The organism is Mycobacterium sp. 1165196.3, assembly GCF_001673415.1.
Taxonomy (GTDB): domain Bacteria; phylum Actinomycetota; class Actinomycetes; order Mycobacteriales; family Mycobacteriaceae; genus Mycobacterium; species Mycobacterium europaeum_A.
Genome location: NZ_LZLU01000083.1, coordinates 1 through 42,372, shown reverse-complemented (window position 1 = coordinate 42,372; position 42,372 = coordinate 1). Strand labels below are relative to the sequence as shown.

Genomic DNA, 42,372 nt, shown 5'->3' with positions numbered 1-42,372 from the left:
CGAGCGGGACGGTCGCCGACGGGGTGCGCTGCGCTTCGTCCCCCGCCCGCCGCAATCCGTCCGCGCCGCGCGCGATCAGCTCGAGCAGCGTCACCCCCGGCGGCAGCGCGTAGATGGTGTCGCCGGACAGGACCCCGACGCGCTCGCCGTCATCGCCTTGGTAGGTAACCCATTTCACTCGCGTACCACCTCACTTGCTTCCTTGTCCGGGCGCAGCCCCCGCCAACTCGATTGGCGCAACCGGTTATCCGGGGTCCACTCGCTATAGCGCACTTCACCCACCAGGACCGGCTCCACGTAGGTCACGCCCCGGGCTTCGCTGCGGGGCAGCGGTGGGTGGAACGGGGATTCATCGGTGTGCAGCGGAGCCAGCGTCTTCTTCAGGTTGGCCAGGTCGCGTTCGGTGAACCCGGTGCCGACGCGCCCCGCGAAGTGCAGGCCGTCGGCGGTGGGGATGCCCATCAGCAGTGAGCCGATGCCGCTGCTGCGTCCGCCCTCCCCGGCCTTCCAGCCGCCGATCACGACTTCCTGGGTGTTCCAGTGCTTGTCCTTGATCCACGACGACGAGCGCCGCCCGGGCTGATAGGTGGCGTCACGCCGCTTGGCGATCACGCCCTCCCAGCCGCGCTCGCCCGAATGCTCCAGCGCCTGCGCGCCGTCTCCGGGCAGCAGTTCGGGAACGATGAGAGCGCTGCCCGCGGCCAGCATTTCCAGCACCTTGCGCCGGTCCGAGTAGCGGGCCCGCAGCAGCGAGCGGCCGTCGAGGTAGAGCACGTCGAACGCCCAGAATTCGACGCGGGAGCCGCGGCCGCGGTTCTGCATCTCGTGGAAGTTGGGCACACCCGAGCCGTCCAACACCACCGCTTCGCCATCGAGGACCACATGGTGCGCGGCGAGATCGGTTGCCAGCGACTGTAATTCGGGATATTCCCGGGTGACCTCGCGGCCGCGGCGCGACCGTACCCGCAGCGCGCCGTGGTCGGCCTCGATCAACAGCCGGTAGCCGTCCCACTTGCCTTCGAATGCCCACTGGCTCGCCTTGAGTGCCGTCACCGAGCCGTGGGTGGCCAGCATGGGGGCGATCGTGTCGAACTCGAAAACGTTCTGGTCCTTCATCCGGTGCGCCAGCCACTGATCGCCGTTGGTTTGGATCAGCGCGTAGCGTCCGGAGATCTTGCTGCCGTGCAGATTGACGATCACCTCCCCTTTTTCGGCGGAGTCGTTGAACTTCTCGGCCTCGTAAGTTCCGGAGTCCCAGATGATCACCTTGCCCGCGCCGTACTCGCCCTTGGGAATGATGCCTTCGAAACCGCCGTATTCCAACGGATGATCCTCGGTGTGGACCGCGAGGTGGTTCACCGACGTGGTCTCGGGCAGGTTCTTCGGCACCGCCCAGGACACCAGCACGCCGTCTCGTTCCAGCCGGAAGTCGTAGTGCAGCCGGCGGGCGTGGTGTTCCTGGATGACGAAGCTGTTGCCTTGTCCGACAGCGGGTTTCGCCACGGGTACCGGCTCGGGAGTTTTCGAAGCGTCGCGCATGCTGCGGTATTTCGTCAACCGATCCGGAACGGGCGCATCCTCGTCCAGCTCTGCAAGCAGGTCGCCGTCGCGGGCCACCCGCTCCAGCACCTCGTCATAGCGAAGTTGGCGCAGCGACGGGTCGTCGAGTTCGGCCCAGGTGCGCGGTGCCGCGACGGTGGGCTGTTCGCGTCCGCGCAGCGAGTAGGGCGCGATGGTCGTCTTGGAGCCGTTGTTCTGGCTCCAGTCCAGGAAGATCTTTCCGGCGCGCAGGCTCTTGGTCATGGTCGACGTCACCAGCTTGGGCATCGTCTTTTCCAGTTGTTGCGCAACACGTTTGGCCAACACCGTCGCGCCCTTGCTGCTCACCGGCTCGGCGAGCGGCGTGTACAGGTGCAGGCCCTTGCTTCCGCTGGTGAGCGGATAGGTGGTCAGCCCGATCCCGGTGATCAGTTCACGGACGGCGTGCGCCACCTCGGCCAGCTGAGCCATCGTGACGCCTTCACCGGGGTCCAGGTCGAACACCAGACGGGTCGCCGGTCCGGGTTTCAATTCCTCGGCCCGGCTACGGGTCCACTCGGCGACGAAGCGCCACTGGGGCACGTGGACCTCCAGCGCGGCCTGTTGGGCGATCCAGGCCAGACCGGTGGGGCTGTCGATGATCGGATATGTCGTCGTTCCGGATCGATGGGTCACGCTGGCGCGCGGCAGCCAGTCGGGCGCCGATGCGGCCAATTGCTTTTCGAAGAAGGACTCTTCGTCGACGCCGTTGGGCCACCGCTTGCGCGTGGCCGGACGGCCGGCGACGTGCGGGATCATCACCTCGGCGATTTGCGTGTAGTAGTCGAAGATTTCGCCCTTGGTGGTGCCGGTGGCGGGGTACAGCACCTTGTCGGCGTTGGTCAGTTTCACCCGCGGTGCCATGTTGTCAACCTACGCGTTTCGCGCGTGTTAACCGTTTTGACCTCCACTAATCGTGTCACAGTCGACTTTTTTTGTGACATGACTAACGAAGGGGTTAGATTGCCGATCGACCCGGGGCACAGACACACAATGTTTGACGTAGTCCCCTCCCCTTGGCGTCGAAACAGCGGCGTCCCACTCAGCGATGCGACGCTTCGACTGCATTCACAACGCGTCGACATCCCCACCTACGACCGGTCGGCCCTCGGCCGAGGAGTCGTCCACATCGGCGCGGGCAATTTCCACCGCGCACATCAGGCCGTCTACTTCGACGACTTGGCCCGCTCGGGCATCTCTGGGCGTTGGGGGGTGACCAGCGTCAGCCTGCATTCCCCCGACGTCAAACACCTGCTGTCGGCCCAGGACGGGCTGTACACCGTCGTGCAGCGCGGCCACGACCGCCAGACCGCCCGCGTGGTCGGCTCGATCGGCTCCGTGCATTACGCACCGAACGACGGCGCGGCCGTGCGTGCCGCCCTGGCAGACCCCCAAACCCGCATCGTCAGCCTGACCATCACCGACAACGGATACTTCCTCAACCCGGTCTCCGACGAGTTCGACGCCGACCACCCCGACGTGCGCGCCGACCTCGTCTCCTCCGACGGCTTCGCCACCACGTGGGGATACCTGGCCGAAGCCCTGGATCGGCGCCGCCGCGCCGGCATCGCCCCCTTCACGGTGCTGTGCTGCGACAACGTTCCCGGCGACACCCAGCCCGCGAGAACCGCGCTGGTGTCGTTCGCCGCGTTGAAGGACCCCGGGCTCGCCCGCTGGATCGACACGCACGTCGCGTTCCCGTCGACCATGGTCGACCGCATCACCCCGCAAACCACCAAGTCCGAGCGCAAATTCGTCGAGCAGACGTTCGGCGTCGCCGACAAATGGCCGGTGGTGACCGAGCCGCATCGCCAGTGGGTGATCGAGGATTCGTTCAGCAACGGGCGACCACCGCTCGACGAGGTCGGCGCCGAGTTCGTCGCCGACGTCAGCGATCACAAGCTGATCAAAACCCGTCTTCTCAACGGAACCCACATCGCGCTTGCCTGCCTGGCCACCCTGGCCGGCTACCAGCGCACCGACGAGGCGATGCGGGACCGCATCATCTTCGACTACGTCGAAAAGCTCCTGCGCGACGAGATTCAGCCGCTGCTGCCCCCGGTTCCCGGCATGAACACCCCCGAGTACCGGGGCACCTTGCTCGATCGGCTCAGCAACCCCCGGATGAGTGACCAGCTTTCGCGGCTGGCGCGGCGCGGAACGAACAAGATCGCGACGTTCGTGCTGCCCTCGCTGCAGGAGGCCATCGCCCAGGGCAGGCCGCACACGCTGCTGATGTTGGCCGTCGCCGGATGGGCGCGCTACATGCGCGGCCACGACCTCAACGGGCGCAAGCTGCGCCTGGAAGACTCGCAGGCGATTCCGGTCGCTAGGTTGGCCAACATGGCACGCAGTAACCCGGATCCGCTCCTGGGGCATGAGATGTTCGCCGAGGTGCGCGCGGTTCCCGGCTTCTCCCAGCGCCTGGGCGCGATGATCGCCGATATCGACGTGCGCGGTGTGGTGCCCACGCTGCGGGACGCGATGCGCAATGACGAGCGGGAGTTGGTGTCGCGATGACCGGCGGGTTGACCTTCGTGCGCGCCTTCGACCCGGCGCCGATCACCACGTTGCTGTGCGACGCCGACGACAACCTGTTCGGTTCGGAACGGCCGGCTTTCGACGCCTCGACCGAGGTGACCAATCGTTTCCTGGCCAGGTTCGGCGTGACCGCCCCGCTCAGCTCCGAGGAGTTGCGCAAGCGAGCCGTCGGGAAGAACTTCCGCACCACGGCCCTCGACCTGGCGGTGCAGTGCGTCGTGCCGCTCGAGCAGTCCCTGGCCCGGGGCCGTCCCGCGGCGGTGATCGCCAACGCCGACGACCTCGCGGGCGGCAACGCGCTGTCCGCCGACGAACTCGAGCAGTGGGTGGGCGAGGAGCGCGAACGGGTCACCGCTCATCTGGCCGCCACGCTGACCCCCGATCCGCAGGTGCTGGAGCCGCTGCGAGAACTCGCAACGCGCTACGCGCTGGCGGCCGTGAGCTCCAGCGCCACCAAGCGGTTGCGTGCCTGTTTCGCCGCCACCGGTCTGGACGCGCTGCTATCGGAGGCGGTGACGTTCAGTGCGGAGGATTCTCTTCCGGTGCCGACAAGCAAACCCGATCCCGCGGTGTACCTGCATTGCGGCCAGGTGCTGGGCGTGGCGGCCGAACAAGGGCTGGCCATCGAGGACTCGGTGGCGGGCGTGACGTCGGCGGTCGCGGCCGGCTACGCCACCATCGGCAACCTGATGTTCGTGCCGCCCGACGAACGGGATTGTCGCCGTGAGGAATTGATCGAGGCCGGTGCAGTCGCGATAACAGATTCGTGGCACGCTATCGCCGATGCCCTACTGTTGTCGGCCGCACCGGGTGGAGGTTCGGTAGCCAGGTGACGATCCGGGCACTGACCCGGGGAGGAGTTGGCCAATGGAGGCTGGCGGAATCAATCTGAACAATGCGACGCTCGCCACGCTGCCGATCGAGGCGCCGACCTACGACCGCGGCAGCGTGACCGTCGGCATCGCGCATATCGGCGCGGGTCATTTCCACCGCGCGCATCAGGCCGCGTACCTCAATCTGCTGCTGCAGCAGGGCCTGGCGCGCGAGTGGGGCATCTGCGGGGTCGGGGTGATGCCCGCCGACTGGACGATGCGCGATGTGCTCGACGATCAGGACGGGCTCTATACGCTCATCCTGGAAAAGCCCGACGGCAGCCGGGACGCCCACGTGATCGGCTCGATCATCGACTACCACTACGCCCCCGACGATCCGGAGCCGGCGGTGGAAGTGCTTGCGGCACCGGCCACCCGGATCATTTCGCTGACCATCACCGAGGGCGGGTATCGGGACCCGGACGGGCCCGCCTTCGCGTTGATCGTCGAGGCCCTGGACCGGCGTCGCCGGCGTGGGCTTCCCGCGCCGACGATCGTGTCGTGCGACAACATCGAGAACAACGGTGAGATCGCCCGGCGGGCCGTGCTGGCGAACGCCGAAAGCCGGGACCCCGCACTGGCGCAGTGGATCGATGGACGCGCCCGGTTCCCGAGTTCGATGGTCGACCGGATCACCCCGGCGACGACCCTGCAGATGGCCGCCGAGGTGCGGCGCGATTTCGGCATCAATGACCGGTGGCCGGTGGTGGCCGAGCCGTTCACCGCCTGGGTACTCGAGGACGATTTCGCCGACGGCAGGCCGCCGCTGGAAAAGGCGGGCGTGCTGCTGGTCGACGATGTCGCCCCGTACGAGCTGATGAAGCTGCGACTGCTCAACGCGGGCCATCAGTGTCTGGCCTACTTCGCCCATCTGTGCGGCTTCACTTTCGTCCACGAGGCCGCGAGCGATCCGTTGTTCGCCGAATTCCTGCTTGCCTACTTTGAATCCGAGGCCATCCCGACCTTGCCGCCGGTGCCCGGGATCGACCTGCACGACTACACCCGCACGCTGGTCGAGCGGTTCTCCAACCCCGGCGTGCGCGACACGGTGTCGCGGTTGTGTGCCTATTCGTCGGATCGCATTCCGAAATGGTTGATCCCGGTGATCTGCGACAACCTGGCCAGCGACGGCCCGGTTCAGGTGACCGCCGCGGTGGTGGCGAGCTGGGCCCGCTACGCCGAAGGCACCGACGAATGGGGTAAACCGTACGAGGTGGTGGATCGACTTGCGGATTCGCTGATCCCGATCGCGCGTTCGCAGTACGAGAATCCCACGGCGTTCATCGAAATCGCGGCCGTGTTCGGCGATTTGGCCCACCAGCCGCGCTTCGTCCAGGCCTACACCTGGGCGTTGGACTCGCTGCACCACAAGGGCGCCCGCGCGACGCTGGAGGCCTTGGTGCGATGACCCGTGGCCTGGTCATCGGCGAGTCGCTGATCGACATCGTCGGGGCCGACGAGCATGTCGGCGGTAGCCCGCTCAACGTCGCCGTCGGGCTCGGCCGGCTGGGCCGCGAGGTCGACTTCCTGACCTCCATCGCCGACGACGCGTACGGCAGGCGCATCGCGGACTACGTCGAATCCGCGGGCGTGCAACTGCTTTCGGATAGCACAACGGCGCGGCGCACCGCGACCGCGCGTTCAACGATCGCCGAAGACGGCTCGGCCGACTATGTTTTCGATCTGGACTGGCGGCTCTCCGGAACCCCGCCGGTCGCGCCGCCGCTTTTCGTGCACACCGGATCGATAGCCGCCGTGCAGGATCCGGGCTGCCTGGCGGTGGCGGCGCTGATCGATACCTATCGCGTCTCGGCCACCGTCACCTTCGATCCCAACGTGCGGCCGTCGCTGATCGCCGACCGGGAGCCGGCCGTCGCGCGCATCGAGCATCTGGTCGAACGCAGCGACATCGTGAAAGTCAGCGAGGAAGACCTGCGCTGGATCGACCCCACGCAGCCGCCCGAGCAGATCGCGCAGACGTGGCTGCGGTTGGGGCCCGCGATCGTGGCGGTGACGATGGCCGACCGCGGCGCGGTGGCTTTCTGCGCGGCCGGGGTGGCCCGGGTGCCGACCCGCGCGGTCCGCGTGGTCGACACCGTCGGGGCCGGCGACTCCTTCATGGCCGGCCTGCTCGACGCGCTGTGGGAATCGGAATCGTTGGGCGGTGACCGGCGCCCCGCGTTGCGCGAAATCGATGTGGACGCGCTGACCGCGGCACTCGAGACGGCGAGCATGTGTGCGGCGCTGACCGTCGCCCGCGCGGGAGCTGACCTGCCGGACCGGGCTGCGCTGGATGCCGCTTCGGGTCGCTAGGGGCGCCTCCCGTCGGTGCGCGGGCCCGGTCCAACGACGAAGGTCGTAGCCTCGTCGTGCTGTTTTGCCGCAGGCCCGCCGGGCATACTGATCTGCATGCGCTCCATCTGGAAGGGTTCCATCGCGTTCGGGCTGGTGAATGTCCCGGTCAAGGTGTACAGCGCCACCCAGGATCACGACATCAAGTTTCACCAGGTGCACGCCAAGGACAACGGCCGCATCCGATACCAGCGCATTTGCGAGGTGGACGGCGAGGTCGTCGAATACCGTGACATCGCCCGCGCCTACGAATCCGACGACGGCCGCACGGTCATCATCACCGACGACGACATCGCCACCCTCCCCGAGGAGCGCAGCCGCGAGATCGAGGTGCTGGAGTTCGTGCCGGCCAGCGACGTGGACCCGATGTTGTTCGACCGCAGCTATTTCCTGGAGCCCGACTCGAAGTCGTCGAAATCCTATGTGCTGCTGGCCAAGACGCTGGCCGAGACGGATCGGATGGCGATCGTGCATTTCACCCTGCGCAACAAGACCCGGCTGGCGGCTTTGCGCGTCAAGGACTTCGGCAAACGCGACGTGATGGTGATCCACACGTTGTTGTGGCCCGACGAGATTCGCGATCCGGACTTTCCGATCCTGGACAAGAAGGTCGAGGTCAAACCCGCCGAGCTCAAAATGGCCGGGCAGGTGGTGGATTCGATGGCCGAGGAGTTCAACCCCGACCGCTACCACGACGACTACCAGGAGCAGCTGCACGAGCTGGTCCAAGCCAAACTCGAAGGCGGAGAGGCGTTTACCACCGAGGAGAAGCCGAAGGAGCTGGACGAGACCGAGGACGTCTCCGACCTGCTCGCCAAGCTCGAAGCCAGCGTCAAGGCGCGCTCCGGTAACGGCAAGGCACCCGCGAAGAAGGCGCCCGCGAAGAAGGCCGCGGCGAAAAAGGCCCCGGCGAAGAAGACGGCCGCCAAGAAGGCTCCCGCCAAGAAGACGGCCTCAAAAGCGTCGTCGAAGTAAGCCCACTCAGCGTTTGCGCGTGGCGAGGAAACGGGTCAGCGCGGCAACGATGTTGATGGCGGCGACCATGATGATCAGCGTCAGCGCCGCACCCCAGATCCGCAGGAAGCCCGCGTGTTCAGGGTTGGTGAGCTCGGTGTAGATCAGCAGCGGCAGCGAAGCCATGTTGCCGTGGAAGATGTCGAGGTTGATCGACCGGCTGTAGCCGACCAGCACCAGCACCGGCGCCGTTTCGCCGATCACCCGCGCGATGGACAGCAGGATGCCGGACACGATGCCAGGCATCGCGATCGGGAAGACGATCCGCACGATGGTCTTCCATTTGGACACACCGAGCGCATAGCTGGCTTCACGCAGGTCGTCGGGCACCAGCCGCAGCATCTCCTCGGCGGAGCGCACCACCACCGGCAACATCAGCAAGACCAGCGCCAGCGACACAGCGAACGAACTCTGCTGGAAGCCCAGCGTGGCGATCCAGAGGCTGAAGATGAACAGCGCCGCCACGATCGAGGGCACCCCGGCGAGCACGTCGACCATGAATGTCGTCAGCCGCACCAGGCGCCCGGATCCGTATTCGACCAGAAACACCGCGGTCATCAGTCCCAGCGGTACGGCCAGGGCCGCGGCCACCCCGGCCTGCACCAGCGTGCCGTACAGCGCGTGGTACACCCCGCCGGAGAACTGTTCCGGCAGCACGCCGTGCAGCGAATGCGTCCACCACCCCGACCGCGTCACGGCGTACCAGCCGCGTTCGATGACGATCCAAAGCACCCAGATCAGCGGCACCAGCGCGACGCAGAACGAGCCGAGGAAGAAGATGGTCGCGGCGTTGTTGGTGATCCGGCGCCGAAAGCTCAGCGGCCTGAACACCTCGACCTTGACCGGCCGGTCGAGCGCTTCAGCCGTCACGAGCGCCACTCCTCCTCATCGCTTCGCTCTGCATCGTCGCCGGCGCGGGTCATCCGTTGACCTTGCCGCCGGCGATCGCCCGCGCGAGCGCGTTGACGACGAACGTCAAGACGAACAGCGCGAACCCCGCCGAGATATACGCCCCGGTGGGCAACGGCTCGCTGAACTCGGCGGCCGCCGAGGCGATCTTCGAGGCGAACGTGTAGCCGCCGTCGAACAGCGACCAGTTACCCGGGCGGGCGGCCGACCGCAGGATGATCAGTACCGCCACGGTTTCGCCCAGCGCACGCCCCAACCCGAGCATCGAGGCCGCGATCACACCGCTGCGGCCGAACGGCAGCACGGTCATCCGCACCACTTCCCATTTGGTGGCGCCCAGCGCCTGGGCCGCTTCCATCTGGATGTGCGGGGTCTGCCGAAACACCTCACGCGAGACGGAGGTGACGATCGGCAGGATCATCACCGAGAGCACCACCGCGGCGGTGAAGATGGTCCCACCGCCGGCCAACGAGACGTTGCCCTGCTTGAACAGGAAAAACCAGCCGAGGTGGCGATTGAGATACGCCGCCACCGGCTCGATCTGCGGTGCCAGCACGAAAATCCCCCACAGCCCGAAGATGATCGACGGCACAGCGGCGAGCAGATCCACCACCGCGCCGAACGGACGCGCCAGCCGCTTCGGCGCGTACTGGGTGAGGAACACGGCGATGCCGACCGCGACGGGGACGGCCAGCACCAGCGCGCTGACTGAACTGAGCACCGTGACCATCAGCAGGTCGCGGATACCGAACGCGAGGTTGTGCGGGTCGCTGGTGCTGAATTTGGCGCTGGTGAAGAAGTTCGCGTGGTTCACGCGCAGCGACGGGACGGCACGCAGCAACAGGAACACCGCGATCAGCAGGATCGCGACCACGATCGTCGAACCGGCGGCGGCGGCGATCAGCTTGAACAGTCGATCGGCACGCCGTCCCACGTGTTCACTCAGCGCTGTGAGTGCCGGCTTCTCCGTGGTCGACGGGCTGATTGCTGTTCCTCGTGTCACGACCACCTCAGGTTATGTGATCGCGTTGATGGAAGCAGACAACCTCGCTTTGAACGCGTCAGGGATCGGGATGTAGCCGTTGTCGGCCAGGCCATTCTGCCCGGCGCCGATGGTGCTCTGCAGGAACGCCTTGACCGCGGTACCGATCTGGGCGTCGGGATACTTCGAGCAGACGATCTCGTAGGTCGCCAACACGATTGGGTAGGAACCGGCCTGGGTCGGCTTGTAGAACGAGAGCGTGTCGAGCACGAGGTCGTTACCCTGGCCGGCGATTTTGGCGCCGGCAATCGTCTTGCCCACCGAGTCGGCGCTGATCGACACCGCGTCCGGGCCGGCCGAGGTGACGATCTTGGCCATGTTCAGTTTCTGCGCCTGGGCAAACGACCACTCGTTGTAGGTGATGGATCCTTCGGTGGCCTTGATCGCCGCCGAGGTGCCGTCGTTGCCCTTGGCCCCCTCGCCGACCCCGCCCTTGAACGTCTTTCCAGCACCCTTGCCCCACGCGCCGTTGGCGGCGGCATCGAGGTACTTCTGGAAGTTGTCCGTGGTGCCGGATTCGTCGTTGCGGAACACGACGTGGATCGGTTCGGCGGGCAGCGTGACGCCGGGATTGAGCGCCTGGATCGCGGGGTCATTCCACGTCGTGATCGCGCCGTTGAAGATCTTCGCGGCCGTGGCGCCATCCAGGCTCAGCGAATTGACGCCGGTGACGTTGTAGGTGATGGCGATCGGACCGAATACCACCGGCAGATTCAGCGCCGGCGAACCGCATCGTTGTTGCGCCGCGGCGTATTCCTTCGGCGCCAGGGGCGAATCCGAACCGCCGAAATCCGTTTGCTTACCGTTAAATTCGCTGATTCCCGCACCCGAACCGTTGGCGGTGTAGTTCAGCGTCTGGCCGGGGCAGGCCTGCTCGAACGCGTTGACGAAGCGGGTCATCGCATTGGCCTGGGCCGTCGAACCGCTGGCCTTGAGGGTCTTCGCCCCGCCGCAGCTCACCTTGCCCGATGCGGATCCGCTGGTAGCACTCGCGCCGGTCCCGTTGTTGTCGCTTCCGCATCCGGACAGCGCCAGCGCTGCGGCGCTGACGACACTGAGCACGGCGCCAAATCGGTTGAGTTTCAATTCGCTTCCTTACGGTAGGGATGAAACAGCATCGCCGCCGGTCGGTAACGCTGCGCCCCGACCGGCCCGTCTCGCAGCCACGAAGCTAACAGTAACAAGGTTAACTATGAGCAAACTGTTCGGCGATCGCCGCTGAACGCGTCGGCGACCGGCGTCGACGTGGGCGGGGGCCGAACGCGGTGTCACCTGGAAAGCGCGGGGCAGCAAAGAAAATGGCCCATCCGGCGAGGGCCCGTTCGGCGAATCACGCGATGGCGTCGATGGCAGCCGACAGCCGGGACTTGAACGGCGCCGGTACCGGGATGTAGCCGTTGTCCGCCAAGCCGTTCTGCCCGCTCCCGATGGTGCTCTGCAGAAACGCCTTCACCGCCGCACCCACCTGGGGGTCGGGGTACTTCGAACACACGACCTCGTAGCTGACCACCACGATCGGGTAAGACCCCGCCCGGGTCGGCCTATAGAACGAGAAGGTGTCCACGCCCAAGTCGTTGTCCCGGCCGGTGAGGGTGGGGCCGGGTGCGGGCAGACTTCGTCTTCGGGTGGCGTTGACCCCGTATGCAAAAGTAGAACCTGTTCCAGAAATGCCCGTTCCGAGACGGCGCGGCTTGCTACCGTGTCGGCTGAACACCGAAACGAAGAGAGGCCGCCATGATCCTTGACAGGTTCCGTCTCGACGACAAAGTCGCCGTCATCACCGGTGCAGGCCGTGGCCTCGGGGCGGCCATCGCGCTGGCCTTCGCCGAGGCGGGTGCGGATGTTCTCATCGCCTCGCGCACGGAATCACAACTAGAAGCCGTCGCCGAGCAGGTCCGCGGCGTCGGGCGGCGGGCCCACGTGGTGGCCGCCGACCTGGCGCACCCGGAGTCCACCGCGGAGCTCGCCGGCCAGGCCGTCGAGGCCTTCGGAAAACTAGACATCGTCGTCAACAACGTCGGCGGGACCATGCCCAACACGCTGTTGACCACCTCGACGAAGGATCTCAAGGACGCCTTCACCTTCAACGTCGCCACGGCCCACGCGCTGACGCTGGCGGCGGTGCCGTTGATGCTGGAGCACTCCGACGGCGGCAGCATCATCAACATCACCTCGACCATGGGCCGGCTGGCCGGGCGTGGTTTCGCCGCCTACGGCACCGCCAAGGCCGCGCTGTCGCACTACACCCGGTTGACCGCCCTGGATTTGTGCCCGCGGATTCGGGTCAACGCGATCGCCCCGGGTTCGATCCTGACCTCCGCGTTGGACGTGGTTGCCTCCAACGATGAACTACGGGCACCGATGGAGAAGGCCACACCGATGCGCCGCCTCGGTGACCCCGTCGACATCGCCGCTGCCGCAGTCTATTTGGCCTCGCCCGCGGGCAGCTTCCTCACCGGCAAGACGCTCGAGGTCGACGGCGGCCTCACCTTCCCCAACCTCGACATCCCCGTCCCGGATCTGTGACCCCTGACCACTTGAGGAGCACGTCATGCCCATCCCCGTCGTCCAATTGGGCACCGGCAACGTCGGTATCCACGCGCTGCGGGCGCTCATCACCAATCCGGAGTTCGACCTCAAAGGCGTCTGGGTCTCGTCCGAAGCAAAGGCCGGCAAGGACGCGGCAGAACTTGCGGGACTTACCGACTCGACCGGCGTGCTGGCGAGCACCGACCTGGATGCCGTACTGGCCACCGGGCCGCAGTGCGCCGTGTACAACGCGCTGGCCGACAACCGGCTGCCCGAGGCGCTCGAGGACTACCGGCGCGTCCTGGCCGCCGGCATCAACATCGTCGGCAGTGGCCCGGTGTTCTTGCAGTACCCGTGGCAGGTGATTCCCGAGGAGCTCATCAAGCCCCTGGAAGAGGCTGCGCAACAAGGTAATTCGAGCCTCTATGTCAACGGTATCGATCCCGGCTTCGCCAACGACCTGTTACCGCTGGCGCTGGCCGGCACCTGCCAGAGCATCCAGCAGATCCGGTGCATGGAGATCGTCGACTACGCCACCTATGACAGCGCCGCGGTCATGTTCGACGTCATGGGGTTCGGCAAGCCGCTGGACGACATCCCGATGCTGCTGCAGCCCGGCGTGCTCAGCCTGGCGTGGGGATCGGTGATCCGTCAGATCGCGGCGGGCCTGGGCGTTGCGCTCGACGAGGTCACCCAGGACTACGTGCGCATCCCGGCCCCCGAGGACTTCGACATCGCCTCGGGCCATATCGCCAAGGGCACCGCCGCGGCGCTGCGCTTCGAGGTGTTCGGCAAGGTCGACGGCCACCCCGTCGTCGTCCTCGAACACGTCACCCGGCTGCGCGAGGACCTGTGTCCCGACTGGCCGCAGCCGGCCCAAGAAGGCGGCTCTTATCGCATCGAGATCACCGGCGAGCCGTCCTACGCCATGGATGTCTGTCTGAGCAGCCGCAAGGGCGACCACAACCACGCCGGCCTGGTGGCGACCGCGATGCGCGTCGTCAACGCGATCCCCGCGGTGATCGCCGCCGAACCGGGCATCGTGACCACCCTGGACCTGCCGCTGGTCACCGGCAAGGGGCTCTACCTGCCGCAGTGATGCGCGACGGGCGGGAAACGCCCTAGCCGCTGCGGGTCGCGCCCAGATGTTCGACTACCCTCACTTTCTTATTCGGTGAAGTGAATCGAGGTCGGCACGTTGGGGCAGCGCACCCAGGGCTCGCTCAAGGGCAACTGGTACTTGCTCGGGCCCGCGTTCGTCGCCGCGATCGCCTACGTCGACCCCGGAAACGTCGCGGCCAACGTCAGCGCCGGCTCGCAGTACGGCTACCTGCTGTTGTGGGTGATCGTGGCGGCCAACGTGCTGGCGGGGCTGGTGCAGTACCTGTCGGCGAAGCTGGGGCTGGTCACCGGGCGCTCCCTGCCCGCCACGATCGGCAAGCGGATGGGCCGCCCGGCTCGGCTCGTCTACTGGGCTCAGGCCGAACTCGTGGCCATTGCCACCGATGCGGCCGAGGTCGTCGGCGGGGCCATCGCCTTGCACATTCTGTTCAACCTGCCGCTGCTGGTGGGCGGCGTGATCACCGGCCTGGTCGCCTTGCTGCTGTTGGGAATTCAGGATCGGCGCGGACAGATCATCTTCGAGCGCGTCATCACCGGCCTGCTGCTGGTGATCGCGGTCGGGTTCGCGGCGAGCTTCTTTGTCAAGACCGCCCCTCCTGAGGAGATGCTCGGCGGCCTGGTGCCCCGGTTCCACGGCACCGAAAGCGTGCTGTTGGCGGCCGCCATCCTGGGCGCCACCGTCATGCCGCACGCGGTCTACATGCATTCGGGTCTGGTCCTGGACCGGCACGGCCATCCCGACGAGGGGTCACACCGGCGCCTGCTGCTGCGCGTCACCCGCTGGGATGTGGTGCTGGCGATGACGGTCGCCGGCACGGTGAACGCCGTGATGCTGATCATCGCCGCGATCAACCTGCAGCACCGCGACGTGAGCGCCTCCATCGAGGGTGCCTACTCCGCGATCCACAACACGCTGGGCGCGACCATCGCGGTGCTGTTCGCGATCGGGCTGCTGGCATCGGGTCTGGCGTCGTCGTCGGTGGGCGCCTACGCCGGCGCCATGATCATGCAGGGGTTGCTGCACCGCTCGGTCCCCATGGTGCTGCGCCGGTTGATCACCCTGGTGCCCGCCCTGGTGATCCTGGCGGTGGGGTTCGATCCCACCCGCGCGCTGGTGTTGTCCCAGGTGGTCTTGTCGTTCGGAATACCTTTTGCCGTGCTGCCTTTGATCAAGCTGACCAGCGATCGCGGCCTGATGGGCGGCGACGTCAATCACCGCATCATCACCATTCTCGGCTGGGCCGTCGGCGTATTGATTAGTCTGCTTAACGTGGTGCTCATCTGGCTGACGGTGACCGGCTGAATGCCGGCCCGCCGGCACCTTTACTTCGCATACGGGTCGAACCTATGCGTCCGTCAGATGGCGCAGCGCTGCCCCGACGCCGCGGATCCGCGGCCGGCGGTGCTGGCCGACCACGACTGGCTGATCAACCAGCGCGGCGTGGCCACCGTCGAACCGCTCGCCGGTAACCAGGTTTACGGGGTGGTCTGGCAGATCTCCGACGGTGACTTGGCGACGTTGGACAGCGCCGAGGGTGTGCCGGTGCGCTACCGGCGCGACGAAATGACCGTGCACACCGACGACGGACCGGCGCCGGCCTGGGTGTACATCGACCACCGGGTGACGCCGGGCCCACCGCGGCCGGGCTACCTACCCAAAATCATCGACGGCGCCACCCAGCACGGGTTGCCGCAACGCTGGGTCGACTTCTTGCGCCGCTGGGATCCGGCCGGCTGGCCCCGCCTGAAATCGTCGACGTCCGGGGCTGGGCCGCAATCGTTTTCGGTGTTGCTGAGCGAGCCCGGGGTGACGGAGAGCAGCCAATTGCGTTCGCGTTTCGGCTTTTTGGCGATCCACGGCGGTGGGCTGGAAGAGATGACGGACGTCATCGCCGAACGCGCCGCCGAGGAGGCCGGTGCGTCGGTGTATGTGGTGCGCCATCCCGATCGCTACCCGCACCACCTGGCGTCGGCGCTGTTCGACCCGGCCGAATCACCGCGGCTCGCCGAGTTCCTCGACCATGTGGACGTCGCGGTGTCACTGCACGGGTACGGCCGCGACGGCCGCAGCACCCAGCTACTGGCGGGGGGCCGCAACCGGGCGCTGGCCGCCCACCTGGCCCGGCACGTCCGGCTGGACGGCTACCAGTTGATCACCGACCTCGACGAGATCCCACCGGAACTGCGTGGCCTGCATCCGCGCAACCCGGTGAACCGGGTGCGTGCCGGTGGAACCCAGCTGGAGCTCTCGGCGCGGGTCCGCGGGATCAGCCCGCGCAGCCCGCTGCCGGGTGACGACGGTTTGTCGTCGGTCACCAGCGCCCTGATCCAGGGGTTGGCCGACGCCGCCCGCAGTTGGTCGATATCGCATCGTTGAACGGAGAATGTTGGTGGCCAAGGATTTTCGCTTCGGAATGAGCATGCGGTTCTTCAAGTCGCGCGATGCCCTGCTGTACAAGGCCAAGCGCGCTGAGGACGCCGGCTTCGACATCCTCTGTGTGCCCGACCATTTGGGCGCCGCCGCGCCCTTCCCGACGCTGACCGCGGTCGCGATGGCCACCACGACGCTGCGGCTGAGCATGTATGTGCTCAATTCGGCGTTCTACAAGCCGGCCCTGCTCAGCCGGGACATGCAGGCACTGGACCTGCTCGGCGACGGCCGCCTGGAGATCGGGCTGGGCACCGGTTACGTCCGCGAGGAGTTCGAAGCCGCGGAGATCCCGTATCCCAGCGCCCGCGAGCGGGTCGACTACCTCGAACACATGACGAAGTACCTGAAAGCGCACCACCCGTCGACGCCGCTGATCATCGCCGGCAACGGCGATCGGGTGCTGACGATCGCCGCCCGCAACGCCGACATCATCGGGCTGACCGGATCCAGGGTGCGCGACGTCGAGGACCCGTTCGCCGAGCGGGTCGACTTCGTCCGCAAGGCCGCCGGAGATCGGTTCGACTCGCTGGAGCTGAATCTGGCCATCACCGCGATGCCGCGGGCCGGCGAGACCGAGCCCGACCTCAAGCTGACCCGCGCCTATTCGCCGGATCTGTCCGACGAGGAGATCCTGTCGCAGCCCTCGGTGCTCAGCGGTTCGCCGCGCGAGATCGCCGACACCTTGTCCGGGTACCGGGAGAAGTACGGCGTCTCGTCCTTCACCGTGCAGGACAACAACATCGAGAACTTCTCGAAGGTGATCGCCGAACTGCGCTGACCGCCGTGGCGATTCAGGGGTCGGCCTGCCGGTAAGCTCAGGCCCGTCCGCCCTCGTAGCTCAGGGGATAGAGCACGGCTCTCCTAAAGCCGGTGTCGCAGGTTCGAATCCTGCCGGGGGCACCGCATAATGTGTGACGGGCCGCCACTGTCATGGCCAGTCCGGCGAGGGGTATGAATCGGCGGCACGGCGCAAGAGGATGGTCGGATGACCACCTCACCGAACCGCGTTCTCATCCCGACATTCGCCGCGCTGCGCTTCGCCACCGGCGTGACCGCATGGGCGGCTCCGGCCAAGGCCGCGCGCCTGTTTGGGCTGGCCGGCGCCGAGCGGCAGCCCTTCACCACCCAGCTGTTCGGGTCTCGCGAATTGACGCTGGCCCTCGCCGTCACGGATGCCTCTCCGCGGTTGCGCACCCGCGCGCTACAACTTGGGCTGCTCACCGACGCACTGGACGTCATCGGGGCGCTACGCGGCGTCCAACGCCAGACGCTGCCGCCGGCCGGTGCCGTCATCACCGGCGGCGGCGCGGCGTTGTTTCTCGGCTTGGGACTTGCCGCGTTGGCAAACCAGAATCGCGCCGGCGCCTCGACGGCGTGAGCCGGGTGGTGAGTTGGGTCACGTCGTCGCCCGATCGGGCAACCTTCCGATCGTCCAGGTGTTGCAACACCTAGTCACTCAACGAACGGTGACCCCACCTAGCGAGGCTGACATGCAGACCCCCACCGGAGGACGTTTCGGCGCCCGCTACCCGATCGCCGAGACACTGTGGATCATCGCGGGCACAATCTTGTTGCTCGCCTTCGGGGACGTCGTAATCGTATTGGCCTTGGCGGTCGGCTTCGTGGGTATGACGGCCGCCTGGTGGATTCATCGCGACGCCCGCCCGCGCAGCGGTGACGAGGCCTTGGCTTCGGTGTCTCACCTGCCGGCCGACGCGCGCGACCTGACGATGGCGTCGGCGCACGCACCGTGGCATCGCCGCCGCGCGGCCTAGCGGCGCCACAGGCCGAGCCCACGTTTGGCTACCCCCAGGTGGCCCGGGGTGGTGTGGCCTTGGACTTCTCGGCAGAGGACAAGTGCACGGCATGGACGCCCGGTTTCTTGGCCAGCTGGTCTAGAAGGCTTTCCAGGTGCGCCTTGTCGGTATGCCAGTGCTGAACCGCCTCGGGCGCCTGTTGCAGTTCCGCCAGGACGGTCTTCAGCTTGTCCGGCGTGTCGGCGTCGTCGTCCGACCGGCGTCCCACCCCCCGCAGGGCGGTTCCGGTGATCCCGCGGGGCACCGCACCGCCCAGGGCGCTTCCGGCCAAGGCCGCCAGGGCAATTTCGCCAGCGAGACCACTCGTGCTCGCCATGACCGTCGGCGCTGCCGCCGCGCTGGTGCACTCCAGCAAGGTGGCGGCCAACTTGATCCCCGGGCTGGCCACCGCCCAGCTCGGCGGTACGGATAACGCTCCTGCCAGGCCGGCGCTGCCGACACTTGCGGACACGGCGGACGCGCCGGCCGTCGTGGCCGCCTGCGTGCTCGAGCCGAGCGCGGCGAACAGCGGTCCCTCCAGGTCGACCGCCGTGTCGCTCCAGGTCCGTGCCGTCACCACCAGGCCCAAGCTCAGGCTGAGCAACGTGTCGTTCACCGGACGAATGGCTTTGGTGACGAACTCGACGTTCGCGGCGATCCGCGCCAGCGGTGTGGAGTTCAGGTTGTTCAGCCATGTCGCCAACGACGACGGATCCGCTGCGGGGGATGCAGCCGGCGCTGCCAGGCTTTGCAAGGTTCGCGGCGTCGAGGACATCAACTGCGACAGGGCGGATTGCGCGTTGGCCGGAGCGACGCCGGCGGCCTGGGCGACGGCGCCCGATTGACCGAACGCTCCGGCGGGATTGGTGGTTTGTGGCGCCGAGTCGAACGGCGTCATCTGCGCGGCGGTCGCCGAGGATCCGGCGTAGCCGTACATCACCGCGGCGTCTTGCGCCCACATCTGCCCGTACTCCGCCTCCGTGGCCGCGATCGCGGCAGCGTTGTGGCCCAGCACATTGGTCGCCACCAGTGCCGTCAGCCGGCTGCGGTTCTCCGCGATCGCCACCGGGGGCACCGTCGCCGTGAACGCGGTCTCGTAGGCGGCCACCGCCGCCCTGGCCCGCGCGGCGGCCTGCTCGGCCTGCGCGGCGGTGAGACTCATCCATTCCACGTAGGGTGCAACCGCGGCCGCCATGGCCGCCGACGACGGCCCCTGCCAACCGCTGGCCAGGTTGGAAATCACCGCGTCGTACGCTGCCGCCGCAGAGTGCAGCTGAGCGGCCAAGCCATCCCACGCCGACGCGGCGGCCAACATCGGCCCCGAACCGGGACCCGCATACATCCGAGCGGAGTTGATCTCCGGGGGTAAGGCTCCAAAATCCATTGCTGCTCCTCGATATTGGCGACGGCAGCTAGTCCCGCGCGTCGTCGGCGTTGATGACGATGATGGTGGCGGTAGTTGCCGCCCGCCCGAATGCGCTGCCCCCGAGGCTCATTCCGCGAGTAGAACCACCGCCGGCGGCAGCCACGGCACGCCCGGCCAGACCCGAAGCGGCCATATTGCCGAACAGCGACCCCTGCCCCTCTGCCGCCAGTGCCGCCGGCGCACCGGCGACTGTGGTTTGTGGCAACACCATGGCGACCGGCCGAACTTCCGGGGCGGCGGCGGCCCATCCCTGTGGCACCGACAGGCGCCCGACCATGGCCGCTCGGCCTATCCCCGTTGGAACTTCGGCACCACCGGGCCTCGGTGAGCCGACCACGCGGTTGCCCGGCTCGGCCCCGCCGCCGAGCTGGGCCAGCTTGAGTCGGTCGCGGTCCAGCCGCTGCCTGGCACTGTTCACATTGGCCACGTTTTGTGGCACCAGATAGTTTTCGACGCCCAGCAGATAAGGGCTGCCGCCGATGCCGAAGAGCGACACTGGGCCCAGTGGACCCGTGAGCGCCGAGTCGAGAGCCGACAGCAGCGACGGGGGGTCGGCAGCAGCAGCAGCAGGCGTGGTCAGGCTCTGCAGTGATTGAGGCACGACGGACATCAGTTGCGGCAGAGCCGATTGCGTGTGGGTCACGACCGACCCGCCGGCAGCGTTGGCGACGGTAGCGGCTTGTGCCGCCGTCCCGGCCGGGTTGGCGGTCTGCGGCGCCTGGGTGAACGGCGTCATCTGAGCGGCGGCCGCCGAGGAACCGGCATAGCCGTACATCGCCGCGGCATCCTGGGCCCACATCTCGGCGTACTCGGCCTCGGTTGCCATGATCGCCGGAGTGTTTTGACCGAGGAGGTTGGTCGCGATCAGCGCCATCAACCGCGCACGGTTGGCGGCGACGATCGGCGGCGGCACGGTCGCGGCGAACGCGGCTTCATAGGCGGCCACCGCCACTCGCGCCTGATCGGCGGCCTGCTCGGCTTGGGCGGCGGTCAAGCTCATCCACGCGACATACGGCGCTGCCGCCGCCGCCATCATGCCCGACGAGAGGCCTCGCCAATCACCGGTCAGGCTCGCGATCACCGACTCGTACGACGCCGCCGCGGAGTGCAGCTGGACGGCCAACCCATCCCACGCCGCCGCGGCGGCCAGCATCGGGCCGGCGCCGGGGCCGACGTACATCCTGCCGGAGTTGACTTCCGGCGGTAGGAATCCGAAATCCATTGTTATCCCACCTGATTCAGCGGCACGGCGGTCGCACCTCGAGGCAAACCCGCACCGGCCGCAGTACCGGTTTACTGATTGGAAAATTATTTGCGGCCCGGCGTCGCGAGCCCGATTCGCTTTCGGTGCCGGGGGTGCAATACCGACCGGCTCGTGACCGGGCTGCGAGCGGCCGGTCGAGTGCTCTGACGTAAGTTGTTGATTCGCACATCGATTCGACGAATCACAGTCCGCGACCAGGAATTCCGGCAGGGAACTCGGAGAACCTTGCGACGTGGCTACGGCAGTTCGTGGGCCGTGGTGATAGCCGACGCCGCCGGCGTTGTCGCGCAACGCCGGTCACGACATGAAAGGGTCAACCTCGAATGGTTAGGATCCCCTGCTGCGCCACGGGCGATGCCTTCGACGCTGCAGGTATGACTCGACGCGGCAATTATGGGTATCCGTGATGACTTCGATTGCGCGCCAGCTGTCTTGACGGGTCTGCTCGGCGATGAACGCGGCGAGGAAGGGCCGTCCCCGGGTGAGGTGACCGGCCGGCACCGGGGCGTGCCCCAGGCGGCGCAAGGCGATTCCACAGGCGCTCGCCGCAAACACTGACGGCGAGCTGCCCTCCAGAGACCTCATTGCAACGCTCCTGCTTGCACGGCTTTGTGCCGCAAGAAAATCCCCGCTCTACAAGTAGATGAACAGAACACGATCGTACTTTTCGTTGTGACGCGATGTCCAGCTTGCGTTCATCCACTTCGTCTAGTGTCCCGCGCTACTCCGCGGGCGCCACCGGGGAGGCGCGCCGGGGCCGGGCGCCGCGGCGCATCTGGCCGGCCGGCCGGCCCCGTCGCCGCCAATTGGTCGGCAGTCACCACTCGAGTTGCGCGCGAAAGCCGGAGAAGAGGACTACCATCCATAACATGCGTGTGAGGGAAGAAACGTAGCGCCCGTCGCTTCGTTGGGGCATACGATCTGCCGAGCCTGCGATGCGGAAGCTAGTCGCGACACTGATGGCCGCTGGGGCCGTGCTGCTCAGCGGGGCTACCGCCAGCGCCGAGAATCAACCGGCGCCGCCTCCCCCGCCCGCCCCTTCGTTCTACGCACCGAAGTGCCTGAGTTTCGACCCCAATCCGCCGGCACATTGGAACTATCTGCCCTGCGGGTGGACCACGGACGGCAAGCGGTGGATTCCGCCGCCGCCGTGACCGAGACCCCCTGACACAGATCGGCGACGACGGCCTCGCGGAAAAGCCTTGCGCCGTTTGCTAACTGGCTTTGAGGTGTCCGCCTCCCCGGCAGCTAACGCCGCAGACGCCCGCATCCCCCCGGGCGTCTGCGAGCGAAAGCGCCTGGTCGATCGGAACACCACTGCAGTCCAGGCCGTTGACCACCAGACCGAGACTGATCGCGCCGTCGGCGCGGGTCCCTTCGATGCACACCTCGATGTCCCGCAGGCCCGGCCTGCCCACCGTCCAGAAATCCGGCCGGTGACCGTCGAACACCGTGTGGGTCTGCGCGCCGACACTGTCGCCCCTCGACGCCGCGCCCGCCGACGAACTGGGCACGCCGTCGGGTAGGGCCGCCGCCGCGAGAGGAGTGAGCGGGTCGGCCAGGCCGCAACAATTGTCGTGATACTCCAAGGCGATCATCGTCGCCCTCCTCTCACTCGGCCATCGTTGTTCGGTGGCAACGCTTTACGGCAGCACGGTGTGCATCAGCATCACGTCGTATGCCGACCACAACGACAGGTTGAAGTACAGGTCTCGTCCCGACGACCAGGGATGGATCATCGGCGCGTAGATGCCGCCGGGCATCTGGAAGGAGGACACCAGCGGTTGCTCGGGACTCCAGGGGCCTTGCGGCGTCGGCGCGGTCCTTGCCACCACGTCGTTGCTGCCGCCGTCGGTGTAGAGCACCAGGTACTGCTTGAGATAACTGTTGTATTGCGCCGACATTTCGCCAACCGGCCCGGGGAAGATCGGCGTCGCCGCGCCGGGATTGTTTGCGACCCAATGGCCGCCGTTGTCGCCGTTCCAGTACTGGTACTTGGTCAGGTCGGGCAGTTGGTTCGGTGGGACGCGGGACAGAAACGCCGCGCCGCCACGTCCCGACGGGGTGCCGAATTGGTAGAGGTAGCCATCGTTCCCCTTCAGGAACGCGCCCATCTGGAAGTTCTCATTGCCCGGCGTAAACCCGGCTCCCGGAATGGCGTCCGGTGAGGCCGTGCGGATGGTGGTCGGGAAGATCCCCCAGTTCTGGCCGTTGTCGTTGGACCTGGCGATCGCCGAGTAGTTGGTCGACCACTCGCCGTCGCGGCCCCACTGGCGGATCGACATGTAGCTCATGTACTGCGTGCGGCCCATGGACATCGCCGCGGTCGGGATGATTCCCGTCTCGTGCGCCGCCTTGTGGATGGTGTTGACGACCTGCTTGGACAGCCCGGGCGCCCACACCGGCGACCCCGAATACCGGTCGTTGGGCACACCGTCGGCGATGTGAATCCCCTTGGACAGGTCGTGGTCGTTGCTGCGGAACAAGGTGTTGTAGCGCCACTGCTGGCCGTGCACCTTGCAATAGCCGAACGTGTCACCGAAGGCCATCAGTACCTGACGGTTGGCGGGATCGCCGTTGTCCCAGGCGATCCCGAGGTCGGTGCCGGAGATGCTGAAGCGTTGCAGGGTCTTGTTCGGACCGTTCGGTCCGGTCACCCAGTCGACCAGTGACGTCGGCGCACCGGCGATCGAAGGAGGCGGCGGGCCGGGCTCGGGCTGCGGCTGCGGCATCGGCGCGGCGTTGGGACGCAGCTGGTTGGCATTCGGCGGCAGCGCGGGAACCCCGGGCGCGGGCGGATTGGGTCCTGGCGGCAGCACCTCGGCTTGCGGGTACATCGGCGCGGCCGGGTCGGCTCCGGGCCCTTCGGCTCGCGGATGCACCGGTGCCGAGTACTGCCGGCCTGGAGCTGTCGGCTTGAGCAGTGACGAGATCAGCGGGCCCAGCCGAGGCAGCGGCGCCTGGTCGTTCGTGTGCGTGGGCCGGCGCCCGGTCGGCGGCTGGACGACCGGCTGCGGCGCGGGCATGGCCACCGGCGGCGCGGGAGGATCGACGTTCGCCTCGGGCGCCCCACACGGTGTGGCGTTTGCCGTTGGCGCGGGCCCGATCACGAGGACGAATCCGACAGCGGCCGCCGACGCCATCGTGAGCGACACACTTCGCAGAAACGCCGACATGTAACACCTTTCGAGGGGTAGGACGCCGGTCCTTAGTTGGCTCATGTGACGATAGTGATCCACGGGGCATATGTGACCAGTGATGAACCGATAGGTATCCATCCGTGACCGTGTCGCAACGCGGCGATCGCGGCGGGGCCGCACCCGTTCGACGGTTAACTCCGGGCCGAACCGTGCAGTTGAGAGGCGTTGTCGGCTTTGCCGTTGTCGCCAACACAGTCAACCACGCGGCGCCGGAAGCGCTGCCAGGATGGGGCCACGGGCCGGTCGGACCGAACCGAGGCGGCTTCCCGCCGGCGACACTCCCGTCACTCGGTAGCGGGCGTTTCATTCCCGGGGTCCATCGGCGCCCGGCGCCGCCGTTCGAGGCGCCGCGGGGGGTGGGGCACCACTTTGCTGACCGAGCCGAGGAGAACGGCACAGACATCGGCTTGCGCGACGACCTGTCGTCCAGCCGGGCAGCGGCGCGCCGCGCCGGTCGCGCCCCGGGCGCGCATCGGTACAAGCGCACCACATTGGCGCAGCTCAGACTCTCGCCGACGGGACCGACCCGACGCTGTTGCACACACGCAAAACGAAATTCGCCATTCGCCTGGCACAGCGCGAACGCCATGCCACACTGAAACAGATTGGGTCAGCATGTTTGTCGACCCCCATGGGCGGCAATGATCCAACAGAGGCGAGCACGTCGGCCGGCCTTCGTGTCCGCCTAGGTCCCGTCGGTTCAGCCCGAGAGCCGACGGGGCCGCCCTCTTCTCGGGCCTTTCACGGCCCGAACACCGGTCCGCAACGGCTCGCCGATTGGCCTCAACAACACCGCCGCGCGGGAGTACCGTCGGCGTATGGATGGGTCGCCAGGCGTGTGGATTCTCGGTGGTTACCAAAGCGATTTCGCGCGCAACCTGACCAGAGAAGGCCGCGACTTCGCCGCGCTGACCGTCGAGGTTGTCGACGCCACACTGACCGCGGCGAAGGTCGATCCGGCCGCCATCGAGGTGGTGCACGTCGGCAACGCCTTCGGTGAGATGTTCGCCCGCCAGGGCCACCTCGGGGCGATGCCGGCGACGGTCTGCGACGGCCTGTGGGACACCCCGGCCTCGCGCCACGAAGCGGCGTGCGCGTCCGGCAGCGTGGCGGTGCTGGCGGCGATGGCCGATCTGCGATCGGGCGCATACGACACCGCACTGGTGGTGGGCATCGAGCTGGAGAAGACCGTCCCCGGCGACACCGCCGCCCAGCATCTGGGTGCCGCCGCGTGGACCGGACACGAGGGCGCCGACGCCCGCTACCTGTGGCCGTCCATGTTCGCCCAACTGGCCGACGAATACGACCGGCGGTACGGCCTGGACGACGCGCACCTGCGAGCCATCGCACAGCTCAACTTCGCCAACGCTCGGCGCAATCCCAACGCGCAGACCCGCGAGTGGACCATCCCGGACCCGATTGGCGACGACGACGCGACCAACCCGATCACCGAAGGCCGGCTGCGGCGGTTCGACTGCAGCCAAATGACCGACGGCGGCGCGGGTTTGGTGCTCGTCAGCGACGCCTATCTGCGCGAGCACCCCGATGCGCGCCCGATCGGGCGCATCGACGGGTGGGGTCACCGCACGGTCGGGCTGGGACTACGACACAAACTGGACCGCGCCGACGGTGACCCGTACGTTCTGCCCCACGTGCGGGCCGCGGTCGCCGATGCGTTGCGCCGCGCGCGGCGCGGCCTCGACGACGTGGACGGATTCGAGGTGCACGACTGCTTCACCCCGAGCGAGTACCTGGCCATCGACCATCTCGGGTTGACCGGTCCGGGTGAATCGTGGAAGGCCGTCGAGAACGGCGAGATCGAGATCGGGGGCCGGCTGCCGATCAACCCCAGCGGCGGGCTGATCGGCGGCGGACACCCGGTCGGCGCGTCCGGCGTGCGGATGCTGCTCGACGCGGCCAAGCAGGTCAGCGGCGCCGCCGGCGAGTATCAGGTCGACGGCGCGCAAACCTTCGGCACGCTGAACTTCGGCGGAAGTACCGCAACCACAGTCAGTTTCGTCGTCAGCGGCACCGAAGGCGCGTGAGCCATGGATGTTGAAATCGTCGGCAAGTTCCTGTCAACCCTGCCCGAAGACGACGATCACCCCTACCGAACCGGGCCATGGCGCCCCCAGACCACCGAGTGGGACGCCGATGACCTCGTCGCCGTCGAGGGTGAGATCCCCCGCGACCTGGACGGCGTCTACCTGCGCAACACCGAGAACCCGCTCCACCCCGCACTGAAGACCTATCACCCGTTCGACGGCGACGGCATGGTGCACGTGGTTGGCTTCCGGGACGGAAAGGCCTTCTACCGCAACAGATTCATCCGCACCGACGGTTTTCTCGCCGAGAACGAGGCCGGCGGACCGCTGTGGCCGGGTCTGGCCGAGCCCGTCCAACTGGCCCGCCGCGAGCAAGGGTGGGGCGCGCGCACCCGGATGAAGGATGCGTCAAGCACAGACGTCATCGTCCACCGCGGGGTCGCGCTGACCAGTTTCTACCAGTGCGGCGACCTGTACCGGATCGACCCGTACACGGCCGACACCCTCGGCAAGGAGTCCTGGAACGGCGGCTTTCCGGCCGACTGGGGCGCGTCCGCACATCCCAAGGTAGACAACAGAACCGGCGAATTGCTGTTCTTCAACTACAGTAAGCAAGAGCCGTACATGCATTATGGCGTGGTCGACGAGCGCAACGAGCTGGCACATTATGTCGACATCCCGCTGCCCGGCCCGCGGCTCCCCCATGACATGGCGTTCACCGAAAACTACGCCATCCTCAACGATTTCCCCTTGTTCTGGGATCCTCAGCTGCTCGAGCACGACGTGCACCTGCCCCGCTTCTATCCCGACATGCCGTCGCGATTCGCGGTGATTCCGCGCCGCGGCGGCACCGGAGACATTCGCTGGTTCGAGGCCGATCCCACTTTCGTGCTGCACTTCACCAATGCCTACGAGGTCGGCGACGAGATCGTGCTCGACGGATTCTTCGAAGGTGATCCGTCTCCCCTGGATACCGGAGGAACCAAGTGGGAGAAGCTGTTTCGCTTCCTCGCCCTGGATCGTCTGCAGGCCCGGCTGCATCGGTGGCGCTTCAACCTGGTCACCGGCGCGGTACGAGAAGAGCAGCTCTCGGAGTCCATCACCGAGTTCGGCACCATCAATCCCGGCCACGCCGCGCGCGACTACCGCTACACCTACGCCGCCACCGGCAAGCCCGGCTGGTTCTTGTTCGACGGTCTGGTCAAACACGACCTGCGCACCGGGTACGAGGAAAAATTCGCCTTCGGCGACGGCGTCTACGGCAGCGAGACCGCGATGGCGCCGCGCGCGGGCGCCGTCGGCGAAGACGACGGCTACCTGGTCACCCTCACCACCGACATGAACGCCGACGCCTCCTATTGCCTGGTGTTCGATGCCACCCGGGTCGGCGACGGCCCGGTGTGCAAAGTACAACTGCCGGAGCGCATCTCCAGCGGCACCCATTCGACGTGGGCACCCGGAACAGAGCTGCGGCGTTGGCGCACCACGGAGTCGGCGGCCGCGGCGATTGGGCTGTGACGATGCCGCATCGCCGCCGGATGACGCACTGGCCCGCACAGCTGGCCCCAATCGGCGGTCTGCGTTTCGCTCGCCGGTCGTCGAATTTCGCTGAGACGGTGCGGTTTTACCGTGAACTAGTAGGGCTGCCGCTCTATGAGACTTTCGAGGGAAGCTACGGCAGCAACGGCGCCATCTTCGGGCTGCCCAGCTGGAACCTGACGCTGGAGATCGTCGAATCGCCCGAGCCCATCGCTGTGGACCAGCACGAGCAGCTGTGCCTGTACTTCCCCGACAAGCGGGCCCAACAGGCCGCGACCGCCCGTCTTCTAGCGGCCGGGACGTCGCCTGTCGAACAGCACCCCTATTGGGCGGCCACCGGTGCGGTCACCTTCCGCGACCCGGACGGTCGCGAGATCGTGTTCGCGCCCTTCGTGTTCGGCGTCAACGAGCCCGGCCACAGCGCCAGTTCGGGAAAACACGAATTCCCGTCGGCCTGACGGTTCAGCGGACGGGCCGTCCAGAGGCCAACGCCGCGATGACGGCCACTAGCGAGCACGCCACCGCGCAGACGGCAGCACCCGCCCCGACGTAGAGGCCGTATTCGGCCGACACCGGCGGGCTGACGTTGATCTTGTAATACCACACCGTGAGGGCCACCAGCAGCGACGAAATCAACAGGGCGGCAATCGAAGCCACTTTCACCGAGAGGCCACGACCGATCATCGCGCCGACCACCAGTAGCGTCGAGGCCAACAGCACGATGAGCTGGCCCGCGCCGAACCCCCGCGGCAGTTCCAGGTTGCCGTGTGCGCCGCCGATGGCGTTGGCCCAGCCCCCGCCGTTCACGGTCGTCCTCAGCCACGGCAGCCATGCGCTGGCCGACACCACCACGGCGAAAAACGCCACCAGCCAACCGGGACGGAGTCGGCGAGTCATGCTAGCGAGATTAACGGACTGCGGCACCGGCCCGCGTGAGCGAGCGCGCGGCTCGCCGCACTTGGATCGCTAGGTCGGCAGCGAGGACAGGTTGAAGATCGCACCCGTCGGATCGCTCGCGGCGGCCAGCCGTCCGTACGGGGTGTCCTCGGCGTCGCGCACCACGGCGCCGCCGTTGTCGGCGATCACCCGCAGCGTCTTGTCGACATCCTCGGCGCCGAAGAAGATCACCCAGTTAGGCGAAATCTCCTCCGACAAGGCCGCGCCGTCCATCACGCCGAGCAGCTCCTCATCGCCGAACCGGGCTGTGCTGTAGCGGAATTCGTCTGTATCGGAAACCGGCTCGGTCTGCCATCCGAGCACGTCGCGGTAGAAGTCGAGGGCCGCGCCGTAGCCGCGCGTGGTCAGCTGGTGCCAGACCGGACTGCCGGCCGCCCCGATGAGCTCGAAGCCACGGTGCTCCAGCGGCTGCCACAAGCCGAACACCGCGCCGGTTGGGTCGGTCGCCACGGCCATGTGGCCCTTGGCGGGCACCTCGATCGCCATGCACACCGACCCGCCGGCCCCGGTCACCGCGGACAGCGTGGCGTCGAGGTCGGCGGTGTGAAAATAGGTGGTCCAGTGGTCCGGTGATCCTGCTTCGGGCCGGTTGGCCATCAGGCCCGCGACCATATGGCCGTCCTTGGCGGCGTTGACGTATCCGTGGTACTCGGGACCGGCGGACTCGAACGTCCAGCCGAAGACCACGCCGTAGAACTCCTGGGCACGGGCCACGTCGGATGTGGTCAGGTCGATCCAGCAGGGAGCGCCCAGCGGCGCGCTGTCACGGGTGGGCACGGTGACCTCCTTGGGGTGTCTGGCCCCGGACAGGGGGGCTTCACCACTACCGACTGCCGCCCCACCGAAAACTCATCGGCGGTCAGCCGTGCGCCCTGCCGTCGCCGTTTGTGCTGGGGTCGGATCGGGTGAACACCGTGACGAAGTTCTCCAGCGACCGGTCGATGTCGCCGCGCAGGGCGGCAGCGACGATCATGCCGATGGGCCCGAACAGCGCCGGGCCGCCCAGATGCACGTCGAAGCTGACGACCGAGCCGTCGTCCTTGGGCGCGATCTTGGCCATCAGCTTGACCTTGACCCCGCCGACGCCGTCGCCGTTGAGCGTCATGCCCTCGGGCGGCTTGTAGCGCACCACCGTCCATTTGATCCGGTTGTACATGCCCTTGACCTCGACGATCGACTCGACGACCGTGCCCTTTTCGATCTCGTCGGGCAAGGTGCTGCGCCACACCCGGTGAATGGTCAGCCAGTCCTTGTACCGGGACAGGTCAGAGGCGTGCTGCCAGGCCACCTCGGGTGGCAGCGGGACATCGATGGATCCGGAAAGCTTGGCCATTGCTCAGTTCTGCTGGTCGCCGGTGTCCGCGGTGCCGGCGGCCTTCTTGGCCTGCTCCTGCACCTGGTGGATGGTGTCGGTGTACTTGCCCTGCGTCTTGTCGTCGACGAACTCGCCGGCCTTGTCGATCGCCTTTTCGACCTTGTCGGCGTTCTGCGACAACAGGTCCTTCGCCTTATCCAGGAATCCCATGCGCCCTCCCTTTTCCCGGCATCGTACTTGGCCGGTGACGACGCCCCGCGGTGAGTTCGGCGCGCTCAGCGCCACAACCGCGGCTGCACGCCCAGCACTTTGGCCCGGATCCACCACGTGGCCTCGATCGCCGCCGCGCCCAGCACGCCGACCCCCAGCGCCGTGGCGGTCACCGCGACATTGGAGGGGTCGAGCAGGAACGCCTTACGCGCCAGCGGCAGGCTGAAAATCACCACATAGGCCAGGCCCGAAGCGATTACCAGCGCCACCCGCCACCACTGGTAGGGGCGGGCCACCACCGCCAGCACCCACAGCGCCGTCATCAGCAGCGTGATCAGCGCCGCGGTCGACGCCTGATCCTGTTGGACGTAGGTGGCGTGGCGGCCGTGATAGGCCAGCAGATAGGACGCGAACGTCGCGGTGCCGACGATCAGCCCGCAGGGCAGCGCCGAGGTGAGCACCCGGCGCACGAAACCCGAGTGGGCCCGTTCGTTGTTGGGCGCCAGCGACAGGATGAACGACGGTATGCCGATGGTGAACCAGGCGGCGATGGTGACGTGGATGGGTTGGAACGGATACAGCAGCGGGTCGGCCTTCAGGGGCTTGGCGAGCAGGCATTCGATGCCCACCAGCAAGGCCAGCAGGACCGAGTACACCGTCTTGGTCAGGAACAGGTTGGCGACGCGCTCGATGTTGCCGATCACCCGGCGTCCCTCGCCGACGACGTAGGGCAGCGTGGCAAACCTGTTGTCCAGCAGGACGATCTGGGCGACGGCGCGAGACGCCGGGCTGCCGGCGCCCATCGCGACGCCGATGTCGGCGTCCTTGAGGGCCAGCACGTCGTTGACACCGTCACCGGTCATCGCCACGGCGTGGCCACGCGACTGCAGGGCGTGCACGATGGCGCGTTTCTGGTCCGGCCGGACCCGACCGAACGTGGTGTGGGATTCCAGCGCGTCGGCCAATGGTGCCGGCTCCGACGGCAATTGGCGCGCGTCCATCGTCTCGCCGTGCAGCCCGAGCTTACCGGCGACGGCCCCGACCGAGACGGCGTTGTCACCGGACAGCACCTTGACCGAAACACCTTGACCGGCAAAGTAATCCAGCGTCTCGCGGGCGTCCGGTCGCACCTTCTGTTCGAGGACCACCAGCGCGACGGGGGTGACGCGGCCCGGCGCGTCCGGGTGATCGACGGCGACGTCGCCGGCGGCGACCAGCAGGACCCGCATCCCCTGCGCGCCGATCCGCTCGGCCTGTTCGGCGGCCGCCGATCCCGGCTCGAGCAGCACGTCCGGGGCTCCCATCACCCAGTTGCCGTGGTCTTGAAAAGAGACGCCGCTCCACTTGGTGGCCGACTTGAAAGGTGCTGTCGCCGTTGCGGTCCAGCCGGGTGGCTCGCTGTAGGTCTCGGCGATCGCCCGCATGCTCGCGTTGGGTCGCGGATCCTGGGCGGCCAACGACGCCAGCACGTCGGCGATGGGCGGGCGCTGCCCCGGGTCGTCGAGTTCGTCGACCCGCGCGACCCGCATGCCGCTTTCGGTCAGGGTGCCGGTCTTGTCCGCGCAGACCACGTCGACCCGCGCGAGTCCCTCGATGGCGGGCAGCTCCTGTACCAGGCAGCGGCGCTGGCCGAGCCGGACCACCCCGACCGCGAACGCGACCGACGTCAGCAACACCAGCCCTTCGGGGACCATGGGCACCAGCGCGCCGACGGTGCGCAGCACGGCCTGCCGCCAGCCGGTGTGCGTGGTGGTGAACAGCTGGGTGTAGATGGTGAGCAGACCGGCGGGCACCAAGAGGTAGGTGATGAACTGCAAAATGCGGTTGATGCCGTTGCGCAGTTCGGATTTCACCAGGGTGAACTTGCTGGCCTCCTCGGCGAGCCTGGTCGCATAGGCGTCCGGTCCGACCTTGGTGGCGCGGTAGGCGCCGCTGCCCGCGACGACGAAACTGCCCGACAGCACCGCGTTGCCGACGGTCTTGGCGATGGGGTCGGCCTCACCGGTCAGCAGTGACTCGTCGACTTCCAGGTTCGCTTCCTCGACGATCTCGCCGTCGACGACGACCTGATCCCCGGGGCCCAGCTCGATGATGTCGTCCAGCACCACCTCGGCGGGCGGCACCGCCCGGGTGCCGGATTGCCTGCGCACCAAGGGTTTCGCCTGCCCGACGATCGCCAGCTTGTCCAGGGTCTGCTTGGCCCGGATCTCTTGGACCATGCCGACGACACTGTTGGCGATGATCAGCAGCCCGAACATGCCGTTGATCAGCGAACCGGTCGCCAGCACGATCAGCAGCAGCACCCCCAGTATCGCGTTGATCCGGGTGAAGACGTTGGCGCGCACGATGTCGGTGATGCTGCGCGTGGCGCGTTCGCGCACCGCGTTGGTCTTGCCGTCGGCCACCCGCTGCGCCACTTCGGCGTCGGTCAGGCCAGACGTAGCAGCGAGAGTCATCGCGTGAAGGTCCCCAGCTTGTCGGAGTCGTAGTATTCCAAGTTCAGCGAAGGCGTCGGCGAACCAGAAAATGTAGCCTTGGAAATCGTTCCGGGTGGGGCGTTTTCGTCGGTCAGGCCGAAGGTGAAGGTGTCGCCGTCCCAGTGGGTGAGGGTGAGCGTCCGGTGCCTCGGACCCATCGCCAGTTGCAGCGCGCCGTCGTGTTCGGTGACGACGGCCGGTCCCCAGTAGTCGCTGGCGTAGATGCCGGCGTAGTCGCCGAGGGGTCTGGCCGGTGCGGGGTTGGCCGGGGGTTGCTTGCCGACCAATGACCCCAGCGGGTTGTTCAGCCAGCCGATCGCCTTGTTGTACAAGGGCCCCCAGTCCTCGCGAATGTGGCCGTACTGGACGAGGTCCATGAATTCGGCGGTCAGCGTTTCCGGGATGCCGTAGGGCGCGGCGTTGGTCAGCGCGATGATGCCCAAATCCTCGGCGGGCAGCGCGACGAAGTTGGTCGCCGCGCCCAGATCGAAAGCGCCCGAATGGCTGTACTCGGTGCGTCCCGAAGAATCCACCGAGGAGTTGAAACCGTATCCATAAAACCCGGTGCGCGCCTGCGGAGTTTTCGCGGGCGCCGATACCACCTGCGGGCTGACGGCGGGCAGCAGCGCTTCCGGCGAGACGATCCGCCGGCCGTCGTAGGTTCCGTTGCCCAGCAACATCATCAGCCAACGGGCCATGTCGTTCACCGATGAGCTGACGCCGCCCGCGGGCGACTGGGCATCGGGGTCACGCTGGAACCGGGCCTGCCACGTGCCGTCGATCTTGATGTGGTTGACCGCATGGTTGGGCCGGGCGAGGAAATCGGCGAACCGTGAGCTGGTCGACGTCATGCCCAGCGGGCGGTAGAGCACCTCGTCGGACAGGTCCTCCCACGGCTTGCCCGCCGCGGCCGCCACCGCCTCCGCCCCGGCGGTGATCCCATAGTTGGTGTAGGCGTAGCTGATTCGGAACGGGTCCAGCGGCAGGTACTTGAGCCGCTCGAGCGTTTGCCGACGGTCGTAGCCCAGGTCTTCGAGCTTGTCACCGGCGTGGTCGGGCAGCCCGGAGCGATGCGCATACAGGTCGCCGACGGTCACATGGCCGGTGACATAGGGATCGCTCAGCGCGAACCACGGCAGCTTGGCCGCGACGGGCGTGTCCCAGGCGACAACGTTGTCGCCGACTTCGTGCGCGATCACGGTCGCGCCGACCGATTTGGACACCGACGCCAACTGGAAGACGGTGTCGGCGTCCACCTTGTTGTCCTGCCCCTGCCCCTTGCTGACGTCTTTGACGCCAAAACCTTTGGCGTACAATATTTTCCCGTCGTGCACAATGGCCACGGCCATTCCGGGGATGCCGCTGCTTCTCATCAGGTCGCCGACCAGTCCGTCGACCTTGGCGACGGCCTCGTCGATGCGGCCGGCGGGGATCGATACGCCGAAGACCTGGTTGGGCGGGACGTCGGACAGTGTGGACGGCGGCCCGGCGGTCGGCTGGCCGGAACCGCAACCCGTCAGCCCGAGCAGCGCCGCGGCGATGGCGGCCATGGCCGCGCGTGTGGTCACCCGCGCACCCTAACGCGGTGACGATGCGCGTCGCGGGAACCTACAGCCGCCACCAGGGATCGGATTCCTTCGGCGCCGCGGGATCGATGCGTTGACCGGGCAGCGGCACCGCCACGTTCACGCCCTCGGGTCCCGCGGCGGCGAGCAGGCGCTCAACCGGTTCCGCCCACGGGTGGGGGGCCAACCGGAAAGTGCCCCAATGGATTGGCACCAGCAGCCCACCGTCGGTGACGTCCAGGTGCGCCCGCACCGCCTCCTCGGGGTTCATGTGCACGTCGGGCCACGCCGTGTTGTAGGCCCCGATGGGCAGCAGGGTCACGTCGAACGGTCCGTGGTCGGCGCCGATCTGCGCGAAGCTCTTGGTGTAGCCGGTGTCGCCGCCGAAGTACGCGCGGTGGGCGGGGCCGACGAACGCCCACGACGCCCACAGCGTCGTGTTGCGGTCCAGAAAGCGTCCCGAAAAGTGCCGCGCCGGTACACAAACCACCGTGAGCTCGTCGACCTTGGCGCTCTGGTGCCAGTCGAGCTCGACGATGCGGTGCTCGGGTATCCCCCACCTGCGCAGGTGGGCCCCGATGCCGAGCGGCACGAAGAACGGGGCCCGCTGGGTGCGGGCCAGCGCCAGGACCGTGTCGATGTCGAGGTGGTCGTAATGGTCATGGCTGATCACCACCGCATCGACGGCGGGCAGCGCCTCGAGTTGGATCGGCGGCGGGTGCAGCCGCTGCGGGCCGACGACGTCGGAGGGTGAACACCGGTCGCTCCACACCGGATCGGTGAGCACCCGGTAGCCGTCGATCTCCAGCAGCGCCGTGGAGTGGCCGAACCAGCTGACGGCCAGCCGGCTGGGGTCGGCGTCGAGGATTTCCGGCGACGCCAGCGGGATCGGCCCCTTCGGCCGGCTGCCGCCCCGGTTCCCGATCAGCTCCCAGGCGACCAGCCGCAGTTGCTCGCGGTCCATCCTGGCTTCCGAGGGGGGCTCGAGGTTGACGAAAGCGCCGTCGCGGTAGTTCGGCGACCCCGCCGTCACCGCGGCGATCGAGGCGGGGTGGGCGCCGAGCGCGTCCGGCGCGCCGTGCAGCGCTCGCACCAGCCAACTTCCGGCCGCCAGCGACGCCGTACCGGCGACCAGCCGCAGCGTCCCCCGCATGATCGTCAGGCCCCCTGGAACTTCGGCGGCCGCTTCTCGATCCGGGCGACCTGGGCTTCGATGACGTCTTGGCTGCTCCAGGCCTTATCGAAGAGTTCCTTGTGCACCGGCCCGGCCTCCTCGATGGCGCCGTCGTCGTTGAGCACCCGCTTGGCGTGCTGGATCGCCAGCGGCGCCAGCCCGGCGATCTCGGCCGCCCAGGCCTGCGCGTCGGCGAGCGTGCCGATGCGGTTGGCCATCCCCGTTTGCAGCGCCACGTCGGCGGGCAGCTTCTCCGCCGTCAGCAGCATGGCCCGGGCGCGGCCGTGGCCGACGAGCGAGGACAACCGCCGGATGCTCCAGTTGTCCAATGCCAGACCATATTTCGAGGTGGGGAACTGGAAGAACGCGTCGGGTGCCACCACCCGCAGGTCGCATTGCATGGCCAGTTGCAGGCCGGCGCCGATCGCCGGGCCGTTGATGGCCCCGATGACCGGGATCAGCGTGGCGTCGAGCACCCTGTGCAGCTCGACGAGCCGGTCGGGGTAGTCGGCGGCGAAGGCGTCCCCGGACAGGTCCGCGCCGGCGCAGAACACCGTGCCCTGACCGGTCAGCACGATCGCGCGGGTGGAGCCGTCGCCCGCCTTCAGCACGGCCTCGCGCAGCTCCTCGACCAGCTCGGAGTTCAAGGCGTTGCGGCGCTCGGGACGCTGCAGCTCGATGGTCATCACGGCCTCGGCCTGGGTAACACCGATCATGGCAGCCACCCTATATAGCCTCGTCTCGTGAGTCGTATCACGGCTGGTGAACTGCGCGATGCGGTGCTGGACGAAAATTCCTTTCTCCGCTGGGACACCGAGCCGCTGGCGGTGCCGGTCAGCGCGTCCTACGCCCAGGAGCTGGCCGATGCCCGCGCCGCGACGGGTCTGGACGAATCGGTGCTGACCGGCGAGGGGCGCGTCTTCGGGCGCCGGGTCGCGGTAGTGGTGTGCGAGTTCGGCTTCCTGGGCGGTTCGATCGGTGTCGTGGCGGCCGAACGGATCACCGCCGCGGTGCAGCGGGCCACGGCCGAGGGGCTGCCGCTGCTGGCCTCGCCGAGCTCCGGCGGCACCCGCATGCAAGAGGGCACGGTCGCGTTTCTGCAGATGGTGAAGATCGCCGCGGCCGTGCGGCTGCACAAGCAGGCACACCTGCCGTACCTGGTGTACCTGCGCAATCCGACGACCGGTGGGGTGTTTGCGTCGTGGGGCTCGCTGGGCCACGTCACGGTCGCCGAGCCGGGCGCGTTGATCGGCTTCCTGGGCCCGCGCGTCTACCAACTCCTCTACGGCGAACCGTTCCCCGATGGCGTGCAGACCGCGGAGAACCTGCAGCGCCACGGCGTGATCGACGGCGTCGTCCCGCTCGATGAGCTGCGCCGCACCCTGCACCGCGCGATGACCGTCATCGCCGACGCCCCCGAACCGCTGCCCGCCCCGGCGCCACCCGAACCGACACCCGACGTTCCCGCGTGGGATTCGGTGGTGGCGTCGCGACGGCCGGACCGGCCCGGGGTGGGACTGTTGCTGCGGCACGGCGCCACCGACCGGGTGCTGCTGTCCGGGACCGGCCAGGGCGAGGCGGCGACGACGGTGTTGGCGCTGGCCCGCTTCGCCGGCCAGCCGGTGGTGGTGCTGGGCCAGCAGCGACTGACGGGCGGTCTGGTGGGGCCGGCCTCGCTGCGGGAAGCCCGGCGCGGCATGGCGCTGGCCGCCGAGCTGCGGCTGCCGCTGGTGCTGGTGATCGACACCGCGGGCCCGGCCCTGTCGGCCGAGGCCGAACAGGGCGGGCTGGCCGGCCAGATCGCCCAGTGCCTGGCCGAGCTGGTGACGCTGGATACGCCGACGGTGTCGGTGCTGCTGGGCCAGGGCAGCGGCGGGCCGGCGCTGGCGATGGTGCCCGCCGACCGGGTGCTGGCGGCGTTGCACGGCTGGCTGGCGCCGCTACCGCCCGAGGGGGCCAGCGCGATCGTCTTCCGCGACACCGATCACGCCCCGGAACTCGCTGCGGCACAGGGCATCCGATCGCGTGATCTTCTGGAGTCTGGAATTGTTGACGCCGTCGTGCCGGAGCATCCCGACGCCGCCGACGAGCCGGTCGAGTTCGCGCAGCGGTTGGCGCGGGCCATCGCCGCCGAGGTGCAGGCGCTGCGCGATCTTCCCGCCGCCGAACGGCTGGCGGCCCGGTTGCGGCGCTACCGCAACATCGGCCTGCCCGCCACCTAGCCCCGCGAGCAGACGCAAATGTCCCGGTTTCCTCGGCGTTTCGGGTGCTTTTGCGACTGCTCGGCCCCCAGGTCGCGCCTCCCACAGCGATAGTCGACAATCAGGCAAAATGGGCCGCATGGACACTGGAGCTAGCTCACCGCGGGTCTTGGTCGTCGACGACGATTCAGATGTGCTCGCGTCGCTCGAACGCGGTCTGCGGCTGTCCGGATTCGAGGTGTCGACCGCGGTCGACGGCGCCGAGGCGTTGCGCAGCGCCACCGAGACGCGCCCGGACGCGATCGTGCTCGACATCAACATGCCCGTGCTGGACGGCGTCAGCGTGGTCACGGCGCTGCGCGCCATGGACAACGACGTCCCGGTCTGCGTGCTGTCCGCCCGCAGCTCGGTCGACGATCGGGTGGCGGGCCTGGAGGCCGGCGCCGACGACTACCTGGTCAAGCCCTTCGTGCTGGCCGAGCTGGTGGCGCGGGTCAAGGCGCTGCTGCGCCGCCGCGGCGCCACGGCCACGTCGTCCTCGGAAACCATCACGGTGGGCCCGCTGGAGGTCGACATCCCGGGCCGGCGCGCCCGGGTCAACGGCGTCGACGTCGACCTGACCAAGCGGGAATTCGACCTGCTGGCGGTGCTGGCCGAACACAAGACCGCGGTGCTGTCCCGCGCGCAGCTGCTCGAGCTGGTGTGGGGTTATGACTTCGCCGCCGACACCAACGTCGTCGATGTGTTCATCGGATACCTGCGCCGCAAGCTGGAGGCGAACGGCGGCCCCCGGCTGCTGCACACCGTGCGCGGAGTGGGATTCGTACTGCGCATGCAGTAATCAGGTCGGCCGGCCATGAAGTTCCTGTCCCGAATCCTGACCCGGACGCCCTCGCTCCGGGCCCGGGTCGCGGTCGCGACGGCCATCGGCACCGCGATCGTGGTGGTCATCGCCGGAGCGGTGGTGTGGTTCGGCATCACCAGCGCCTGGAAGGAACGCCTGGATCGCCGCCTGGACGAGGCTGCGGGTTTCGCCATCCCCTTCCTGCCCCGCGGTCCCGACGACATCCCCCGCACCCCCAACGATCAGGACACCGTGATCACCGTGCGGCGCGACGGCCAGGTCAAGTCCAACTCGGACGTCACGCTGCCGCCGCTGGACGTGGGTTATGCCGACACCTACATCAACGGGGTGCGCTATCGAGTGCGAACGTTGGAGGTCCGCGCGCCGCAGCCGGCGACGCTGGCGGTGGGCGCGACCTACGACGACACCATCGCCCAGACCAACAACCTGCATCGCCGGGTGATCCTGATCTGCGCGCTGTCGATCGGCGCGGCGGCGGTATTCGCTTGGCTCCTGGCGGCTTTCGCGGTGCGGCCGTTCAAACGCCTGGCCCAGCAAGCCCGTTCGATCGATGCCGACGAACGCCCGCAGGTGGCGGTGCGTGGCGCCAGCGAGGCGGTCGAGATCGCCGAAGCCATGCGCGGGATGCTGCAGCGCATCTGGACCGAACAGGACCGGACCAAGGATGCGCTCGCGTCGGCGCGCGACTTCGCCGCCGTGTCCTCGCACGAACTGCGCACCCCGCTGACCGCGATGCGCACCAACCTCGAGGTGCTGTCCACCCTGGACATGCCCGACGACCAGCGCAAGGAGGTGTTGGGCGACGTGGTCCGCACGCAGTCGCGGATCGAGGCCACGTTGACCGCCCTCGAGCGGCTGGCCCAGGGCGAACTGTCGACGGCCGACGACCACGTGCCCGTCGACATCACCGAGCTGCTGGACCGCGCCGCGCACGACGCCGCTCGGATCTACCCGGGGGTCGACGTTTCGCTGGTGCCGTCACCCACCTGCATCATCGTCGGGTTACCGGCCGGGTTGCGCCTGACCGTCGACAACGCGATCGCCAATGCCGTCAAGCATGGCGGCGCCACCCGCGTCCAGCTGTCGGCGGTCAGCTCGCGCGCCGGTGTGGAGATCGCGATCGACGACAACGGCAGCGGCGTGCCCGAGGACGAACGACAGGTGGTCTTCGATCGGTTTTCTCGCGGATCGACGGCCTCCCATTCCGGGTCGGGCCTGGGATTGGCGCTGGTGGCCCAACAGGCCCAGCTGCACGGCGGGACCGCTTCGCTGGAGAGCAGCCCGCTCGGTGGTGCTCGCCTGGTGTTGCGGATCCCCGCCCCCAGCTAGCGCTCTACGGGTAGTCCTCGTGGTCGCGCCACGGCGTGAAACCGGCTTGCTGCGCGGACTTTTCGTCTCGAAACCAGACCTGGGCGGTGGTCGAGTCGTAGGACGGATCGTCGGGCGTGAGATACAGCCTTTCGGCCATCCGGGCCTTGATCAGGAATCCCGCCGGCCCGCCGCCGTCGGGGCCTGCGTCGGCGGAGCCCGGGCCGTACGGCGCGCGAGGCGTCACCGCTATTTTGGTGGTCGGCGATTCCTTGGCGGCCGGGATCTTCGTGGTGCGCCGTTCGGTGGCCGGGATTGTCGTGGTGCGCTTTTCGGTGATCGGGATCCGGGTGGTGTCGGGCTCGCGCGCCGCCCGCTCATCCCGCGAATCCGGCACCGGCGCTTGGGTTTTGGCGGGAGGTATCATCAGCGCGAGCGTCAGCGCCAGCCCCAGCGCGAAGGACAGGCCGAAAAGCCACCAGTTCACGTGGGTCATCGCACGCCCTCGCGCACCCGGTCGAGGATCGTGGCGATCACCCAGGCGACGGCCGAGCCCGCCAGGAAAGCGAGCAGGTACCACAGCCACCCGATGACGAAGTCCATGCCGAATGCTCCTCAGCTCACCACGATTTCGACCCGGCGATTCTGGGCGCGACCGTCGTCGGTGCCATTGGGCGCGACCGGGTTGGCCGAGCCGAAACCCGTGGTGGTCAAGCGGTCGCCAGGCACGCCATGGGCTTCCAGGAACGCCGCGACGGTTTGGGCGCGCTGTTCGCTCAACGGAACGTTCAGGCTGGTATTGCCGGTGCTGTCGGCGTAGCCGTTGATCGCCACGCGAGCGTTCGGGCATGCCTTGAGTTTGTCGGCGACCCCGGTCAGGACCTGCTCGTCGGACGCGGTCAGGTTACCGAGGTTCGACTCGAAGGTGAGCGCACCGTCGGTCAGGGTGTTGATCGCCGACTGCAGGTTGGCGCACGACGCGGCGGCACCGGGCGGCGCAGACGTCGGTGAGTTAATGGCAAGGTTGTCAACGACATTCAGGTTGGACCAGACCCGCTTGGCATCGGTGTCGATGGTGTCCTTCTGGTCCGGCGACGCCGCGGTGCCGGCCAGCGTGATGGTGTCGCCGCCGACCGTGAGCGTGAAATCGGCGATCGACGCGCTGTCGGCGAAAACCGGTTTGGCCTTGGCGAAATCGAGGGCGTCGACGGCCGGGTCGATGCGGATCTGGTCGACGACGCCGACGGCGGCCGGCAGCGCGCTGCCGAGCACCTTCAGCAACGCGGCTTTGGCGGTCTCGTCGGGGAAGGCCCCGGTCAGGGTGACGCTGTCGCCGCTGCGGGCCATCGAGAACGCGGCCAACGAAATCGTCGGCGCGCCACCGCTGGTCGAGGGCGCCGGCGACCCGCGACCGGACGCCGATCGGGTCGAGACCGCGTGGCCGATCACGGCCAGCAGAAGTGGGATGATCACCAGGGCGATCAGCCAGGGCAGGCCGAGCCGTTTGACGATCACGACGGCCCTCCCTCATCTCACTCGCCCGGGCCGGCCCGGGTGCCAGGCGATATGCAGCCTACCGATTCACGACCCCCCGGGTCGGGCACACTGGAGCGATGGCCAACGGCAGTAAACCGACCGACAACGACACCCTCGCCGTCATTAGCGACCTGGTCGCCGAGGAGAAGGCGCTGCGGGCCCAGCTGCAGCGCGGGGACATCGACACGTCCGAAGAACATGACCGCCTCCGCCGGGTAGAGGTCGAACTCGACCAGTGCTGGGACCTGCTGCGGCAGCGCCGTGCGCTGCGCGAGAGCGGCGGGGACCCCCGAGAGGCGGAGGTGCGGCCGCCCGACGAGGTCGAGGGCTACCTGAGCTGAGCGACCATGCGACCGACGCCGACGCCGTAATCGTCGGGGGCGGCCACAACGGTCTTGTCGCCGCCGCGTACCTGGCCCGCGCCGGTCTGCGGGTGCGCCTGCTGGAACGGCTGGAGCACATCGGCGGTGCCGCGGTCTCGGCACAAGCCTTCGACGGCATCGACGTCCGGGTATCGCGCTACTCCTACCTGGTCAGCCTGCTGCCGCCCAGCATCGTCCGGGATCTGGGCGCCGCGGTGCGGCTGGCGCGACGGCCGTTTTCGTCCTACACCCCCGACCCGGCGAGCGGCGGGCGCAGCGGGCTGCTGATCGGGTCGCCCGCCGACACCTTCGCCGCCATCGGGGCCGCCGGGGACGCGCGGGGCTTCGCCGACTTCTACCGACGCTGCCGGCTGGTGACCGAACGCCTCTGGCCGACCCTGCTCGAACCGCTGCCCACCCGCGAGGGCGCCCGCCGGCGCGTGATGGCAGGCGACGAGCGCCGCGTCGCGGCCGCGTGGCGGGCCATGATCGACGAGCCCATCGGGCATGCCATCGCCGACGCCGTGGCCAACGACGTGGTTCGCGGGGTGATCGCGACCGACGCCCTGATCGGGACGTCCCAGTCTCCGGTGCCGCCGCCGAGCACGTGATACAGGAAGCAGACGTTCTGTGTCAGCGTCGGTTCGTCGAGGCGGGCGAAGGTGCCGATCAGGGCGTCGGTCGCGATCACCCCGCGAACCACGTCGTTGGCCACGGCGTCGGCGATGGCATGCCCGATGGG

Annotated in this window: 38 protein-coding genes, 1 tRNA gene and 3 pseudogenes; 22 read left to right on the top strand and 20 right to left on the bottom strand. The window is 67.9% G+C overall.

What is annotated here, in order from left to right; translation table 11 throughout:
• Positions 1–174: 174 nt before the first annotated feature.
• Complete coding sequence (locus A5659_RS08575; RefSeq protein WP_066878710.1) at positions 175–2,442, bottom strand: ATP-dependent DNA ligase; 2,268 nt, start codon at positions 2,440–2,442, stop codon at positions 175–177.
• Between the two features lie 129 nt (positions 2,443–2,571).
• On the opposite strand from A5659_RS08575, the gene A5659_RS08570 reads away from it, so the two are divergent.
• From A5659_RS08570 to A5659_RS08550, 5 genes are all read left to right on the top strand, one after another.
• Positions 2,572–4,098 (top strand): mannitol dehydrogenase family protein, encoded by a 1,527-nt coding sequence (locus A5659_RS08570; protein ID WP_067180376.1) that lies wholly within the window; start codon positions 2,572–2,574, stop codon positions 4,096–4,098.
• Entirely contained in the window at positions 4,095–4,952 is an 858-nt protein-coding gene (locus tag A5659_RS08565) for an HAD family phosphatase (protein WP_067025219.1), read from the top strand. Before A5659_RS08570 ends, A5659_RS08565 begins: the two co-directional genes overlap by 4 nt.
• A 34-nt stretch (positions 4,953–4,986) precedes the next feature.
• Positions 4,987–6,399, top strand: coding sequence for a mannitol dehydrogenase family protein (locus A5659_RS08560; RefSeq protein ID WP_082975980.1), 1,413 nt, complete (start codon positions 4,987–4,989; stop codon positions 6,397–6,399).
• Positions 6,396–7,304 (top strand): carbohydrate kinase, encoded by a 909-nt coding sequence (locus A5659_RS08555; protein WP_067180372.1) that lies wholly within the window; start codon positions 6,396–6,398, stop codon positions 7,302–7,304. Before A5659_RS08560 ends, A5659_RS08555 begins: the two co-directional genes overlap by 4 nt.
• Positions 7,305–7,400: 96 nt before the next feature.
• A complete protein-coding gene (locus tag A5659_RS08550) occupies positions 7,401–8,318 on the top strand; it encodes a Ku protein (protein WP_066866734.1) in 918 nt (305 codons plus the stop codon).
• Positions 8,319–8,324: 6 nt separating this feature from the next.
• Here A5659_RS08550 and pstA read toward each other — a convergent pair whose 3' ends face one another.
• From pstA to A5659_RS08530, 4 genes and pseudogenes are all read right to left on the bottom strand, one after another.
• Positions 8,325–9,227 carry a phosphate ABC transporter permease PstA gene (pstA, locus tag A5659_RS08545; RefSeq protein WP_066866841.1) on the bottom strand — a complete coding sequence of 301 codons (903 nt, stop codon included), beginning with the start codon at positions 9,225–9,227 and terminating at the stop codon, positions 8,325–8,327.
• A 49-nt stretch (positions 9,228–9,276) separates the two neighbouring features.
• Positions 9,277–10,251 (bottom strand): phosphate ABC transporter permease subunit PstC, encoded by a 975-nt coding sequence (gene pstC / locus A5659_RS08540; RefSeq protein WP_156748919.1) that lies wholly within the window; start codon positions 10,249–10,251, stop codon positions 9,277–9,279.
• Between the two features lie 30 nt (positions 10,252–10,281).
• The gene (gene pstS / locus A5659_RS08535) at positions 10,282–11,394 is read right to left on the bottom strand and encodes a phosphate ABC transporter substrate-binding protein PstS (RefSeq protein WP_066866738.1); all 1,113 of its coding nucleotides are present in this window, start codon (positions 11,392–11,394) and stop codon (positions 10,282–10,284) included.
• A gap of 244 nt (positions 11,395–11,638) precedes the next feature.
• Positions 11,639–11,893, bottom strand: a pseudogene (locus tag A5659_RS08530) (phosphate ABC transporter substrate-binding protein PstS); the annotation flags it as partial.
• A gap of 149 nt (positions 11,894–12,042) precedes the next feature.
• Between A5659_RS08530 and A5659_RS08525 the strand changes: the two are divergent.
• The 8 genes from A5659_RS08525 (at position 12,043) to A5659_RS08490 (ending at position 18,165) form a co-directional block, all read left to right on the top strand.
• Positions 12,043–12,834 (top strand): SDR family oxidoreductase, encoded by a 792-nt coding sequence (locus tag A5659_RS08525; RefSeq protein WP_066878698.1) that lies wholly within the window; start codon positions 12,043–12,045, stop codon positions 12,832–12,834.
• A 25-nt stretch (positions 12,835–12,859) separates the two neighbouring features.
• Positions 12,860–13,936 carry a diacylglycerol kinase gene (locus tag A5659_RS08520; protein ID WP_067025225.1) on the top strand — a complete coding sequence of 359 codons (1,077 nt, stop codon included), beginning with the start codon at positions 12,860–12,862 and terminating at the stop codon, positions 13,934–13,936.
• A gap of 84 nt (positions 13,937–14,020) precedes the next feature.
• Entirely contained in the window at positions 14,021–15,262 is a 1,242-nt protein-coding gene (locus A5659_RS08515; protein WP_197497951.1) for an Nramp family divalent metal transporter, read from the top strand.
• Complete coding sequence (locus tag A5659_RS08510; RefSeq protein WP_067025232.1) at positions 15,263–16,336, top strand: poly-gamma-glutamate hydrolase family protein; 1,074 nt, start codon at positions 15,263–15,265, stop codon at positions 16,334–16,336. It abuts the gene before it with no gap.
• Positions 16,337–16,343: 7 nt separating this feature from the next.
• Positions 16,344–17,168 carry an LLM class F420-dependent oxidoreductase gene (locus A5659_RS08505; RefSeq protein WP_067025234.1) on the top strand — a complete coding sequence of 275 codons (825 nt, stop codon included), beginning with the start codon at positions 16,344–16,346 and terminating at the stop codon, positions 17,166–17,168.
• Between the two features lie 49 nt (positions 17,169–17,217).
• Positions 17,218–17,290 (top strand) — tRNA-Arg (locus tag A5659_RS08500).
• Positions 17,291–17,375: 85 nt separating this feature from the next.
• Positions 17,376–17,768 (top strand): hypothetical protein, encoded by a 393-nt coding sequence (locus A5659_RS08495; protein ID WP_067025237.1) that lies wholly within the window; start codon positions 17,376–17,378, stop codon positions 17,766–17,768.
• A 112-nt stretch (positions 17,769–17,880) separates the two neighbouring features.
• Positions 17,881–18,165, top strand: a complete 285-nt coding sequence (locus tag A5659_RS08490; RefSeq protein ID WP_067025240.1) for a hypothetical protein — start codon at positions 17,881–17,883, stop codon at positions 18,163–18,165.
• Between the two features lie 28 nt (positions 18,166–18,193).
• On the opposite strand, the gene A5659_RS08485 is transcribed toward A5659_RS08490, so the two are convergent.
• A complete protein-coding gene (locus A5659_RS08485; protein WP_067025242.1) occupies positions 18,194–19,570 on the bottom strand; it encodes a PPE family protein in 1,377 nt (458 codons plus the stop codon).
• A 28-nt stretch (positions 19,571–19,598) separates the two neighbouring features.
• Positions 19,599–20,834, bottom strand: a complete 1,236-nt coding sequence (locus A5659_RS08480; RefSeq protein ID WP_067025245.1) for a PPE family protein — start codon at positions 20,832–20,834, stop codon at positions 19,599–19,601.
• Between the two features lie 977 nt (positions 20,835–21,811).
• Between A5659_RS08480 and A5659_RS26860 the strand changes: the two genes are divergently transcribed.
• Positions 21,812–22,030, top strand: a complete 219-nt coding sequence (locus A5659_RS26860; protein WP_082972386.1) for a hypothetical protein — start codon at positions 21,812–21,814, stop codon at positions 22,028–22,030.
• A gap of 60 nt (positions 22,031–22,090) precedes the next feature.
• Here A5659_RS26860 and A5659_RS08475 read toward each other — a convergent pair whose 3' ends face one another.
• Positions 22,091–22,474, bottom strand: a complete 384-nt coding sequence (locus tag A5659_RS08475) for a hypothetical protein (protein ID WP_067025248.1) — start codon at positions 22,472–22,474, stop codon at positions 22,091–22,093.
• 45 nt (positions 22,475–22,519) lie between these two features.
• Positions 22,520–24,052 (bottom strand): DUF4185 domain-containing protein, encoded by a 1,533-nt coding sequence (locus tag A5659_RS08470; protein WP_066866762.1) that lies wholly within the window; start codon positions 24,050–24,052, stop codon positions 22,520–22,522.
• Between the two features lie 842 nt (positions 24,053–24,894).
• Here A5659_RS08470 and A5659_RS08465 point away from each other — a divergent pair.
• The 3 genes from A5659_RS08465 to A5659_RS08455 are packed head-to-tail and all read left to right on the top strand — an operon-like array spanning position 24,895 to position 28,118.
• The gene (locus tag A5659_RS08465) at positions 24,895–26,121 is read left to right on the top strand and encodes an acetyl-CoA acetyltransferase (RefSeq protein ID WP_067025251.1); all 1,227 of its coding nucleotides are present in this window, start codon (positions 24,895–24,897) and stop codon (positions 26,119–26,121) included.
• A gap of 3 nt (positions 26,122–26,124) precedes the next feature.
• Positions 26,125–27,639, top strand: a complete 1,515-nt coding sequence (locus A5659_RS08460) for a carotenoid oxygenase family protein (RefSeq protein WP_067180366.1) — start codon at positions 26,125–26,127, stop codon at positions 27,637–27,639.
• A 2-nt stretch (positions 27,640–27,641) separates the two neighbouring features.
• Entirely contained in the window at positions 27,642–28,118 is a 477-nt protein-coding gene (locus A5659_RS08455) for a VOC family protein (RefSeq protein ID WP_066878712.1), read from the top strand.
• A 4-nt stretch (positions 28,119–28,122) separates the two neighbouring features.
• Here the strand turns inward: A5659_RS08455 and A5659_RS08450 are convergent, their stop codons facing one another.
• The 8 genes from A5659_RS08450 to A5659_RS08415 form a co-directional block, all read right to left on the bottom strand.
• Positions 28,123–28,557: a hypothetical protein gene (locus tag A5659_RS08450; protein ID WP_067025257.1), complete on the bottom strand. Its 435-nt coding sequence runs from the start codon at positions 28,555–28,557 to the stop codon at positions 28,123–28,125.
• Positions 28,558–28,626: 69 nt separating this feature from the next.
• Positions 28,627–29,394, bottom strand: a complete 768-nt coding sequence (locus A5659_RS08445; protein ID WP_067025260.1) for a VOC family protein — start codon at positions 29,392–29,394, stop codon at positions 28,627–28,629.
• Between the two features lie 82 nt (positions 29,395–29,476).
• Entirely contained in the window at positions 29,477–29,950 is a 474-nt protein-coding gene (locus tag A5659_RS08440; protein WP_066866772.1) for an SRPBCC family protein, read from the bottom strand.
• Positions 29,951–29,953: 3 nt separating this feature from the next.
• Positions 29,954–30,142, bottom strand: a complete 189-nt coding sequence (locus A5659_RS08435) for an antitoxin (protein ID WP_066866774.1) — start codon at positions 30,140–30,142, stop codon at positions 29,954–29,956.
• A gap of 65 nt (positions 30,143–30,207) precedes the next feature.
• Positions 30,208–32,598 carry a cation-translocating P-type ATPase gene (locus A5659_RS08430; RefSeq protein WP_067025263.1) on the bottom strand — a complete coding sequence of 797 codons (2,391 nt, stop codon included), beginning with the start codon at positions 32,596–32,598 and terminating at the stop codon, positions 30,208–30,210.
• Positions 32,595–34,187, bottom strand: coding sequence for a serine hydrolase (locus A5659_RS08425; protein WP_067025264.1), 1,593 nt, complete (start codon positions 34,185–34,187; stop codon positions 32,595–32,597). Before A5659_RS08425 ends, A5659_RS08430 begins: the two co-directional genes overlap by 4 nt.
• Positions 34,188–34,227: 40 nt before the next feature.
• A complete protein-coding gene (locus A5659_RS08420; protein ID WP_156748915.1) occupies positions 34,228–35,340 on the bottom strand; it encodes an MBL fold metallo-hydrolase in 1,113 nt (370 codons plus the stop codon).
• A gap of 2 nt (positions 35,341–35,342) precedes the next feature.
• On the bottom strand, positions 35,343–36,074 hold the full coding sequence (locus A5659_RS08415) for an enoyl-CoA hydratase (RefSeq protein ID WP_066866782.1): 732 nt from the start codon (positions 36,072–36,074) through the stop codon (positions 35,343–35,345).
• A gap of 27 nt (positions 36,075–36,101) precedes the next feature.
• Between A5659_RS08415 and A5659_RS08410 the strand changes: the two genes are divergently transcribed.
• From A5659_RS08410 to A5659_RS08400, 3 genes are all read left to right on the top strand, one after another.
• Entirely contained in the window at positions 36,102–37,580 is a 1,479-nt protein-coding gene (locus A5659_RS08410; RefSeq protein WP_067025270.1) for a carboxyl transferase domain-containing protein, read from the top strand.
• A 109-nt stretch (positions 37,581–37,689) separates the two neighbouring features.
• Positions 37,690–38,400 carry a two-component system response regulator PrrA gene (gene prrA, locus A5659_RS08405; RefSeq protein WP_112632790.1) on the top strand — a complete coding sequence of 237 codons (711 nt, stop codon included), beginning with the start codon at positions 37,690–37,692 and terminating at the stop codon, positions 38,398–38,400.
• A gap of 15 nt (positions 38,401–38,415) precedes the next feature.
• Entirely contained in the window at positions 38,416–39,753 is a 1,338-nt protein-coding gene (locus tag A5659_RS08400) for a sensor histidine kinase KdpD (RefSeq protein ID WP_066866786.1), read from the top strand.
• A gap of 4 nt (positions 39,754–39,757) precedes the next feature.
• Here the strand turns inward: A5659_RS08400 and A5659_RS08395 are convergent, their stop codons facing one another.
• The 3 genes and pseudogenes from A5659_RS08395 to A5659_RS08390 all read right to left on the bottom strand — a co-directional run bounded on the left by A5659_RS08395 (position 39,758) and on the right by A5659_RS08390 (position 41,247).
• Positions 39,758–40,228 (bottom strand): hypothetical protein, encoded by a 471-nt coding sequence (locus A5659_RS08395; protein ID WP_067143359.1) that lies wholly within the window; start codon positions 40,226–40,228, stop codon positions 39,758–39,760.
• A gap of 26 nt (positions 40,229–40,254) precedes the next feature.
• Positions 40,255–40,335 (bottom strand): annotated as a pseudogene (locus A5659_RS28470) (hypothetical protein); the annotation flags it as partial.
• Positions 40,336–40,347: 12 nt separating this feature from the next.
• The gene (locus A5659_RS08390) at positions 40,348–41,247 is read right to left on the bottom strand and encodes an OmpA family protein (protein ID WP_156748913.1); all 900 of its coding nucleotides are present in this window, start codon (positions 41,245–41,247) and stop codon (positions 40,348–40,350) included.
• A gap of 98 nt (positions 41,248–41,345) precedes the next feature.
• Here A5659_RS08390 and A5659_RS08385 point away from each other — a divergent pair, with 98 nt between their 5' ends.
• Positions 41,346–41,609, top strand: coding sequence for a DUF2630 family protein (locus A5659_RS08385; RefSeq protein ID WP_067180364.1), 264 nt, complete (start codon positions 41,346–41,348; stop codon positions 41,607–41,609).
• A pseudogene (locus A5659_RS08380) lies at positions 41,606–42,208 on the top strand (NAD(P)-binding protein); the annotation flags it as partial. The gene A5659_RS08385 and the pseudogene A5659_RS08380, both read left to right, overlap by 4 nt.
• Positions 42,209–42,372 lie beyond the last annotated feature (164 nt).

Coding starts and splice junctions, on each gene's coding strand:
- A5659_RS08575 (WP_066878710.1), bottom strand. CDS start 2,442: ATGGCACCGCGGGTGAAACTGACCAACGCCGACAAGGTGCTGTACCCC.
- A5659_RS08570 (WP_067180376.1), top strand. CDS start 2,572: ATGTTTGACGTAGTCCCCTCCCCTTGGCGTCGAAACAGCGGCGTCCCA.
- A5659_RS08565 (WP_067025219.1), top strand. CDS start 4,095: ATGACCGGCGGGTTGACCTTCGTGCGCGCCTTCGACCCGGCGCCGATC.
- A5659_RS08560 (WP_082975980.1), top strand. CDS start 4,987: ATGGAGGCTGGCGGAATCAATCTGAACAATGCGACGCTCGCCACGCTG.
- A5659_RS08555 (WP_067180372.1), top strand. CDS start 6,396: ATGACCCGTGGCCTGGTCATCGGCGAGTCGCTGATCGACATCGTCGGG.
- A5659_RS08550 (WP_066866734.1), top strand. CDS start 7,401: ATGCGCTCCATCTGGAAGGGTTCCATCGCGTTCGGGCTGGTGAATGTC.
- A5659_RS08525 (WP_066878698.1), top strand. CDS start 12,043: ATGATCCTTGACAGGTTCCGTCTCGACGACAAAGTCGCCGTCATCACC.
- A5659_RS08520 (WP_067025225.1), top strand. CDS start 12,860: ATGCCCATCCCCGTCGTCCAATTGGGCACCGGCAACGTCGGTATCCAC.
- A5659_RS08510 (WP_067025232.1), top strand. CDS start 15,263: ATGCCGGCCCGCCGGCACCTTTACTTCGCATACGGGTCGAACCTATGC.
- A5659_RS08505 (WP_067025234.1), top strand. CDS start 16,344: ATGTTGGTGGCCAAGGATTTTCGCTTCGGAATGAGCATGCGGTTCTTC.
- A5659_RS08495 (WP_067025237.1), top strand. CDS start 17,376: ATGACCACCTCACCGAACCGCGTTCTCATCCCGACATTCGCCGCGCTG.
- A5659_RS08490 (WP_067025240.1), top strand. CDS start 17,881: ATGCAGACCCCCACCGGAGGACGTTTCGGCGCCCGCTACCCGATCGCC.
- A5659_RS08485 (WP_067025242.1), bottom strand. CDS start 19,570: ATGGATTTTGGAGCCTTACCCCCGGAGATCAACTCCGCTCGGATGTAT.
- A5659_RS08480 (WP_067025245.1), bottom strand. CDS start 20,834: ATGGATTTCGGATTCCTACCGCCGGAAGTCAACTCCGGCAGGATGTAC.
- A5659_RS26860 (WP_082972386.1), top strand. CDS start 21,812: ATGCGGAAGCTAGTCGCGACACTGATGGCCGCTGGGGCCGTGCTGCTC.
- A5659_RS08475 (WP_067025248.1), bottom strand. CDS start 22,474: ATGATCGCCTTGGAGTATCACGACAATTGTTGCGGCCTGGCCGACCCG.
- A5659_RS08470 (WP_066866762.1), bottom strand. CDS start 24,052: ATGTCGGCGTTTCTGCGAAGTGTGTCGCTCACGATGGCGTCGGCGGCC.
- A5659_RS08465 (WP_067025251.1), top strand. CDS start 24,895: ATGGATGGGTCGCCAGGCGTGTGGATTCTCGGTGGTTACCAAAGCGAT.
- A5659_RS08460 (WP_067180366.1), top strand. CDS start 26,125: ATGGATGTTGAAATCGTCGGCAAGTTCCTGTCAACCCTGCCCGAAGAC.
- A5659_RS08455 (WP_066878712.1), top strand. CDS start 27,642: ATGCCGCATCGCCGCCGGATGACGCACTGGCCCGCACAGCTGGCCCCA.
- A5659_RS08450 (WP_067025257.1), bottom strand. CDS start 28,557: ATGACTCGCCGACTCCGTCCCGGTTGGCTGGTGGCGTTTTTCGCCGTG.
- A5659_RS08440 (WP_066866772.1), bottom strand. CDS start 29,950: ATGGCCAAGCTTTCCGGATCCATCGATGTCCCGCTGCCACCCGAGGTG.
- A5659_RS08435 (WP_066866774.1), bottom strand. CDS start 30,142: ATGGGATTCCTGGATAAGGCGAAGGACCTGTTGTCGCAGAACGCCGAC.
- A5659_RS08430 (WP_067025263.1), bottom strand. CDS start 32,598: ATGACTCTCGCTGCTACGTCTGGCCTGACCGACGCCGAAGTGGCGCAG.
- A5659_RS08415 (WP_066866782.1), bottom strand. CDS start 36,074: ATGATCGGTGTTACCCAGGCCGAGGCCGTGATGACCATCGAGCTGCAG.
- prrA (WP_112632790.1), top strand. CDS start 37,690: ATGGGCCGCATGGACACTGGAGCTAGCTCACCGCGGGTCTTGGTCGTC.
- A5659_RS08400 (WP_066866786.1), top strand. CDS start 38,416: ATGAAGTTCCTGTCCCGAATCCTGACCCGGACGCCCTCGCTCCGGGCC.
- A5659_RS08395 (WP_067143359.1), bottom strand. CDS start 40,228: ATGACCCACGTGAACTGGTGGCTTTTCGGCCTGTCCTTCGCGCTGGGG.
- A5659_RS08385 (WP_067180364.1), top strand. CDS start 41,346: ATGGCCAACGGCAGTAAACCGACCGACAACGACACCCTCGCCGTCATT.